54 protein-coding genes, 1 tRNA gene and 1 CRISPR repeat array (1 of these 56 cut by a window edge) are annotated in these 57,671 nt (G+C 62.3%); of the genes, 43 read left to right on the top strand and 12 right to left on the bottom strand.

The genetic code is table 11. From position 1 onward, the window contains the following. The 5 genes in view from BMY29_RS11045 to BMY29_RS11025 are tightly spaced (at most 27 nt apart) and all read left to right on the top strand, a layout consistent with a single transcriptional unit that may run on beyond the window. Positions 1-597: the 3' portion of a PTS fructose transporter subunit IIC gene (locus tag BMY29_RS11045; RefSeq protein ID WP_081985494.1), read on the top strand. Its footprint begins 573 nt before the window's first position; the window shows 597 of its 1,170 coding nt (coding positions 574-1,170); the start codon falls outside the window, past its left edge; the stop codon is at positions 595-597. Positions 598-621: 24 nt separating this feature from the next. Next, positions 622-1,092: a PTS sugar transporter subunit IIA gene (locus BMY29_RS11040; RefSeq protein WP_049991276.1), complete on the top strand. Its 471-nt coding sequence runs from the start codon at positions 622-624 to the stop codon at positions 1,090-1,092. Beyond that, positions 1,092-1,364, top strand: coding sequence for an HPr family phosphocarrier protein (locus BMY29_RS11035; protein ID WP_049991277.1), 273 nt, complete (start codon positions 1,092-1,094; stop codon positions 1,362-1,364). The genes BMY29_RS11040 and BMY29_RS11035 overlap by 1 nt, the downstream gene beginning before the upstream one ends. A gap of 27 nt (positions 1,365-1,391) precedes the next feature. After that, a complete protein-coding gene (gene ptsP, locus BMY29_RS11030; RefSeq protein WP_074854717.1) occupies positions 1,392-3,209 on the top strand; it encodes a phosphoenolpyruvate--protein phosphotransferase in 1,818 nt (605 codons plus the stop codon). After that, positions 3,206-3,685, top strand: coding sequence for a PTS fructose transporter subunit IIB (locus tag BMY29_RS11025; RefSeq protein ID WP_049991278.1), 480 nt, complete (start codon positions 3,206-3,208; stop codon positions 3,683-3,685). The genes ptsP and BMY29_RS11025 overlap by 4 nt, the downstream gene beginning before the upstream one ends. 104 nt (positions 3,686-3,789) lie before the next feature. On the opposite strand, the gene BMY29_RS11020 is transcribed toward BMY29_RS11025, so the two are convergent. Together BMY29_RS11020 and BMY29_RS11015 are read right to left on the bottom strand one after the other, a co-directional pair. Further along, positions 3,790-4,791, bottom strand: coding sequence for a class 1 fructose-bisphosphatase (locus BMY29_RS11020; protein ID WP_049991279.1), 1,002 nt, complete (start codon positions 4,789-4,791; stop codon positions 3,790-3,792). Beyond that, complete coding sequence (locus BMY29_RS11015) at positions 4,788-5,570, bottom strand: class I fructose-bisphosphate aldolase (RefSeq protein ID WP_049991280.1); 783 nt, start codon at positions 5,568-5,570, stop codon at positions 4,788-4,790. Before BMY29_RS11015 ends, BMY29_RS11020 begins: the two co-directional genes overlap by 4 nt. A gap of 231 nt (positions 5,571-5,801) precedes the next feature. Between BMY29_RS11015 and BMY29_RS11010 the strand changes: the two genes are divergently transcribed. Further along, entirely contained in the window at positions 5,802-6,884 is a 1,083-nt protein-coding gene (locus BMY29_RS11010) for an alpha/beta hydrolase (protein ID WP_049991281.1), read from the top strand. A 675-nt stretch (positions 6,885-7,559) separates the two neighbouring features. Here BMY29_RS11010 and BMY29_RS11005 read toward each other — a convergent pair. Both BMY29_RS11005 and BMY29_RS11000 read right to left on the bottom strand, forming a co-directional pair. Beyond that, a complete protein-coding gene (locus BMY29_RS11005) occupies positions 7,560-8,789 on the bottom strand; it encodes an MFS transporter (protein WP_049991282.1) in 1,230 nt (409 codons plus the stop codon). A gap of 346 nt (positions 8,790-9,135) precedes the next feature. Further along, positions 9,136-11,259, bottom strand: coding sequence for a beta-glucosidase (locus BMY29_RS11000; protein WP_049991283.1), 2,124 nt, complete (start codon positions 11,257-11,259; stop codon positions 9,136-9,138). A gap of 229 nt (positions 11,260-11,488) precedes the next feature. Between BMY29_RS11000 and BMY29_RS10995 the strand changes: the two genes are divergently transcribed. Both BMY29_RS10995 and BMY29_RS10990 read left to right on the top strand, forming a co-directional pair. Then, the gene (locus BMY29_RS10995) at positions 11,489-11,863 is read left to right on the top strand and encodes a DUF8160 family protein (protein WP_049991284.1); all 375 of its coding nucleotides are present in this window, start codon (positions 11,489-11,491) and stop codon (positions 11,861-11,863) included. 592 nt (positions 11,864-12,455) lie between these two features. Then, positions 12,456-14,723, top strand: a complete 2,268-nt coding sequence (locus tag BMY29_RS10990) for a glycoside hydrolase family 3 N-terminal domain-containing protein (protein ID WP_049991285.1) — start codon at positions 12,456-12,458, stop codon at positions 14,721-14,723. A 139-nt stretch (positions 14,724-14,862) separates the two neighbouring features. On the opposite strand, the gene dph5 is transcribed toward BMY29_RS10990, so the two are convergent. Beyond that, positions 14,863-15,636: a diphthine synthase gene (gene dph5 / locus BMY29_RS10985; RefSeq protein WP_049991286.1), complete on the bottom strand. Its 774-nt coding sequence runs from the start codon at positions 15,634-15,636 to the stop codon at positions 14,863-14,865. Positions 15,637-15,723: 87 nt separating this feature from the next. Then, positions 15,724-16,164: a Rieske (2Fe-2S) protein gene (locus BMY29_RS10980; protein WP_049991314.1), complete on the bottom strand. Its 441-nt coding sequence runs from the start codon at positions 16,162-16,164 to the stop codon at positions 15,724-15,726. Between the two features lie 146 nt (positions 16,165-16,310). Here BMY29_RS10980 and BMY29_RS10975 point away from each other — a divergent pair, with 146 nt between their 5' ends. The 34 genes from BMY29_RS10975 (at position 16,311) to BMY29_RS10810 (ending at position 44,846) form a co-directional block, all read left to right on the top strand. After that, positions 16,311-17,303 (top strand): class I SAM-dependent methyltransferase, encoded by a 993-nt coding sequence (locus tag BMY29_RS10975; RefSeq protein ID WP_049991287.1) that lies wholly within the window; start codon positions 16,311-16,313, stop codon positions 17,301-17,303. A gap of 97 nt (positions 17,304-17,400) precedes the next feature. Beyond that, a tRNA-Thr gene (locus BMY29_RS10970) sits at positions 17,401-17,474 on the top strand. A 126-nt stretch (positions 17,475-17,600) separates the two neighbouring features. Then, positions 17,601-17,750 (top strand): hypothetical protein, encoded by a 150-nt coding sequence (locus tag BMY29_RS21075; protein ID WP_173424934.1) that lies wholly within the window; start codon positions 17,601-17,603, stop codon positions 17,748-17,750. After that, positions 17,743-18,084, top strand: coding sequence for a hypothetical protein (locus tag BMY29_RS10965; RefSeq protein ID WP_049991288.1), 342 nt, complete (start codon positions 17,743-17,745; stop codon positions 18,082-18,084). Before BMY29_RS21075 ends, BMY29_RS10965 begins: the two co-directional genes overlap by 8 nt. Further along, entirely contained in the window at positions 18,081-18,677 is a 597-nt protein-coding gene (locus BMY29_RS10960) for a hypothetical protein (RefSeq protein ID WP_049991289.1), read from the top strand. Before BMY29_RS10965 ends, BMY29_RS10960 begins: the two co-directional genes overlap by 4 nt. A gap of 256 nt (positions 18,678-18,933) precedes the next feature. After that, the gene (locus BMY29_RS10955) at positions 18,934-21,036 is read left to right on the top strand and encodes a minichromosome maintenance protein MCM (RefSeq protein ID WP_049991290.1); all 2,103 of its coding nucleotides are present in this window, start codon (positions 18,934-18,936) and stop codon (positions 21,034-21,036) included. After that, positions 21,037-21,438, top strand: a complete 402-nt coding sequence (locus BMY29_RS10950) for a hypothetical protein (RefSeq protein WP_049991291.1) — start codon at positions 21,037-21,039, stop codon at positions 21,436-21,438. Positions 21,439-21,747: 309 nt separating this feature from the next. Then, complete coding sequence (locus BMY29_RS10940) at positions 21,748-21,978, top strand: hypothetical protein (protein ID WP_049991293.1); 231 nt, start codon at positions 21,748-21,750, stop codon at positions 21,976-21,978. Continuing rightward, positions 21,975-22,370 carry a hypothetical protein gene (locus tag BMY29_RS10935; RefSeq protein WP_049991294.1) on the top strand — a complete coding sequence of 132 codons (396 nt, stop codon included), beginning with the start codon at positions 21,975-21,977 and terminating at the stop codon, positions 22,368-22,370. Before BMY29_RS10940 ends, BMY29_RS10935 begins: the two co-directional genes overlap by 4 nt. After that, entirely contained in the window at positions 22,363-22,611 is a 249-nt protein-coding gene (locus BMY29_RS10930) for a hypothetical protein (RefSeq protein WP_049991295.1), read from the top strand. The genes BMY29_RS10935 and BMY29_RS10930 overlap by 8 nt, the downstream gene beginning before the upstream one ends. 112 nt (positions 22,612-22,723) lie before the next feature. Further along, entirely contained in the window at positions 22,724-23,317 is a 594-nt protein-coding gene (locus BMY29_RS10925; RefSeq protein WP_049991296.1) for a hypothetical protein, read from the top strand. Next, positions 23,314-23,496, top strand: coding sequence for a hypothetical protein (locus tag BMY29_RS10920; RefSeq protein WP_049991297.1), 183 nt, complete (start codon positions 23,314-23,316; stop codon positions 23,494-23,496). The genes BMY29_RS10925 and BMY29_RS10920 overlap by 4 nt, the downstream gene beginning before the upstream one ends. Before the next feature lie 192 nt (positions 23,497-23,688). Then, the gene (locus BMY29_RS10915) at positions 23,689-24,288 is read left to right on the top strand and encodes a hypothetical protein (protein WP_049991298.1); all 600 of its coding nucleotides are present in this window, start codon (positions 23,689-23,691) and stop codon (positions 24,286-24,288) included. 83 nt (positions 24,289-24,371) lie between these two features. Next, positions 24,372-24,578 carry a hypothetical protein gene (locus tag BMY29_RS10910; RefSeq protein WP_049991299.1) on the top strand — a complete coding sequence of 69 codons (207 nt, stop codon included), beginning with the start codon at positions 24,372-24,374 and terminating at the stop codon, positions 24,576-24,578. A gap of 179 nt (positions 24,579-24,757) precedes the next feature. Beyond that, the gene (locus BMY29_RS10905) at positions 24,758-25,486 is read left to right on the top strand and encodes a hypothetical protein (RefSeq protein ID WP_049991300.1); all 729 of its coding nucleotides are present in this window, start codon (positions 24,758-24,760) and stop codon (positions 25,484-25,486) included. Continuing rightward, positions 25,479-27,170: a phage terminase large subunit family protein gene (locus BMY29_RS10900; protein WP_049991301.1), complete on the top strand. Its 1,692-nt coding sequence runs from the start codon at positions 25,479-25,481 to the stop codon at positions 27,168-27,170. Before BMY29_RS10905 ends, BMY29_RS10900 begins: the two co-directional genes overlap by 8 nt. Before the next feature lie 15 nt (positions 27,171-27,185). Continuing rightward, entirely contained in the window at positions 27,186-29,057 is a 1,872-nt protein-coding gene (locus tag BMY29_RS10895; protein WP_049991302.1) for a phage portal protein, read from the top strand. A 181-nt stretch (positions 29,058-29,238) separates the two neighbouring features. Then, on the top strand, positions 29,239-30,714 hold the full coding sequence (locus BMY29_RS10890) for an XkdF-like putative serine protease domain-containing protein (protein WP_049991303.1): 1,476 nt from the start codon (positions 29,239-29,241) through the stop codon (positions 30,712-30,714). Between the two features lie 2 nt (positions 30,715-30,716). Further along, positions 30,717-31,670 (top strand): phage major capsid family protein, encoded by a 954-nt coding sequence (locus BMY29_RS10885; RefSeq protein WP_049991304.1) that lies wholly within the window; start codon positions 30,717-30,719, stop codon positions 31,668-31,670. Between the two features lie 12 nt (positions 31,671-31,682). Then, positions 31,683-31,868, top strand: coding sequence for a hypothetical protein (locus BMY29_RS10880; RefSeq protein WP_049991305.1), 186 nt, complete (start codon positions 31,683-31,685; stop codon positions 31,866-31,868). Positions 31,869-31,879: 11 nt separating this feature from the next. Next, positions 31,880-32,275 carry a hypothetical protein gene (locus tag BMY29_RS10875; RefSeq protein WP_074854713.1) on the top strand — a complete coding sequence of 132 codons (396 nt, stop codon included), beginning with the start codon at positions 31,880-31,882 and terminating at the stop codon, positions 32,273-32,275. A 2-nt stretch (positions 32,276-32,277) separates the two neighbouring features. Then, positions 32,278-32,478, top strand: coding sequence for a hypothetical protein (locus BMY29_RS10870; RefSeq protein WP_049991307.1), 201 nt, complete (start codon positions 32,278-32,280; stop codon positions 32,476-32,478). A 3-nt stretch (positions 32,479-32,481) separates the two neighbouring features. Continuing rightward, positions 32,482-32,790, top strand: a complete 309-nt coding sequence (locus BMY29_RS10865; RefSeq protein ID WP_049991308.1) for a hypothetical protein — start codon at positions 32,482-32,484, stop codon at positions 32,788-32,790. A gap of 6 nt (positions 32,791-32,796) precedes the next feature. Further along, positions 32,797-33,558: a hypothetical protein gene (locus tag BMY29_RS10860; protein WP_049991309.1), complete on the top strand. Its 762-nt coding sequence runs from the start codon at positions 32,797-32,799 to the stop codon at positions 33,556-33,558. After that, a complete protein-coding gene (locus BMY29_RS10855; protein WP_049991310.1) occupies positions 33,555-34,022 on the top strand; it encodes a hypothetical protein in 468 nt (155 codons plus the stop codon). The genes BMY29_RS10860 and BMY29_RS10855 overlap by 4 nt, the downstream gene beginning before the upstream one ends. Before the next feature lie 3 nt (positions 34,023-34,025). Then, positions 34,026-34,550 (top strand): hypothetical protein, encoded by a 525-nt coding sequence (locus BMY29_RS10850; RefSeq protein WP_074854711.1) that lies wholly within the window; start codon positions 34,026-34,028, stop codon positions 34,548-34,550. Between the two features lie 31 nt (positions 34,551-34,581). Beyond that, complete coding sequence (locus BMY29_RS10845; protein WP_049992288.1) at positions 34,582-35,511, top strand: phage tail tube protein; 930 nt, start codon at positions 34,582-34,584, stop codon at positions 35,509-35,511. Positions 35,512-35,514: 3 nt separating this feature from the next. After that, on the top strand, positions 35,515-36,030 hold the full coding sequence (locus tag BMY29_RS10840) for a hypothetical protein (RefSeq protein WP_049992287.1): 516 nt from the start codon (positions 35,515-35,517) through the stop codon (positions 36,028-36,030). 197 nt (positions 36,031-36,227) lie between these two features. Next, positions 36,228-36,749, top strand: a complete 522-nt coding sequence (locus tag BMY29_RS10835) for a DUF4352 domain-containing protein (RefSeq protein ID WP_049992286.1) — start codon at positions 36,228-36,230, stop codon at positions 36,747-36,749. 24 nt (positions 36,750-36,773) lie between these two features. After that, entirely contained in the window at positions 36,774-37,994 is a 1,221-nt protein-coding gene (locus BMY29_RS10830; RefSeq protein WP_049992285.1) for a hypothetical protein, read from the top strand. Continuing rightward, a complete protein-coding gene (locus BMY29_RS10825) occupies positions 37,991-38,590 on the top strand; it encodes a hypothetical protein (protein WP_049992284.1) in 600 nt (199 codons plus the stop codon). The genes BMY29_RS10830 and BMY29_RS10825 overlap by 4 nt, the downstream gene beginning before the upstream one ends. A 3-nt stretch (positions 38,591-38,593) precedes the next feature. Next, positions 38,594-39,745, top strand: coding sequence for a hypothetical protein (locus BMY29_RS10820; protein WP_049992283.1), 1,152 nt, complete (start codon positions 38,594-38,596; stop codon positions 39,743-39,745). Between the two features lie 66 nt (positions 39,746-39,811). Continuing rightward, positions 39,812-41,275, top strand: coding sequence for a glycine-rich protein (locus BMY29_RS10815; RefSeq protein ID WP_177179245.1), 1,464 nt, complete (start codon positions 39,812-39,814; stop codon positions 41,273-41,275). A gap of 805 nt (positions 41,276-42,080) precedes the next feature. Next, positions 42,081-44,846, top strand: coding sequence for a fibronectin type III domain-containing protein (locus BMY29_RS10810; RefSeq protein ID WP_049992279.1), 2,766 nt, complete (start codon positions 42,081-42,083; stop codon positions 44,844-44,846). Positions 44,847-44,938: 92 nt separating this feature from the next. Here BMY29_RS10810 and BMY29_RS10805 read toward each other — a convergent pair whose 3' ends face one another. Further along, positions 44,939-47,383 carry a BGTF surface domain-containing protein gene (locus tag BMY29_RS10805; protein ID WP_074854708.1) on the bottom strand — a complete coding sequence of 815 codons (2,445 nt, stop codon included), beginning with the start codon at positions 47,381-47,383 and terminating at the stop codon, positions 44,939-44,941. Between the two features lie 738 nt (positions 47,384-48,121). Between BMY29_RS10805 and BMY29_RS10800 the strand changes: the two genes are divergently transcribed. Next, positions 48,122-48,835 carry a hypothetical protein gene (locus BMY29_RS10800; protein ID WP_049992244.1) on the top strand — a complete coding sequence of 238 codons (714 nt, stop codon included), beginning with the start codon at positions 48,122-48,124 and terminating at the stop codon, positions 48,833-48,835. Between the two features lie 753 nt (positions 48,836-49,588). On the opposite strand, the gene BMY29_RS10795 is transcribed toward BMY29_RS10800, so the two are convergent. Genes BMY29_RS10795 through cas6 form a run of 5 tightly spaced genes read right to left on the bottom strand, consistent with a single transcriptional unit; the run spans position 49,589 to position 57,057 of the window. Then, the gene (locus tag BMY29_RS10795) at positions 49,589-52,180 is read right to left on the bottom strand and encodes a CRISPR-associated endonuclease Cas3'' (RefSeq protein ID WP_049992245.1); all 2,592 of its coding nucleotides are present in this window, start codon (positions 52,178-52,180) and stop codon (positions 49,589-49,591) included. A 10-nt stretch (positions 52,181-52,190) separates the two neighbouring features. Continuing rightward, a complete protein-coding gene (gene cas5b / locus BMY29_RS10790) occupies positions 52,191-53,039 on the bottom strand; it encodes a type I-B CRISPR-associated protein Cas5b (protein ID WP_049992246.1) in 849 nt (282 codons plus the stop codon). A gap of 22 nt (positions 53,040-53,061) precedes the next feature. Beyond that, a complete protein-coding gene (gene cas7b / locus BMY29_RS10785) occupies positions 53,062-54,090 on the bottom strand; it encodes a type I-B CRISPR-associated protein Cas7/Csh2 (RefSeq protein ID WP_049992247.1) in 1,029 nt (342 codons plus the stop codon). 25 nt (positions 54,091-54,115) lie between these two features. Further along, positions 54,116-56,302 carry a TM1802 family CRISPR-associated protein gene (locus tag BMY29_RS10780; protein WP_049992248.1) on the bottom strand — a complete coding sequence of 729 codons (2,187 nt, stop codon included), beginning with the start codon at positions 56,300-56,302 and terminating at the stop codon, positions 54,116-54,118. Next, complete coding sequence (gene cas6, locus BMY29_RS10775) at positions 56,299-57,057, bottom strand: CRISPR-associated endoribonuclease Cas6 (RefSeq protein WP_049992249.1); 759 nt, start codon at positions 57,055-57,057, stop codon at positions 56,299-56,301. Before cas6 ends, BMY29_RS10780 begins: the two co-directional genes overlap by 4 nt. A 259-nt stretch (positions 57,058-57,316) precedes the next feature. Further along, positions 57,317-57,668: direct repeats of the CRISPR family, unit length 30 nt; unit sequence GTTTCAGACGAACCCTTGTAGGGTCGAAGC. Positions 57,669-57,671 lie beyond the last annotated feature (3 nt).

Below are 57,671 nucleotides of genomic sequence, written 5' to 3'. Positions count from 1 at the left end.
GGTGTGCCGATCGCGATCGTCGACGACGCGTTGACGACAACGCTGCGCGGCATGGAGGGGACGAACGCCGTCTTGCTCGGCGCGATCCTCGGCGGAATGATGGCGGTCGACATGGGCGGCCCGATCAACAAGGTCGCGTACGTGTTCGGAACCGTCCTCGTCGCGGACCAGATCTTCGCGCCGATGGCCGCCGTGATGCTCGGCGGGATGGTGCCGCCGCTCGGACTCGCGCTCTCGAACTTCATCGCGCCCCAGAAGTACGCCGCCGAAATGTACGAGAACGCGAAAGCGGCCGTGCCGCTCGGGCTCTCCTTCGTCACCGAGGGCGCTATTCCCTACGCCGCCGCCGATCCGCTCCGGGTCATCCCGTCGGCTATCCTGGGAAGCGCGACGGCCGGCGCCGTCGCGCTCTGGCTGGGCGTGACGATGCCCGCACCGCACGGCGGCGTCTTCGTCATGTTCCTCTCGAACAGCTTCCTGCTGTTCCTGGGCTGTCTCGCGCTCGGCACGACGATTACCGCGACGACCGCGACGCTGATCAAGCCCGACTACCACGAGCGCGTCGCCGGCGCCGAACCAGCACAGACGAGCAACTAATAACCCCATCCCGAAAACCGACCGATGACTGTGACCGAACCCACGATCGACACCGTACTGACGCCCAACCTGATCGCGCTCGAGGAACCGCCGGCCGACAAGGAGGCCAGTATCGAGTTCCTTCTCGACCGGGCGGTCGAGGCCGGCCGAGTTACAGACCGCCAGGCCGCGCTGGAAGCGCTGCTGGCCCGCGAGGAGGAGACGACGACCGGCGTCGGTAAGGGGATCGGCATTCCCCACGCCAAGACCGACGCCGTCTCGGAGCCGACGATCGTCTTCGCGCGCTCGTCGGCAGGCGTCGACTTCGACGCCATGGACGGCGAGCCGGCGACGCTCCTGTTCATGCTGCTCGTCCCCGCCGACGGCGGCGAGGATCACCTCGAACTGCTGAGTTCGCTCTCGCGGGCCCTGATGCACGACGACGTCCGCGAACGGCTCCACGAGGCCGAGTCGAAGGACGCGATCCGAGAGACGATCACGGAGGCGATCGACTAATGGAGCGTACCGTCACCGTGGTGCCCGAAGACGGGCTCCACGCGCGACCGGCCGCGACGTTCGTCGAGACCGCGACCGAATTCGACGCCGACGTGCGGGTCGCTCCCGCCGACGGCGAGCCGGTCGACGCGGCGAGCATGCTCGCCGTCACCAGTCTCGGCGTCGCCAGCGGCGACGACGTACGGCTCATCGCCGAGGGCGACGACGCCGACACGGTGCTCGACGAACTCGAGGCGGTCCTCTCGACCCCGGAAGGGGAAGTCGAGCCCTGAACACGACGCCGGACTCGAATCCATACCATGTCCGAATCCACCACCGACCGCGACCCCGATCCCGACGCCGAGGCCGCGTCGATCACCTACGACGGCACCGGCGTAAGCCCGCTCGCCGGCGTCGGCACCGCCGCCTGGTACGACCCCGGCGCGGACGCGAGCCTCGACGACCCGCCCGCGCCCGAGACAGTCGATCCGGACGCCGAGCGCGAGCGGTTCGAAGATGCGCGCGAGCGCGCGACAACCGAACTCGAGCGCGAACGCGAGCGGACCGCCGAGCGCGTCGGCGAGGAGGAGGCCGCGGTGTTCGACGCCCACCGACAGTTCCTCGACGATCCCCAGATCATCGACGGGGTCGAGGCGGCGATCGATGAGGGCCTTCCCGCGGCCCATGCGGTGCGTCGCGCCTTCGAGGACCCCATTTCGCAGTTCGAAGGCATGGACGGGCGGATGGCCGAGCGCGCGGACGACCTCCGCGACGTCCGGGACCGCCTGGTGCGGCTGCTCACGGACGGCGACCGCGTTGACCTCTCCTCGCTGCCGGATGGCACGGTCCTGCTCGCCGAGCGGCTCACGCCGAGCGACACCGCCCAGTTGGATCCCGATCGCGTGGCCGGCTTCGCGACGAAACTGGGCGGGCGGACCTCCCACGCGGCGATCTTCGCCCGCTCGATCGGACTGCCCGCCGTCGTCGGCGTCGGCGACGACCTCGAAGAGATCGCAGACGACGAGCCCGTGTTCGTCGACGGCGACGCCGGCGCGGTCACCGTCGATCCGACCGCCGACCAGCGCGAACGCGCGAACGCAGGTCGGGGCGTCGAGGTCCGCGAGGAGCGGGTGACCACGGCCGACGGGGAGCCGATCGAGGTGGCCGCCAACGTCGGCACCCTCGCGGAGCTCGAGGGCGCCATCCGACAGGGCGCCGACGGGATCGGGCTCTTCCGGACCGAATTCCTCTTCCTCGATCGGGAGTCGCCGCCGGACGAGGCCGAACAGATCGAGGCCTACCGCGAGGCGCTCGCGGCCTTCCCCGAGGGACGGGTCGTCGTCCGGACGCTCGACGTCGGCGGCGACAAGCCGATTCCGTACCTCGACATGCCCGACCCGGAGAACCCGTTCCTCGGCGAACGGGGGATCCGGCGGTCGCTCGGTCCCGACGCCGACCTCTTCGAGACGCAGCTGCGGGCGCTGCTCCGAGCGAACGCGGCCGAGCCGGGGACGCTCTCGGTGATGTTCCCGATGGTCGCGACGGTGTCGGAGCTCGAGGCCGCCCTAGAGACCGTGGCGTCGGTCGCCGACGACCTCGCGTCCGAGGGGCTCGACCACGAGGTGCCGGAGCTTGGCGTGATGATCGAGACGCCGAGCGCGGCGCTGACCGCTGAGGCGCTCGCCGAGCGTGTCGACTTCCTCAGCATCGGGACGAACGACCTCACCCAGTACGTGATGGCCGCGGCCCGGGAGAACGACCGCGTCGCTGAGCTGCACGACCCCTGCGAGCCGGCCGTGCTCCGGGCGATCGAGCGCACCGTCGCGGCCGGCCAGGCGGGCGACGCGTGGGTCGGCATGTGCGGCGAGATGGCCGGCGATCCCGACCTGACCGACCTGCTCGTGGGGCTCGGGCTCGACGAACTCAGCATGAGCGCCGTGACGATCCCCGACGTAAAGGCGAATATCGCGGCGGTCGAGACCGCGGCCGCCGAGACGCTCGCCGACGACGCGACGGACGCGGCCGCAAGCGCCGCCGTCCGGGACCGCGTAGCGAAGCGCGACCGCAGTCACAGCCGCGATTCAAATCCAGATTCAGATTCAGACGCAGACCCAGATTCCGACTCCGAAACACCATGAAATTCGTCGCAGTCACGTCCTGTCCGACCGGTATCGCACACAGCCAGATGGCGGCTGAGAACTTAGAGCAGACGGCGCAGGCGAACGGCCACGAGATCGACGTCGAGGTCCAGGGCGCTATGGGCCAGGAGAACGAACTCTCGAGCGAGGCCATCGGGGCGGCCGACGCAGTCATCATCGCCGCGGACACCTCGGTGAGCCAGGACCGCTTCGCGGACAAGCCGATCGTCGACGCGCCGGTGAAAGAGGCCGTCAACGACGCCGAAGGGCTGCTGGAGCGGGCGATCGAAGCAGCCGACGGCGCTGCGACGGCGGCGACCGACGACCAGGCGACGGCCCGAAACGAGCCGGGGGCGGAAGCCGGTGCCGACGCCGCCGACACCGGCGGCAACGTCGAGAACGCGAGCGAGTCCGTAAAACGCGGCGGGGACCCCTCGAAAGGACTGTTCGCCCGGCTCAAGCGGCTGCTCTCCTAACGCAATCGATTCGTTCGACTTGTTGGATCCGTTCGCTCGCGCCCGTAGTCGCGAGCGACTCGCCTGATATCGAAATCCAGGTTCAGAAATCGAAGGTGTACTCGTTACTCACTCCCGAGGCTCGACTCCACCCGAGCGATCGGCTCCGGAGAGCCGACGAAGACCGGCACGCGTTCGTGCAGTGCGGTTGGGTCCAGCTGTCGGAGTCGGCCCGGTTCCGTGTCGGCGTCCGTTTCGGTTCCGGTGTCGCCGATCGCCCGCCCGCCGGCGGTCTCGACGATGTGTGCGATCGGATTCGCCTCGTACTGCAGGCGCAAGACGCCGTCCGGTCGGCGATCGGTGCGCGGATAGCACAGCACGCCACCGTGTTCGAGGAGTGTCACGACATCGGCGACGGCTGCGCCGCAGTACCGTAGCCGCCGCTCGGCGCGGAACGCGTCGACGAGCCCGAGGAGTGCCGGCGATAGATCTTCGCGGCGGCCGGAATACCCGCAGACGCCGTCGATCTCGTCGCCGTTGTCAGCGCCGTCCGCGGCCCGCTCGCTCGCGAGGGAGACCCGGCGGGGGTCGGTCCGCTCGCCCTCGTCCTCGTCGACTCGGTACCGAACGACGTCGCCGTCGGCCGCGACGGTCATCGTGACGGTCGGCCCAAAGATCACGATCGCGCTCGCGACGAGGTCGGTACCGCGAGCCGGCAGGGGCGCGTCGTAAATTCCCAGAACCGTCCCGATCGGACCGTTCGCGGCGAGGTTGTCGGAACCGTCGAGCGGATCGATGGCGACGCCGTATCCGCCCTCGTCTCCGCCTCCACGTCCGCAGTCGAGCACGTCGGCGCGCTCCTCGCTCGCGTAGGCGCCGACGGCCTCGAGCGGCGCGAGCGCCTCGCGAAACCGGTCGTCGAGCCACCGGTCGGCCGCCGACTGATCGTCGCCGGTCGGGTTGCGTTCGTCGGTCGCCTGGCCGTCGTCACCGGCAACGGCGGCGGTGGCGGTAGCGGCGCCGCGGTGGCCGCGCAGACGCGGAAGTTCGGCGGGTACGTCGGCGGCAACTGTTGCGACCGCGTCTAAAATCGGCTCGTGATCGGCGTCCGCATCGGCCGCTGTCATAGTGCGCCGTCGGCCGACGCGCCCTCGAAGATCACCCGCTCGAGGGCGTCGAGGATCCGTTCGGGATTCTCTCGTTGCCAGACGTTCCGCCCGACGGCGAGTCCGCCCGCGCCGGCGTCCATCGCGGCCTCGACCATCGAGAGGAATTCGTAGTCGCTCGTCTTCGAGCCGCCGCTCAGAACGACCCGGACGTCGCCGGCCGCGTCGACCGCGTGCGCGAGCGCCTCGGGACTGCGCGGGTACTTCACCTTCGCGATGTCGGCGCCTAGCTCGAGCCCGATCCGGGCCGCGTAGGCGATGACCTCGGGGCTGCGGTGTTCCTTGATCGCCTGGCCGCGCGGATACGACCACATGGCTACGGGGAGATCGTGGTCGCGCGCTCGCTCTTGCACCGCGCGGAACTCCTCGAACATCTCGGGCTCGCGGTTCGTGCCCGGATAGACGGTGTACCCGATCGCGTCGGCGCCAGTCTCGACGGCGCTCTCGACGGACCAGGTCTGTGGCGAGTAGGGTTCGCCCTCCCAGAGGCTCGAGGTCCCGTTGCACTTCGCCAGGAGCGATACGTCGTCCTCGTAGGAAGGGTAATACGTCTCGGCGAGGCCCTTCTGGACGGCCAGCGCGGTGACGGCGTCGTGGGTCGCCATCTCGAAGACCGTCTCCGGATCGAGTCGGTCTTCGACGCCCTCGAAGGCCGACGGACCGTGCTCGAGGCCGTGGTCGTGAGCGAGGATGAGCGATTTCCCGTTTCGGCTGATCGGCGTCTCGTCGAACGCGTTCATGTACCGTACGCATTCGAGCCCGGTGATGAATTGTTTTCGAATACGATTGTTTTTGATCGAATAGAATGGATTAATGGCGCAAATATACAACAACCGGTATCGACGCGACCGAACGTGACACGCGGTGACCGGTCGCGGCGTCGCGCTCTCCGCACATCGAATGCGTTCGACCGTCCGCCGGTTGTGAAAGCAATCCAGACACCTATCCCACTCGCCGTGATTGGGGCAGATATGCCACGCGACGACACCCTCGCCGGCGTCGATTCGCAACTCGCCGACACGGACCGCCTCGAGACTCACTACCTCGAGTCGGGCGGCACCGACCGCACCGAGCGCGAGGGCGAGACCGTCCTGTTCCTCCACGGAAACGTCTCCTCCTCGCGGTTCTTCGAGGACGTAATGGCCGACCTGCCGGCTCGCCACCGCGCGATCGCGCCCGACATGCGGGGCTACGGCGACTCCGAGACGAAACCGGTCGACGCGACGAACGGCCTCGGCGACTTCGCGGCCGACCTCCGCTCGTTCGTCGTCGACCGCGACCTCGAGACGCCGCTCGTGCTCGTCGGCTGGTCGAACGGCGGCGGGGTCGCGATGCGATACGCGATCGAACATCCCGAGGACGTCGCCGCGCTCGTGCTCGTCAACCCGGTCTCGCCGTACGGCTTCGGCGGGACGAAAGACGCGGAGGGCACGCCCTGTTTCGACGACTACGCGGGGTCCGGCGGCGGGATCGCCAACCGGGCGTTCGTCTCGAACCTCGCGGATCGCCTCCGCGAGACGGCGGACGAAGCCGCGCCCCGGAAGCTCCTGCGGACCTACTACGTCGACCCGACCCACGAGTTCGACGCGGAGCGCGAGGAGTCGTACCTGACCGGCATGCTCGATACGGCCACCGGCGACGAGAACTATCCCGGCTCGGCGACCGACAGCGACAACTGGCCGGGCACCGCGCCCGGCGAGACCGGCGTGAACAACGCCGTCTCGCCGAAGTACTGCCGGCTCGACATGATCTCCGAAATCGACCCTGAGGACAAGCCGCCGATCACCTGGCTCCGCGGCGACTCCGACCAGATCGTCTCGAACGCCTCCCTGTTCGATCCGGGCACGCTTGGCCGAATGGACGAACTGCCGGACTGGCCAGGCGAGGACGTCTTCCCGCCCCAGCCGATGGTCGATCAGACCCGCGCCGTCCTCGAGCGCTACGTCGATCGCGGCGGCAACTTCGAGGAGGTCGTCTTCGGCAACACCGGCCACACACCACACGTCGAAGTGCCTGGCGACTTTCTGGATCGACTCGAGGGCGTCCTCGACTGAGGGAACCCGCTCGTCTCTGCGCGGGGCCTGATCCGTGTCCGACCGGCGTTGCTCCGCGATGCGTCGGTGGCGTTTCGGACGCGAACGTGCGCGGTCGCTCTAAACCGGGTGCCGACGTGGGCTTGCTATTGCCCACAGATATGAGAGACAATTCGAATACTGTATTGATACTGGTACCTCTCGCAATCGTTACTCGAGGAGCCGAGACCGCTCGGTAAAGAGAGCGAATCGATCACGAGATTCCGGTAAGGCCGACCTCAGATCGAACGGAAACAGCCGTATTTTGCGTCCTGAAACGGCATATCGGTGAGAAGACGACACTCTCCTCGAAATTTGCTCCGGCTGATGGGATCGAGCCGATCGGCTCTCCGTCTCTCTGCGGACTCGATCTGAAATATCGTAGTACGACGCCGAGCGGCGCGATTCTGAGATATTCGGTCGTGTTCGTCCCCACTCAGTCTATTAGGCCAGGCCGTCGCTCCTCGCAACGACGACGCACCGGCTTCGGGATCTTCTCTCGGATTCGAATGATACTCCGTAGAATGGTAACTGGTGGCTCGGAAGCCGCACTACCGATCGGGCGGGCGGTGCGCGATCGCGACGCGGCTGACAGCGCCCCTCCTCGAGAGTGGAACTCGCAGCTCCGTTCTCCCGTCGGTCTCGTGCGATCCGAAACTAGTCGGTCGACTGCGTCGCGGCGGTTACGTCCGGCGCCGAACGTCGGCGGACTGCCGCGATGGCAAACAGGGCCATGATCGCGAACCCGAGCACACCGATCGCCAGCAGCGCCTGGCCGGTACCGAGCCGCGCGATCAGCGGTTCGGCCGCGATCGGCGAGACGAACATGCCCAGAAACATCGTCGTCGTGACGCCACTGAGGGCCCGACCGCGATACTGTTCGCTTACTCGTGCGGCGACCCAGTAGTTCAACGTCGGCGTGAGCAGGATGAGTCCGGCACCTGCGATGACGATCCCGACGACGATGATCCAGTACCGCTCGGTCGCGCCGGCGACGAGGAAGCCGATCCCGGCCGCGGCGAAGATGCCGGCGATGATCGCGATGGGGCTGAACCGCTCCCGAATGCGATCGAAGTTCAGCGACACGAGCCCGGCGACGAGCGAGACGGTCGCGATCGCGATTCCGGTCATCGTGCCGCCGACGGACGTGACGGTCTGCAGGTAAAACGGAATCTCGACGTTGATCTGATTGTATCCGATCATGCCAATGAACATGGTCAGGTAGACGCCGGCCAGGAACCCGAGCGGGAGTTCGTCGAGGATCTCCCGGAGTTCGGCGAGCGCGGGCAGCGAGGTGCCGTCGCTCGTCGCGCCGACATCGGGCTCGTCGACGAAGCGGACGACGAGCGGGACCATGAGCAGCGCGACGAGGTACGTGAGGAACACGGTCCGCCAGTTGAGGTCGGCCATGACGCCGCCGGCGACCATGGCGACCGCGGCCCCGAACGGCATCATCGCACCCTGCCAGCCCATCACGGTCTCCCGGCGCTTGCCCGTGAAGTAGTCCGCAATGAGCGTCGTAACGCTCACCATGATCCCGGCGACGGCGATTCCGAGGAAGACTCGGGTCCCGAGGATCAGGTACAGCGAATCGAGGAAGTACGCCGAGCTGGGACCGATCCCGTAAATGATCATCGAGACGATCAGGACGGGCTTTCGACCGTAGCGATCGACGAGCACGCCGATGATCGGCGCGAAGACGGCGATGATCAGGCCGGTCAGCGTACTGACGAGCTGGGCGAGGACGCCCGCGTTGGGTACCGACGAGAACGCCGCTTCGATCGCCGGCAACACGGGGTTAACGATTCCGCCCGAGAGCGCGGGTAACGTAGCCGCCAGCAGCAGCGTTCCGATCGTCGCCCAGGGCGTCGCGTTTCGGTCCGTCACGACGCTCCCACCCCGTTGGCCGTCGCCAGATCGATCGACCGCGATCGACGTGTCACTCGCTTCGCGGGTCGCTCCGAGCCGCGTTGGTGCCGATTCCCCTTTCTCGAACCGCTATTCGAGCCGATAGTACTCGATCTACGTCGCATATTTGTCATTATCGATCGCCTGTGTGTCTGGTACTCGAACCCAGCGTGTAGAAAAACAATGTACATTAACTATAGTAAAACATTGCGGTTCCGGTGAATCCGGCTGCCGAGAGCGGAGACGGCGATGGGACTCGGAGCGGCTTCCGACCGAAAAACGCTCATCGGTCGCCGCGGACAACTGTAATCGAACGCGGCCGTTCCTACACGTCCACGTCGAACGTTGCCCGAACGTCCCGCGAGGAGCGACCGACGAGAATCGTGTTCGTTCCCGTCGCGGCCGTCCAGCCGTCGTCCTCGTCGTAGTACGCGAAGTCGTCGCGATCGAGCGAGACGCGCACCGTCGTCTTCTCGCCGGGTTCGAGCGTCACGGCATCGAAGGCGACGAGTTCGCGGTCGGGACAGGCGACCGGCGCCGACGATTTCCGCGCGTACACCTGAACGACTTCTTTCCCGGGCCGCTCGCCGACGTTGCGGAGATCGACGGCGACCTCGAACCCGTCGTCGGTCTCGCTGACGGTCGCGTCGCCGTACTCGAACGTCGCGTACGACAGGCCGTGCCCGAAGGGAAACAGCGGCTCGACGTCGTGTTCGTCGAAGTACCGGTAGCCGACGAAGACACCCTCGTCGTACCGTGCCGACCCGTCCGTTCCGGGGAAGGCCGCCTCGTCCGCCGTCGGATAGTCCGCGGCCGAGCGACCGAACGTGACCGGGAGCCGACCGCTCGGATCGTCGTCGCCGAACAGGACTGCCGCGAGCGCCTCGCCGTCGGCCTGGCCGGGGTACCACGTTTCGAGGACGGCGTCGACCGCGTCGAGCCAGGGGAGTTCGACGGGGCCGCTGGTCCGGAGGACCACGACGGTCCGATCGGCGGCGTCGGCGACGGCCGAGATGAGCTCGTTCTGCTCGCCGGGGAGTTCGATGTGGTCTCGGTCTTTGAACTCCGTGGCGTCGTCCTGAGCGACGACCACCGCGCAGTCGGCGGCTTCGGCGGCTGCCACCGCGTCGTCGATGCTCGCGCCCGCGTCCGTGTCGCCGTCCGCGTCTGCAGCGGTCGGCTCGTCCTCGTCGTCGAAGAACGACGATTCGGCGATCGGGGACACGCCGCGTTCGAACGAGAGGTCGGCCGCCCGCTCGGCGAGCCCCTCGCGCGGACTAGTCTCGGTGACTGGCGATACCTCCGAGGAGCCGCCGCCGCCGAGTTTGGCGGCGTCGGCGTTCGGGCCGATCAGTGCGATCGAATCGGACTCGTCGAGGGGCAACGTGCCGTCGTTGGTCAGCATAACGGTCCCCTCGACCGCGATGTCGCGGGCCAGGCGGCGGTGTTCGGGCGTGTCGAGTTCGCCCTCGCGCGCGTCGGCTTCGCCCTCGGCCTCGAAGCGACCGACCGCCTCCATCACGCGCAGGAGCCGCTCGATCTTCTCGTCGAGAACCGACTCGTCGACCGCGCCGGACTCGACGGCCTCCCGAAGCGGCTCGCCGAAGTACGCCGGCACGTCCGGGAGGGGCGGCAGTTCGCCGTCCTCGTCGTCGGGCGCCTCCATCTCGTCGTCCGCTTCGCCCGGAAGGTACGCTTCGAGGTCGACGCCTGGCATCTCCAGATCGAGCCCGGCCAGCGCCGCGTCGACGGCGCTCCGGGTCCCCCACCAGTCGGAGACGACCAGGCCATCGAATCCCCACTCGTCTTTCAGCACGTTGGAGAGGAGATGCTCGTGATCGCTCATGTGAACGCCGTTGACCCGGTTGTACGCGGTCATCACCGACAGGACGTCGGCGTCCTCGACCGCCGCGCGGAACGCCGGCAGGTAGATCTCGCGCAGCGCCCGCTCGCTCACGTCGGCGCTCACCTCGTAGCGGTTCGTCTCCTGGTTGTTCGCGACGTAGTGTTTGACCGTGGCCGCGACGCCCTCGGACTGAATCCCTTCGATGGTCCCGACGCCCATTCGGCCGGCGAGGTGCGGATCTTCGCTGTAATACTCGAAATTCCGCCCGCTGTGGGGCGTTCGGATGATGTTTACTCCGGGGCCGAGCACGACGTCCTGATCGTGTGCGGCTGCTTCGCGACCGAGCGCGGCGCCGAACTCTCGGGCCAGATCCGGGTCCCACGAGGACGCGAGCGCGATCGACGAGGGGAACGCGGTCGCCTGCTCGCCCAGCGCTCGTACGCCGAGGGGACCGTCGACCATCGTCAGCGGCGGGACGCCGACCCGATCGTTGCCGGGCACGTAGCCCGTCGCCTTCTCGTCCGGATCGAGCGTTCCGTGGACGAGTTCGAGCTTCTCTTCGAGCGTGAGGTCGTCGACGAGTGACGTGCTGTCGGACTGCATTCTATCGCTCCTCCGTGTGACGCATACAGTACGTACGGAATTGACGCATGATTTATAATGCTACGTTCTCCGGGGAATATCTCCCTGTTCGCTCGTCGTTCGCGCCGCCCCGGCGGACCCAACCTATAAGCCACGTTCACGAGAACGTTGCAGTGATGGTACGACTAGCAGTACTCCGCTTCCGATCGAGCCGCGGACAGCGAACGGACGGCCAAGGGGGTGAGCGGCTGTGACCGCCGGCGACGAATCCGATCGCTCGACCGCGGGTACCGACGGCGATGGTCCGGAGGCGGCCGACGCGGAGTATGCGAAGTTCTGGGTGAACACCGAGGACGACGACTACGAACCGGTCGACGTTACGAACGTCAAAGAAGAGTGGGAAAACCTGACTATCTACCTCCCGGACGAACTCCGCGACGAGATCGAACTGGCCTTCCGGGAGACCAGCTACGAGTGTATGCGCGCGAAAAACTACGACCTCCAGAAACTGCGCGACTTCTACCCGCTGTTGATCGTCCTCGGACTCGAGAGCCTCGAAAGTATTGAAGGTGAGGATGTTACTGATATCCTCGCCTACAGCGCCGCCGAGTACGAGTTCGAGTAGGGGCGCTCGACGTTCGAAGCGCATCGATACGGAGCAGCGGGACACGGTACACCCTGAAACTGGAATACCGGACAAGCATTACAATTATATGAATGTAAACTGCGGGGCTGAGATCGTCGATCGCGAGACTATGGACGGCAATTCAGCGCTGAAATCGGCACGCGAGTATTGAATATAGTACTATCAGTACGTACTCTGAGTCGGTTGATACTCCACCGAATCCAGCCATTCGTCCGAATAGTATCATATACTATGCTATCTCGGAAACTATATAGTATCGATAGCGGATAATCGGTGAAGCCGACGGTCAAAATCGCTTTCTGGACCGTTTAACTTGCTAAAACACGTTCCGTGACGGAACCATGATCTCTCATTCACGAAAAGCCGCCCGCTCGTGTTCGAAGCCAGGAAAACGCTGTAAACGTCCTATTCGCTAATTTGTATCGACCGTTATTCGGGAACCGAACTCAACAGAGAGTATGGTGAATTCATATTTTTCCTGTCTTGTTCGCATGTCTCCCTATATTCAAGGGAGTTCATGTAGCACAACGGATCCCGGTTCTTATTATGCGGCTCACAAAAGTGCGCTCGAATGGTCGACGAGGGGACTCCGACGTACGAAGACCGCCAGGCGTCCATCGACGAACGGGTAGACGACCTCCTCGATCGCATGACGCTCGCGGAGAAAACTGGCCAGGTGACCGGCGCATTCTCGTCTGACGCTCGGGCCGACCCCTACGGCAGCCACGCGCTCAAAGACCTCGAGTCGCTCGTTCGCGAGCGCGCGATCGGGTGGGTCACGCCGTTCGCGACCGGCTTCTCGAAACACAACAGTCCGGCCGTGGTACCGCGCATCGCCAACCGCTTACAGCGGATCGCGCGCGAGGAAACCAGGCTCGGCATCCCGCTGCTCGTCCCGGTCGACGCGGTCCACGGCCACGCGAACGTGGCGGGGGCGACCGTCTTCCCGCACAACCTGGGCCTGGCGGCGACGTGGAGCCCGGATCTGGTCCGGCGGGCCGCCCGCGTGACGGCGACTGAGATGCGCGCAACCGGTGCGACGGTGAACTACTCGCCCAACACGGACGTCGCCAGGGAGCCGCGGTGGGGACGGACGTACGAGACGTACGGCGAGGCCGCCCGCCTCGTCGGCGAGCTGGCGAGGGCGGAAGTCGAAGGGTTACAGGGCGGCAGCGACGGCTCCGGGCTCGCTGATTCGACGGCGGTCGCGGCGACCGTCAAGCACTTCCCGGCCTACAGCGCCCCGCAGCGCGGGGAGGACGCTGCCCCGAACGACGTCTCGATGAGTACGCTCCACCGCGTGTTCGTCCCCCCGTTCGAGCGCGCGATCGACGCCGGTGCGGCCGCGGTGATGCCGTCGTACAGCGCCGTCGACGGTGAACCGATCCACGGCTCGCGGCGCTTCCTCACCGAACTCCTGCGCGATGACCTCGGCTTCGACGGGCTCACCCTCTCGGACTGGCACGGCGTCGCCTTCCTTCACCGCCGACACGGAACCGCGCCGTCGCTGCGGGACGCAGTCGACCAGGCGACGCGGGCGGGCCTCGACGTGGCCTCGATCGGCGGCCGGGAGTACGCGGATCTGCTGGTCGATCTGGTCGAGGAAGGGAGGGTTCCCGAGGCGCGGCTGGACGAGAGCGTCCGCCGAGTCCTCGAATGCAAGTTCCGACTTGGGCTGTTCGATGACCCGTACGTGGACCCGAACGAGGGCCAAGAGGTGGTCGGGAGGGACGCCCACCGCGAGCTATCGCTGCAGTGTGCGCGCGAATCGATCGTTCTCCTGCAGAACGACGGCGACGCCTTGCCGTTCGGCGACGACGTCGACGAGCTCCTGGTGACGGGTCCGAACGCCGCCTCCCTCGACGCCCTCTGTAGCGGCTGGACCGTCGCCGGCCTCTCGGAAGCCCACGGGACGACGGTCCGCGACGGCCTCGAAACGGTGACCGACGCGAGGACGACGGGGACGACGGTTACCTTCGAACCGGGTGCGTCGATCCGAGCGACGACGGACGCGGAGCTCGACGCGGCGGCCGCCGCCGCGGAAACCGCAGACGCGGCGGTCGTCGTCCTCGGCGAGACCTGGTACGTCCACGAGTTCGGGCCGGAGTCCGTGACCGGACCGACCGACGAGTTCCCGACGCGAAGCCAACTCGAACTTCCGCAGGCACAGACGCGACTGCTTGAACGCGTCGCCGACACGGGGACGCCGACCGTTCTGGTCGTCGTCGCCGGACGGCCCCTTGCGATCCCCGACGAGAGTCGGCTCGCCGACGCCGTTCTGACGGGGTTCTATCCGGGTTACGAGGGCGGCCGGGCAATCGCCGAGATCCTCGTCGGGGAGACGAACCCGTCCGGTAGACTGCCGATCTCGATGCCGAAATCCGTCGGTCACCTACCGACGGTCCACGATCACCGTCCGTCCCCGCGGCCGCTCGGCGAGGACAACCATCCGCCCGCGTACGATCCGCTGTTCGCGTTCGGGCACGGCCTGAGTTACACCGATTTCGAGTACGAATCGCTCACCTGCACCGCCGACCGCCTCGACCCCGACGACGACCTCGACGTGTCGGTGACCGTGGCGAATCGCGGCGACCGCACCGGCACTGAGGCCGTTCAACTGTACCTCCGCGACGTCGTTAGTTCCCGCGTGACGCCGGTCCGAGAACTGGTCGGCTTCGAACGGCTGACGATCGCGCCTGGCGAGCGGAAACGAGCGACGGTCACGCTCACACCCGCGGAGTTAGGCGTCACGCATCCGGACGGATCGACCGTCGTCGAACCGGGCCGGTTCGAGGTGATGAGCGGCGGGCTCTCGGGCGAGTTCACGGTCACGGAGTGAGCCGTGATGAGTTGCCGGGAGTAGCGACGCAACTCATACGACACTTACCAGAATCGAAAGTGTATGTATATTATGATAGGTTCGGATATCGAGCGGCGCTGTTCGATCCGGTTCGAGTCCGATCGACTGATCGATCAGATCAGACGATATCGAGGGTGTCTCTGTCCGCATCGGCGAGTTCGACCAGCGCGTCGGCCTCGAGGAGGTGACACTCGCCGGGAACCACGAGCAGATGGAGCGGATCGCCGAACTCGCGCTCGGCCAACTCGGTCATCGTTCCGGCCTCGACGTGCGGATCGGGACTGCCCGCGCGGGCGACGACGACGCCGACCAGGTCGGGGTACGCCTCGGCGAGCAGGTCCGCGCCGACGTCGGCGGTCATGTACTCCTCGCGGTCCGCCTTGATGTCGAGATAGACGACGGTGTGTAGCCCATCGGCCCGGTTCTCGTCGATCGTCTCGGTCACGCTCGCCGGAAGGCCGTCGGCGCCGTGTGCATAGGGAAACGGCAGCGTCGTCGCCTTCCCGAACCGATAGTTCTGCAGTCCTGTCAGGGAGCTGGTGGCGGTTTGGGCGGTGACGCCGTGGATCACTCGCGTCTCGATCCCGCGGTCGTGGGCCCGCAGCCGCAGGTCGACGTGGGTCGTCGAGATCATCGTGTCCCCGGCCGTCAGGAAGGCGACGTCCTCGTCTTCGGCCGCCGCGAGCATGTCGTCCGGCTCCTGTTCGACGCCGGCTCGATCTCGGACCTCGATTTCGACGTCGTGGTGAGACTCGAGGTCGTCGATCGTCGTCCCGATCAGTTTACTGGTGTAGAATTCGGCGTAGACGCGGTCGGCCGCGCGCAGGGCCGCCTGGCCCTCGACGGTGATCGACCGTTCGTCGTAGAGACCGAGGCCGATGAAGGTGAGCATGGTCGTTCGTAGTCCCAGCGTGCGGAATACGTTTTCGAGACGGCGTGGCCCTCGGCATCGGAGCGCGATCGCTGTCGTGAGCGCACGTCACAATCCGATGTGTGAGGTCGACGCGGGACCGTCGTCATCGTCATCTTCGTCCACGTTGCCGTCACCGTCGTCGATTCCGCCCTCGTGGACGAAGGTCGCGGCGTCGTCAGTGAGGTAGACAGTGTCGCCGTCGACGTCGATCTCGACCGTCGGCAGGGTCGTATCGGCCGCCTCGCCGTTATCGCAGTACCCCGAACAGGAGTCGAACATCGATCCGTGTTTCGGGCAGATGATCTTCCCGTCTCGTATCGCCGCACCTCGTCCCGCATCGAGGCGCTGAGATTCGTGGGTGCAGCGATTGATCCAGGCCTCGACGCCGTCCTCGCAGGGAACGAGGATCGCCTCGTCTTTCTCGCCGTACTGATCGCGGATCGTGAACAGCCACGACCGGTTCTCGCGGACCGTCTCGACGGTCGTCAGCCGCGCTCGCTCGCTCATCTCGACGAACGGTATGTACGCCCGGTGGAAAAACACTCCCGACGGCCAGCGAATTTCATATAGCACCTATCGATTTACTATGTGGACCGGTCCGCGAACGGGGGCGAAAACGTCAGCGTTACGGCGACCCGTCGGCCAGTTCGAGTATGGAAGTCCCGTGCGTCCGCGTCGCGCGTGAAGCGGGGGAACGGACGCGTACGACGCTCGCCGACGCAGATTTGATCGACGATGCGTACGAGATCACCGTCGAGGACGGCTGGCTCTACGTTCCCGTCACCGATCCCGACGCCGTTTCTGGGGCGCTCGACGACGATTTCGAGCTCGTCTCGCGGCCGGTCGACGAACGCGACAGCCAGACGATGCCCGCGGATCTGCTCGCGTTCGCCCCCTCCTACGAGCGGCTCGGGAAAGCCGCGCTTATCGACGAGGACGACCCCGAGCGCGCGCAGACGATCGCCGATGCCATCGTCGAGTCGGATCTCCCCGTCGGAACGGTGTTGAACAAGGCCTCGAAGGTCAAAGGCGAGACGCGCGTCCGGGACTGGGAGCTGCTCGCGGGCGCGGACACCGAAGTCGTCCACCGCGAGTACGGCTGTGAGTTCGCGCTCGATCTTGCCGCGGTGTACTTCTCGCCGCGGCTCGCGACCGAACGCCACCGCGTCGCCGAGCAGGTCCAATCCGGCGAGCGGGCGTTCGATATGTTCGCCGGCGTCGGCCCGTTCGTCGTCCCGTTCGCGAAACGCGGCGCGGAGTGCGTCGGCGTCGACATCAACGCGGACGCGATCGAGTACCTTCGGGAGAACGCCCGCCGAAACGGAGTCGAGGACCGCGTAACCGCGATCCGCGGCGACGTCCGCGACGTCGCGTCCGACTACGAGAATTGGGCCGACCAGCTCGTGATGAATCTCCCCCACAGCGCCGACGAGTTCCTCGAGTCGGCCGTCACAGCGGCCGGCGACGACTGCGTGGTCCACTACTACGACATTCAGCACGAGGACGATCCGTTCGGACCAGGCGAGCGCGCGATCCGTGCGGCCGCCGAACCCGAGTACGAAGTCACCGTCGAGACTCGCCACACGGTCCGCTCCTATGCGCCCCACGAGCTGAACGTCTGTCTGGACGTGCGACTCGAGCGGTAGGAAGGAGGAGAGCCCGACCCACGATGGTCCGTCACACAACCGAATCGATTCGCAATCCTTATGGCTGCCATCGGTCTTACGAGTAAATGCACACAGCGCCGGTGTAGCTCAGACTGGCAGAGCGAATCCTTCGTAAGGATTAGGTCGAGGGTTCAAATCCCTCCACCGGCTTAAACCCTCAGGTTCAAAGCTTCTACCTGCAGGTATCGATTCTTCCGGAAGTTGTGCTTCTTCCAGTAACCTGAATCCGAGGTTCAAAGCCCATTCTACCAGCGGCCAGAACGGGGGTGTTGCAGCGTGAGTTTCGCCACCGACGGGACCGGCCCGTTCTGCGGAGCGCTCAGCTGCACCGACGGTGCCGACGTCGTCATCGACCACCCGAAGCACGGCGAACGACTGGCCTGCAACAAGTGCGCGACGGGCTACGTGGTGATCCGCCGTGTCTGATCCGGACGTCCATCCGGAGGATGCCCTCGAGGTCGCCCAGCGAGCGCTAGCCGAAGTTCAGGACCTCAAGGAACGCGTCGCCGAGTTCGAGGCTGGCGAAGGCTCCACCGACGAGGCTGTCGAGTACGACGATCGCGACAGCGCCGTCATCGAGCACCTCGAGCCGGGCGAACCGGTCAAGATCGTCGAGCTTCGCCGACTGTACCGACGCCACACCGACATCCGGTCCGATACCACGCTGAAAAAGCGCATTCAGGGACTGGTCGCCGGCCCCGATTTCGATATCGCCGGCGTCGGTGAGATCTGCTACGACCCAGACGGTGATCGTGCATGAGCGACGAGTACGCCGAAGCCCGCCGTGCCGACGAAGCGCTCGACGAGGACGGCGCGAACCAGATGGCGTTCCGGAAGCTCATCTACGGGTTCGCCGGCGACGACGTCGACCCAGCCGAGTGCGGTCCCGTCGAGGCAGCCGAGCGTGCTGTCGATCGCGTCACCACTCTCGAGGAGGAGAACGAGCAGCTTCGGCAGCGCGTGGTCGAGTTCCGCGACCAGGTTAACAAGATGAACCGAGCAGCGGAGTTCTATCAGGACGTTGCCCGGAAGACCGCGGCGAAGCGAGATCGACAGGCCGCGATCGTCCTCAAACACGCGGCGAGAGTCACCAGCGGAGCAACTGGTCGCGAAGAGTACGACGGCAACCGCATTCAGGACGTCCTCGAGGCTGCCGACGTGGAGATCCATCGGACGAACACCTACGACGTCATGGAGAAGGCCGAGGAGTTAGTCGGCGACAAGAACGTCTGCCGGTTCGAGAAAGAGCCACGCTCGAGTTCGAGGAACACGCGGCTGATCGTGAAGTCGCCGACTGAACTCCCGGAGTCGGTCGCCGGCGTCCGGATCCACGAAGGGGTGTTGTCTGGGTGAACACCTGTTGCGGAGGTGTTGCGGTTACACAACACCTCATGAGGGGGCCGCCGCCCCCAGGACCGTCCTGAGTACAAGGACGGTTGTACTGGGAGAAAATCCCCTGAAGTAATTCAAGAAAGCAAATGTCGATTAGTCATCGGTACGCTCGCACATCGCTCGCATCGCTCGCATTCGAACGACGCAACACCTCTCGATCGGTGTTGTGTAGTCTACACACCTCCACAACACCGGTCCAACGGAGGTGGATCGCGTAATGTCGGCCGCAAAAGACGCTGCAAACGCGGAACTCGTGGAGGACTTCCAGGAGTTCTTCCGTGGCTACTACGACGAGGAGATCCGCACGCTCGCCCAACACTACCCGAACGAGCAACGTTCCCTCGAGGTCGACTGGGAGGACCTCTTCCGGTTCGATCCCGATCTCGCGGATGACTACCTCGCTCAACCGGAGCAGTTCCAGCGGTACGCCGAAGAGGCGCTCCGGATGTACGATCTCCCGATCGACGTCTCGCTCGGGCAGGCACACGTCCGCGTGTACAATCTGAACGAGACCGACTCGTACTACCCGGGTTGGTTCTCGCCGACGAAGCGTCACAGCAAGGAACCGTATCTCACGATCGAGGGGCAGGTCGAGAAGGCGACCGACGTCGATCCGAAGATCGAGGAAGCGGCCTTCGAGTGCCAGCTCTGTGGCACGCTCAACCGGGTCCCGCAGTCTGGTACGGCCGATGACTTCCAAGAACCCCACGAGTGCTCGGGCTGTGAACGGCAGGGACCGTTCCACATCAACTTCGATCAGTCGGAGTTCGTCGACGCCCAGCTGCTCCGGCTGGCCGAGCCACCCGAGGTCGTCCGAGGCGGCGAGGGGACGAAGATCGACATCACCCTCGAGGACGACCTCACCGATCAGGCCGAGCCCGGCGATCGCGTCGACGTCACCGGTCGCCTCCGACTCAAGCAGGACGGCTCGAACAACAAGAAGAGCAACCGGTTCAAGCCCTACCTCGAGGGCCACCACATCGATATCTCCGATACAAACTTCGAGGACCTCGAGATCACCGAGGAAGACAAACAGCAGATCGAAGCGATCGTAAACGGCGAGTACGGCCCGTTGTTCGAGGCCATCCTCGGCAGCATCGCACCCGACCTGACTGGCGAGAAGTACGACCTCATCAAGGAGGGACTCTTCCTGATGCTGATCGGCGGCGCGACCGTCGAACTCGACAACGGTCGCGAGGTCCGGGGCGTCTTCCACATGCTGCTGATCGGCGACGCCTCGACCGGGAAGTCGACGCTCCTCCGGGAGGCGAATCTGATCGCCCCGCGGTCGGTCTTCGCGAACGGCAAGGGTGCAACCGAGGCAGGGATGACCGCGACGGCGAAACAGGACGACTGGGCAGACGGCGAGTGGACGCTCGACGCCGGCGCACTCGTCCAGGCGAACAACGGCCTTGCATCTATCGACGAGATCGACAAGGTTCGCGAAGACGTCCAAGACTCGATGCACGGCGCGATGGCGGACATGAAAGTCGACGTCAACAAGGCTGGGATCAACTCGACGCTCCCCGCGGAGACGTCGGTGTTCGCTGGCGGCAACCCGAAGCACGACCGCTGGGACAACTACGTCGCCGACAGTGAGCAGATCGACCTGAGCGAGACGCTGCTCTCTCGGTTCGCGCTCATCTTCAAACTGCAGGACATCCCGGACGAAGAGACGGACCGAGAGAAGGCCGAACACGTCCTCGAGACGAAAGAGAGCGCGAAAGCGAAACGGGCCGGCGAGGGAACCGACACCGATGACGACGACCGCGTCATCGACCACGGTCTCCTCCGGAAGTACGTCGCCTACGCCCGCCAACTGCCCGACCCGCGGTTCCGAACTGAAGAGGATCGGAATAAGCTCCGCGATGCGTACGTCCGAATGCGAGCCGTCAATGGCTACGACGAGGACGCACCCGTCCCGATCACGCTGCGGAAGCTGCAGGACATGCACCGACTGGCCGAAGCGAGCGCTCGAGCTCGTCTCTCGCAGTGGATCGAAGAGGAGGACATCCAACGCGCGAAGCGGCTGGTCGGCGAGTCGCTGCAGGACTACGGGATGAACGAAGACGGCGAGTTCGACGCCGACATCGTCGAGGCGAACACCTCGAAACCTCAGCGCGACCGGGTCAAGAACGTCGAAGCAGTCATTCGGGAACTGCAGGCCGGCAAAACTGGCGGCGTCCCCTATGAAGACATCTTCGAGGAACTCGAAGAGGTGGGGATCTCGAAGGAAAAAGCGAAACACGAGATCGAGAAGCTAAAACAGAAGGGCGACGCCTACGAGCCGAAGACCAACAAGGAGGTGCGGGTGACGTAGATGGCCCGATCATCTACCACCCAGACGGAAGCAGAACGGCGCAAGCGCACGAAGGAAGTCTACGGAGCGCTCATCCGCGCCGTCGATCACAACAGTGGTCGCAAACAGCCCCCGCTCGCGAAGAAGACATCGGTCATCGGAACGCTCCACGCCGCCGGCCACGGCCGTTACGGCCTCGAGGAACTCCATAAAGCGATCACAGCCGCCTGTCGCAACGGCGATCTCTTCCGGGCCGAGGACGACCAGGGCGATCTCCGACTGGGGATCAACGACGCCGAGAAACTGGATAAGAAGAATCGAACGTACTTCTCGAGAGTCGACGAGCCGCAGCGGCGTAGTGATGTGGTCGGGATCGCGAACAAACGCGTCCAGAAGCTTCGGGGTGTTTGGGATGACCGGTAACGCCTCGAGCGATACTGAACGCGAGAATCCGTTTGCAGACCGAGGCACGAACGACGTTGAACGAGTGACGTGCCAGCACGAAGACGGATGCAAAGCGCCCGCGAATCTGTGGGCGACGTGGCCGGAGGACCGTGAACTTGCGGAGGACGGGACGCCCGTCTGCGACACTCACGCTGACGAACTTGACCGGTCAGATGAACCGGTCCTGTTTACGACGATGACCGGCTCGGAGCGGTATGTTCTCACGGACACTGATCGGTCGGTCTCACAGTCTGAGAACTCTACGCGAAGCGAAGGGGGTGACGACTCGTGACGACCGGCTACGTGGTGAACCTCGAGAACGGTCACAACGGCTACTGCGTCGAGAGCCTCATCGGCGTCACCTACTGCGGTGAAGCGTTCGATCCCACGACCGTCGAACGCGAACTCTATGCGGTCGATCGCGGCCACGACCATCCGCACAACACGCTCTGCTTCGACTGCTCGAAGGTCGACTCACGAACAGTCCGGGGCGCAGTCCGAGGTGTGCTCAAGGGATGAGCGTCTTCGAAGATACCCTCGAGCTCTGGCGGAACGCCCTCGAGGACGACGACGTCGCGACCGTCGACGGCCCGACCTCGATCAAGACACTCCTCGAGGCCCGCGACCGCTTCGAGCAGCTGGGCAACGAGCCTCACGATGGCGTCCTCGTCATCTCGATCGACATGGCCCGTGAGATCCCGCGGGGCTGGGTCGAGGTTGAGGCGCACTCTCTGAATCCCGGCGGCCATGAGGATTTCCGGCCGTTCGACGACAAGATGGTCACGGTCATCGACGGGGCCGAACGGAGTGCGTTCATCTGCCGATCCGACGCCATCCGGCTGGACATGACTGTCCTCGAGCCCGACGGCGTCGTCGCGATCGACTTCGAAGCTACCGAACACCATGCCTGAACAACTCCCGACAGAGATCCACGACTGCACGGCAGCGACGAAACTCGTCTGGATCGTCCTTGAGCGCATGGAACCGACCACGGCACAGGCGATCGCCGACGCGACCGATCTCACTGTCCGGACCGTCCGCGACTCGTTGACCGAACTCGAGCAGCGAGACGTCGCCGGCCACGTGCTCCAGTACGACGATCTCCGAAAGAAGCACTACCGGACGGTCGATGTGAAACTACCCGAAAAATAGGACTGCTTTTCCAGTCTTTAAGCGCGACACTCACTATACCTGATAGCAAGCCCAAACTGGGGACGCCATCGGGGCGGGTGAACCGGGGGCCACCAGCGGAGAGTGTCTTCTTATGCACGGTACACACGCCTTCTGTCCAGAGTCCGGTGCGTCGCTCTCGGAGGATACAATCGTCACCGAGGACGGCCAAGAACTCCGCTACTCGACCGGCGACAACGCCTACGGCGACGACTCGTACATCCTCACCACCGGCTCGCGATGCTCGAGCAAGATCGCGCTGATGAGTCGCTTTCGGGAGTGCCACGAACGGCACTTCGGAACGCGGTGGATCGACGAGGACCGCGTCGCCCAGCTGTACCGACGCGTCGCCACCCACCTTCGGAAGCTCAAAGCAGAGGCCAACGGCGAATCCAGCACTCGCGACGAGTGGGTCTGGTTCGCGCTGGCCGAGCGCCTCGATCGGGAGGATGAGCCTACCGACTGGATGCACGCCCACGCCGATCAGGTCTGTCCGAACTGCGGTGGCCAATTGCAGTGGTATGACGCGCTCCGGGGTTCGCTCCCGAAGTGCGTGAACGACTGCTACGGCGACGGCCGCTTCGTCGGTGGCGAGATCTGCGACCGCGTCGCGACAGTCTACAACCGGGCGTTCGGCGGCGACATCGGCGAGGGCGTCAAACCGACCGAACTCGAGGTCGTCCCATGACCGGCCAGCCAATCGACGAGGGCATCCCGGTCGAGGTCCGCTTCGCCGGGCGTCGCCTCGAGGGCGTCGTCGACGAAGTCCGCTGGACGCCGACGTTCAACGATCCGCACTCGGAGATCGTCGTCGACGCCGACGGCACCATGATCACGACCGGTCGGGCTTCTATCCAACCCCGATGACGTCCGACGTCGCCCCTGCCCCGTCGGACTGAGGGCCCTACCATCGCTTCCGCTGACACACCTCGTTTCGGGGCGGGCACCATCCCGCGATTACTCAGCGTCCACGGGCCGTCCCGACCCGCGCCGGGATCAGGCCGGGAAGGCCTCTCAGAACACGCGACCCGGCGCACCCCCTTTTCATACTGATAAACCATGCTCGAAGCACTACCAGACGACGTCGTCTACTACGGCGGCGTCGCGATCGTGTCGCTGCTGGTACTCGCCCGACACTATGTCGGTGAGCACTACTTCAACGACCGGGCCCGTTTCTGGGGTCCGCTCCGGCGACACGCTATCCCGATCCTGCATCGCCTGTTCCAACGCCACGACGAGAACCTCTACGCTGAGACCGAGGTCGGCATCAACGAGGTCGTCGACATCGTCGACCGCTCACCCGAGGACATCCTCGAGGACTTCGCGGAGGCTGGCTACGAACCCCAGCCACTGGCCTCTTTCGCGACAGATTGGAAGGGCCGACCGGAGGTCGCGAGCTGGGCGCGCTATGAGGGACCGAAGCCGTTCCGTGGCGCCCCGAATTTCTTCCGGCCTCGCCAGGTCCACGTCCGACTGTTCGAAGCTGACGACGGGACTGTCATCACCGCCCATGAAGAGGCAACGTCGTGGCGTCCGGACCAGTGGCGAGATCACTACCGCGGCGAGACGATGGACGTCGAGACCGGTGTCGTGATGGTGGCGTTCGATCTCGGTCTCGATCACGTCATCGAGGAGTTCACCGACCCGATCGAGGTCTGATAGATGCCATGTCTGTTGAACCAATCTGTACCGAATCGATGGATCGAGCGAGAATCGAACTTATCTGCCTGTGGTGGGCACTGATGCCGCACGAAGACAACGACGCCATCCCGAAGATCGTTGCGCTGATTCTCGTCGGCCTCTGGTCGGCGATCACGCTGTCGCTCACACTCGAAGGCGTTGCGGCAGTGGCTCCGCCCTACTACGGCGTATTCACGGCACTGGTATTCCTCCTAGTTGGCCGGCTCTGGAACATCGAGGTCGAACGGCTCCTACCGACGGGCAAGTGATCCTGGTGGTCTTGTTCACTCTAACTCGTCGACGACTGTGAGGGCCAAGAGATGTTCTTGGCGCCGACATCCTACTGTGGACGGGGCGCCTGGTGACTGGATCCGTTCTCGTCTACTGCTGCGACTCGAGTACTGGCAGTGACCAACCCCATGGAACCCCCCGTTTCTAAATCAACCTCATGAGCAACGAAGACGATCTGATCGGCAAACCAATCGACGATGTCCCCGAACGCGATCCAGATAGCTACTGCAACGCTCGTCGCACAGAGAAACGCAGTAGCGAGAGCGTCTTCGTCGGCTACTGCTCGCGGACATCAGGCTGGGGGACCGATACGGATCACGGCCGCTGTAAGACCCATGGCGGTAACGGCGGCGCCCCCTCCGGCGAGGATAATGGCGCGTACAAACATGGCCTCTACTCTGAGGACCTCAACGAAGATGACATCGAACGGCTGGAGGCCCTCGACGATGTTGAGGATCTTGATAAACTCGAGCACCTGGTTGACTTCGAGCTGGTCCGATTCCTGCGGGCCGAAGGACTCCTCGAGGATCCATCACTCGATCCCCAATACATCTGCCGTATCTGCGGATGGGAGTTCCCGTCGCCGGAGATTGGGATCTGCCCTAACTGCGAAGAGCCCATCGAGGATCCGATTGAGTCCTATCGCGAGCTGCACCTGAACGACGGTCCACTCGCACAACGGGCAAAGACGATCGCCCACTTGGTCGATACGAAGTCGAAGGTCAAGCACCGCCGCGACAAGATCGAGAAAGGCGAGAAGATTCGCAGCGAACACTCAGGGTCGATTGATGGCGAGCGCACCCTCGGCGACAAGGAGAAAGAGATGGCCCTCGAGTTCCTGAAAAAGCGACACGAGCGCGCTGCGGAGGCATCCAGAGATGAGTAGCGCACAGGAGCCGGCGATCGAGGATCAAGAGTTCGTTCCGCCTGATGATCTCGATGGTACGGCTGGCCTGGACGACCAGGCCGAGTGGCTCGTTGACGTCACCAGCGACCTCGAGCGCAAGCGTGAGATCCTCAACCCGTTCGAGACGGGCGATTGGCTTGCGTTCGCGAACGAGCTGACGATGAACTACATGGCCGAGGAGATGGAAGACGACCCTTACCATCTTCTTGGCGACCACCACGAACTCTGGCTCAAGGAGTTCGACGGTGGCGACCGGATCCTGCTGTGCCACCGCGACGGGCTGAAGACAACGATCACGCTCACCTATCTCATCGCTTGCCTTGAGTACAAGGACGGCTACCGCGGGATCTGGGCGATGAACAACCAGGATTCGGTCCAGAAGAAGGCCGATACCGAGTTCTGGAAGATGGTCGAGCGGAACTCGTGGCTCGTCAACCTGAACGCGCCGCCGCAGAAGGAGACCATCCAGTCGAAGATCTTCGCGAATGGGTCGATCCTCAACGCCGGCTGGCTCGGCGGCGGGATCGAGGGCGACCGTGCCCACCTCTTGATCCTCGACGACATCATCAAGGAGAAAGGCGACGGCGACACGGAGGACGTCCTCGACTGGATCGAGGCCGTTTGTGTTCCAATGGTCAAAGACCACGGCCGAACAGTCGTCATCGGGACCAGAAAACGGTCCGACGACATCTACAACCACTTCCGGACGCTTGAGGGGTACGAGTTCAACGAGTACCCCGCGGTCTTGGACTACTGGGATCAGCAGTTCCGCGAGGATGACGACTGGGACGATCGCCGGCCTGACGAAGACCTTTACACCAAGGTCGAGGATCCATGGAACGAGGGCGAGACGCTCCGAGTCCTCTGGCCAGAGGCCCGCGGACCTGGGTGGCTCCAAAAGAAGCGGTCGAAGATGGCCGACCACCGCTTCTGGCGGGAGTACTGCCTGGTCATCATGGGCGCGTCGGGCAACCTGATCGACGCGAAGGACGTCCGGAAGCCAGCCGGCGAGGGCGGCTGTTCGATCTCGGATCGTGACCCGCCGCCGAAGTACCGCGCCGGGCCTGGCGAGGCGATCATCCTCGGCCACGACCCGGCAAACTCGCCGACCGGCGACGATGCCGCGTTCTCGGTGTGGCTGCTCCAACGCGACGGTCGACGTCGTCTTCTGGACGCTTACTCCGAGCAGGGGATGAAGCCCAGCGAGGTCAAACACCAGCTTCTCGAGTACGACCGGCGGTATGACCCGGCACTGATCGTGATCGAGGACAACGGGATGCAGTCCTACGTCGCCGAGGACGCGATCGAGTTCGACGCCCAGCTAGCCGCGAAGGTCACCGGCCTGGCGACGACCGGGAAGAAACACAGCTGGGAGAACGGCATCCCGCGTATCCGGACGCTCGTCGATAACGGCTACATCCTCTTCCACCGCGGTCACCGCCCGACCGAGGACTTCATCACGGCGATGCAGTCACTCGAGCGCCGTGATGGGAAGCTCCACGGCCACACGCCGGACCTGATTGCATCCTGGTACATGGCCGAGAAGGGCTTCCGCCGCCTCGAGGAGATCGGCGCGCTCGACGACGTTGACGATCGCAACGTGGGCGACGAAGAGGGCAGTGAAGACGACGAGAGCGGCAGCAGTGGCGTGAGCTACCTTTAATATGAGTGACAAACCATGAGTAGCGACGATACTGGCGAGACACAGATCGAACTCTCAGTCGATACGCTCGGCAACGGGAAGACGATGGACAAGGTCCGCGAGACGACCCAGTTGGACGAGCGGCGGATCTCGGTCGACGCCGGCCTCGGGATCCAGCCGCCGTACGACCCCGAGACGCTAGCGGCTTTTCAAGAAATAAATGAGACTCACCAAGCGTGTATCAGGAAGAAATCCCGGTACGAGGTCGGCTACGGCTTCGAGATCGTCCCGCACCCACAGGCCGACGACCCGGATCCAGACAGCGAGGAACACGACGCTGTCAAAACGCTCTGGCACGGCGCTACCTCAAGGTGGCAGATCGGTCCTGAGGGGACGGCCGCCTCGACACCAGAGGAGGTCCTCGAACTCGCTCGGCAGGACTACCACGGCGTCGGCTGGGCCGCACTCGAGATCCTCGTCGAGGGCGACGGCACGCCGATCGGCCTGGCGCACGTCCCGGCGACGACGGTCCGAGTCCGGAAGACATCCAAGACGATCAGGACCGAAGACGGCGAGGAGAAGGAGGTCATCGAGAAGGGCCACGGCTATCTGCAGGTCAGGCAGGGCCGGCGACGGTACTTCGGCGAGGCCGGCGATCGCTACGGTGACGACAAGCTCTTCGTCGACAAGGAGACTGGCGAGGTCGCGTCGAGTGCCGCCGAGCTCAAGAACGGCCCCGCGAACGAACTCATCTTCATCCCGAACCCCAGCCCGCTCTCGCTGTACTACGGGATCCCCGACTGGGTCGCTGCCATGCAGACGATGGGGGCCGACCAGGCAGCCAAAGAGTGGAACCACGATCTCTTCGACCACCACGGCATCCCGTACTACGTCGTCCAGGTCACGGGCGGCACGCTTACTGAGGACTCGAAAGACGAACTTCGGGATCTGATGGACAACCTCAAGGGGACTCGCTATCGGACAGCGATCCTCGAGGTCGAGGAGTTCGAGCAGGAGCATGACCTCACCGGCGAAGATGACAACGATCTCGATATCGAACTGGTGCCGGTCGGCTCTCGAGAGGACCTCGACATGGAGTTCCAGAAGTTCCGCGAACGGAACGAGCATGAAATCGCGAAGGTACATTCCGTACCACCGATTCTTATCAACGTCACAGACACGGCGAACCGAAGCAATTCAAAAGAACAGGTTCGCGAGTTCGCTGAGGACGTTATCGCCCCTGAGCAGAAGAAGTTTGAGAGCCGTCTCTACCAGATCCTTCACCAAACGGCACTCGGTGTCGATGACTGGACGATTCGATTTGAGCTCCGTGGAGCTGATCGCCCGGAACGCGATGCACGTATCGCGAACAACCGGATCCGCGCGGCCCAAGGCGCGATGACTGTAGACGAAGCGCGCTCCGAACTCGGACTGGATCCTATGCCCGACGGACACGATGTCGCCGGCGACACATTGCTTGCGAACCTCGGGGCCGGTGGGAACGACGGTCTGCCTGGCGAGGAGTTTGCGCTTGAGGAGCAACTCCCACCTGAGGAGAACAAGATCGGCGAGCGCAACTGGGCCGACGTCGAGGAAGATCTCGCGACGAAGGAGATCGAACAGATGCAGTTCTCAAGCTCGAACCTGGACGAGGGGCTGTACGACTTCGATGAGCAGGAACTCTACCTCTCGTTCAAACGCGACGAGGGTACGTCTTCGCTCTACGCCTACGTCGACGTCCCGGCGGCGGAGTGGTCAGGGCTGACCAGCGCCTCGAGCGCTGGCGGCTACCACTACGACAACATCCGCCTCAAGTATCCGTATGTTGAGATAACTAATTTTCACGACAGGTTGCCGGAGGGGCCGGCGCCTGATCCGGATGAGGAGCCGGACGACATCTCGATGTAACGCGGATCGCCGATGACCCAGGGAGCGACCCGACTCCCCTGTGCGAGGCTTGACCGGGCATTCTGACATGACCAACAAGGATCAAGAGCGCGGCGAGAAGCGTGGCGTCCTTTCCACCGGTCGAGCCCGGAAACTCAAGGACGCCGACGCGGACGCCGCCGACGATGACGAGGACTGACACATGCCGCCCGTAAGTAAAGCCGGAGGATCGGCCTTCCGCAAGGACGTCGAGTTCGTCGCGAAGGACGACGACGAGCAGATCGCGGCCGGCATCGTGATGGTGCCGGACGCGGTCGACCTCCAGAACGACTTCGCTCGCGAGGAGACCATCCGCGGGTTCGCCGACCAGTTCGAGGCGTTCGTCGAGGCTGGCGAGGCCGGCGGCGGTATCATGCACGCCGTCTTCCCCGATGGCTGGATGGGCCTCGAGCGCAACGAGGTCCTCGACGAGGCCGAGGAGATTGGCGGCCAGACCGTCGGCGCCGGCGCGTGGGTCCAGGAGTGGCGGATCAACAACGCCGACCTCTGGGAGTTGATCGCCGACGGGATCCTCGAGGGCTACTCGATCGGCGCGATCCAGGTCGACTGGAACGGCCCGTTCGATCAGGACGAGGTCGACGACGTCGCCGTCCCGGACGACCTTAGCGAGGACGCGCTCGTCTGGGAGCTCACCGACGGAATCATCCGCGAGGTGAGTGCCGTCGACATCCCGGCGGTCCCCGACGCGCAGATCCTCGAGACGAAGGCCGACGCCGAGAAGCGCCTTGGTGACTACCTCGGCGATCCGGAAGGGTTCCTCGAGGAGGCTCAGCAGCGCGGCCACTCGGAGGCCGAAGCCGAACGGCTGTGGGACGTCCTCAACGAGGCAGTCTCCGTCGACGGCTCGACCGAGCCAGGTGAGAAGAGCATCTTCCACCGGATCGGCAAGGCCGCGGTCGACACGTTCCTCGGCGCCGACGACGCCGGGGCCAACGTCGCCGACACATCTGACGCGGATCCGCGGAAGGACCGCGAGACCGCCAAGGAGGGTCGGACGCTCTCGCAGTCAAACCGGGACTCACTGTTCGCGACGATCGACGCCTCGCTGGACGTCCTTGAGGACGCCGGCGTCGACCACAGCATCGAGCGGTTCACCGACCGCGACGACTTCGCCTTCGACCTCAGTGAGCACCAGGCGCGCCCGTGGCCAGATCCCGATGAGGACGAGCCCGACGATGAAGACGAGGACAGTGCAGGAACCGACGGACCGCCTTTTGAATCCGCCACCGGCGGCGATACGCCGGACGACTCTACTGACATGAGTAACGAAGACGATCCGATGGCCGACGCCCCCGAATGGGCGAAGGCCCTCAACGACCGCATCGACGACCTCGAGAGCGAGGAGAAAGACGCCGGCGCCGAAACGGACGATCCGATGGCAGACGCACCCGAGTGGGCGAAGACCCTCGACGAACGCGTCAACGAGATCGAGGAGAAGGCCCTCGATGACGGCGACGCCGAAGACAAGCCCGAGTGGGCGAAGAAACTCGAGGCACGCATCGACTCGATCTCCGAGCAGACTGGTACCGACACACAGCAGCTCGGCAAGGGCGCTGACGAAGAGACCGATAAAGGCAGCGGCTTCACGCTGGACCCGCGGAAGGCGCGAGGTAACTAACGATGACGCAGACTATCAACGGTACCCGGACGCAGAACGAAAAGGCACTCGAGAAGCTCGACACCACGGACATGGCCGGCGGCGTCCTGCCGCGGGACCTCTTCGAAGAGTGGTACCAGAAGGTCGTCGACTCGGCGACCATGCTCGAGGGGGCCCGCACGGAGGACCTCCCGCGGCCGCAGATGGACCTGCCCCGGATCAGCGTCGGCGAGCGCATGCGCCGCGCCTCGGCGGAGAACTCCGGCGGTGACGGGCAGGGCGAGGTCAACACCGATGCGGTCAGCCTGGACGTCGAGAAGGGCACGCTCGCATACGACCTCTCTCGAGAGTCCGTCGACGACACGCTCGACAACGTCGACGAGATCGTCCTGGACATGCTGGCCCGGCAGTTCGCGGTCGACACCCAGGACCTCGGGATCAACGGCGACGAGTCCAGTGCTGACGCGTTCCTCAACCAGAACGATGGCTGGCTGAAGATCCTCTCGAACTCCGCCGACACTGCCACCTACGACCATACGGATGACAACGGCAACGCCCAGCCGGTCAACACGAGTCTCTTCGACCAGGCGATCCAGGCGATGCCGAACAAGTACCTGCGCTCGGACCGGTTCGAGCCCGTGTTCTACATGAACGAGAACAAGGTTCAGCAGTACCGGATGGCGCTGACCGAGCGGGAGGACCCGCTGGGATCGGCCGTCATCTTCGGCGACGAGGACATCACGCCGTTCTCGTACGACGTCGTCGGCGTCGCTGCGTGGCCCGAGGACACGGCGGTGTTCACGCACCCGCAGAACTTCGTCTACGGCCTCTACGACGAGGTCGAGATCAACGTTCTCACGAACACGGACAAGGTCGCCGAGAACGACCTCTTCGCTCGCTACTTCATGCGGGTTCGCGACGACTTCGCGATCGAGGACGAAGAGGCGGCAGTCCACGTCTCGGGCATCCAGGTCTAAGGAGGACTGTAGATGACAACCACTAACGAGAAGGTCCGTGAGTCGTACGAGGAGCACCGTATCGTCCGTCGGCTGTCGGCGGATCCGTCGACCGCAAACCTCGAAGGCGGCGAGATTTGGTACAACACGACGGCCGACGAGTACCGCGGCTACGAAGCCGGAACAGGAATCGTCTCGGTCGGAACCACGGCTGTCTGAGGTGACCGTACATGCCAACAGTACGCTACACTGGTGACGGTGGCCGCTATCGGACCGGCGGCGTGACCTTCGAACCTGGCGATGAAGCTGAGGTCGCCCTAGGACTAGCCAAGCACCTGGTCGAGGACGTCGGCAGCTTCGAGCACGTTGACGCCGATGCCGAAGACGAGGACGACGCCAGCGACGAAGCAGAAGCCGAGAGCGAGGAAGCGGACGCCGATCCCGAGACGAAGGACTCGATCGTCACCGCCCCTGGCGAGTTCACCATCGACGAGATCGAAGCCGAGCTCGAGACCGGCGAGTGGGACGATCACCTCGAAACGCTTCGAGAGAACGAAGAGAACGGCAAGGATCGTGCCGGCGTCTACGACGCTCTCGGCGTCCGCCGTGCTGAAATCGAGGGATGACAATGACCGAGACGTACTCCCTCACGATCTACGACGAGACGCCTCTCTCGACAGAGACGTTCGAAGCATTGCCTGAGAACATCACAACTGAGAGCGCCGAGAACGGCGAACGGATCCTCGTCCACGATGACAGTCCGGACGACATCCGCCTCGAGGTATTCGTCCCGGAGGGAACGGCGTACACCCTCCGCAAGGAGGTCTAACCCATGCCCGCCTGGAACGACAGTACCGCGCTCGCCGACTCGCAAACGTTCGCGGCTGGTGAGACGGCCACTGCCTCGATCGCGGGCTACCACACGCCGGCGATCTGCGTCAACCTCGAGAGCCTCGAAGGCAACGCCGACGACACGCTGACGGTCGAGATCGTCGGCGACGTTGGTACCTACGAGGTCGACGAGCGGACGCTTTCGGCGACCGGGAGCTACATCGTCGACGTCCCGCAGGCTGATCAGGTGCGGCTGACGAGCGCGAATGGGACGACGCTGAGCGCCGAAGCGCGGAACAACCCGAGGTAACTTCTCATGTCCACGGGATACTGTACCGTCGAGGATGTCCGCCGCGTCATGCAGGAATCCGACCTCTCTGCAGCGCTCGCGTCGGAGAACAACAAGATCGTCGTTGACGCGATCGACTCGATCTCGACCACGGTCGAGAAGGCGACCAAGTGCCACTGGTACGCCGAGAGCGCGCCGTCGGAGGACGACCATGGCCTGGTCCCGACGGGACCGAAGACTCGAGACGATGAGGAGTCGATCCCGACTGGCGGGGCTCACCTTGTGGGTGAGCCGGCGACGCCGAAGACGTGGCAAGGCTCGTACACGCGGCTCGAGTTGGCCCGTCGCGACGCCGAGTCGATCTCAGAGTTACTCGTCCGGACGCCGGACGGCTACGTCGACTGGACGATCGAGTACGAGGGCGGCTTGTGGCCCGATGCTCTCGGCGCCGACTACTATCTTCGGATCAACAACGGCGGCGTCTCGCACCTCTATCTCGACAGTGAGAACCTTCTCAATGAAGATGACGAGCCGTTGCTCGATTCGTTCTCGAACGCCGTCTACGTCAGCTTCAGTTATGGCCACCCCGAACTGCCGCAGAACGTCCGGCGCGGCGTCGCGCTGCTGGCCGCGAGCGAGTTGGTCATCGACGATGAGTTCGTGACGTCGATCCCCGACAACGGTCAGTTCGTCAGCCTCGAGACGAAGTCCGAGCGCTGGGGGCGACAGGGCATTCAGAAGCTCGAGCCGTACATCGAAGACGCTGCTCTCCTCGACGAGTATCGATGAGCGCGAACGACACGGCGGCCAGCGCCACGTTCTCGATCGAGGGACCACCGCCGGCTCTCGACGAAGCCGAGTCTAAACTGGTCGGCCAGCAGAACCCGGTCGTCTACCAGGCGGTCCGAGTCTCGCATGGCACGCTCCGCTCGTACGCCGGCCGCACGGACTACGACGCCGAGTCGATCATCGATTCATTCGCCGGCGTCGAGGTCGACCGATCGGATGGCGAACTGACGGTTACGTGGCGCTGGGAGCATGACGCCGCCGTGTTCTTCAACAACGGCACGAGCGACCACACAATCGACGGCGATCCCGTCCTTGTCTTTCGATTTGACCAAGACAAGTATCCATACCTGGCGGAGATGTTCCCCGACGGGACTGCGTTTCTCCCCGATGCTGATGTCTCCGGCCTCCCGCAGTCGCGGTTCGTGCAGGCCGGTCTCGAGTGGCTGCGACAGGAGGTGAGCTAAGAGATGGTACAAGACGAAGTAACGTGGATCCTCGAGACGATCAAGGCGAACTGGCCGGCCGCCTGGCCGACCAACGCCGACGGTGACCCGGTGCAGGCCCGGATCAACCGCGACGAGCCGCGGGTCCTCGAGACCGGCGAGCGGACGAAAAGGCGAGAGCTCACGGAGTGGAACGCGATCGCCGCCTCGCTGGGCGACCGGACGATGGAGGCGGTCGGAACGGAGTACGACCATCGCGTCGAGACGACCGTGTCGATCCGCTTTGAGGGGATGACGTCTCAGTCCGGCGAGTGGGGGCATATTGATTCGACGGACCACTTCGAGCAGTTGGTCCGTTACGCGCAGCACGCGATCGCAGTCGAGCGCTCCTACCCGACCGTCGACGACGTCGACGGCGACCCGATCGGCTCGGTCGCCTACCACACGATCAGTCCACCGGAGAACGAGACCGACCTGAGCGACGACGACATGGACTACTTCCGGCGGGACTGGGAGCACCGCTTCATCGGCTACGCAAACCAACCATGATCCGATACGACACCACTGACGGAGGTACAGCATGACGGGCGCTGGTGCGGCGACGCTGGCGTTCGCCAAAGAGCAGACGTTCATGGGCGACCTCGTCGACAGCGACTCCGACGGGACGCCCGAGTACTGGAAGTTCGGCCGAGATCCGACGGTCACCGATCTCGAACTCGATCGGGCGCTCTCGAACATGTCCGAGGGCGACCAGGCCGAGTACGTCGAGAGCATCGCCGGCAACCTCGAGGGCGCGTTCGGCGTCGAGGCGGTCGTCTCGAGCGACGTCCACAGCGACGTCGAGGACCTCGTCTTCAACAACGCCGACGGGACCGGGTTCACGCCTGGCCGTGCAGCGAGCGGTCGCGTCTACACCGGGATCGACTACCTCGACGGCACGGCCGAACGCGAACTGGTCGGGTGTGTGCCACTCGACTACTCGGTCAGCTACCAGCAGGGCGAGACGGTCACCTACTCGTTGTCGATGGGCTACGCCGACGAGAACCTCAACACGTCGATCACGCCCTCGTCGATCAACGGTGTCACCGACGGGACGTCGGCGGCGTGGCACGGCGTCGACCTCACTATCGACGGGACGACCGTCGCCAAGCTCCAGGAGGCCGAACTGTCGATCTCGAACATCAGCCGCTTCCAGCGCGGTGCGAGTCACATCGCCGAGGACGCCGTCCTCGCACGGCCCGAGACGGAACTCACCGTCGACGCGATCTTCACCGGCCCGTCGCGCACGGAGCTCGCCTACGGCAGCGCTGGCGCGACCACGACCGCGGCCCGGATGAACAGTGTCTCGGGTGCGCTTGACATCGCCGTCGACGGGGCGTCCGTCTCGACGTACAACCTCGCGAAGCTCAAACCGACCATGCACTCCTGGTCCGACCTCATCACCGACGGAGACACGGACACGACCGACTCGACGACGTTCAACGTCACCGGCGGCGTAACTGTCAACTAAACCATGCCTCTCCGCACTGAAACTTCCAACTTCGACGACGAAGAGCAGCGACTACAAGACGAAATCGACGAACTCGACGCAGTCATCGATCAACTGCGGGCCAAGGAAGATGTCGACGAGAGCGTCGCGCAGACTCTCCTCGAACGCCTTCAGACCCTTCAGATGCATCTGGAAGGGGTTCGGTGGGCCCGCGACGAAGCGTTCGACGCCGAGTATGCGCCGGCGTGGGACGAGGACGTCGATGAGGTCACGTTTGGGGGACTCACCGGCGGCGAGTTCGGGCGCCTGCAGGACGACATCGACGGCGCCGGCACCGGCGCGGCGCGAATCTATCAGGTCGAGATGGGGACCGAAGAGGCGCCGTACTTCGACGACTCGATGGACAAAGACCAACGCATCGCGACGGTCTCTAATCTGCCGGTCCACTACCTCATGTGGGCCGAATCGCAGATCGACGAGCTGACCGGAATAGGGGGAAACGGGCAGATGAGCTACGACGACTTACTCGCGGAGATGTAGATCCAGGCGACGTTTCTGCTGGCGTCGAGGCCGACTTCTTGATCGGCGTCGCCGGCGCCTGCGGTATCCCACCGGATGTGGCACGCGAGTGTTCGGTCCGCGACCTCGAGGCGATCGCCACGGTTGCGACAGTGATCCACCCTACCCGGTTCGGCGATGAGTAACGTTATCCCGATCCGACAGGAATCGTCACGGACATGAACCGCCGACACTACCTCGCGATGGCTGTCCCACTGCTTGCCGGCTGCTCCTCGGCGGCGTCGGAGACCGATCCGGACCCGGACACCGTCGCCGACGTGGCCCTCGAGTCGGAGGACCTCCGTGCCGAAGATGCCGATGTCTCGCTCGAGATCGCGTACTCCGCGCGGATCGACCGCGAACTCTCCCCTGGCGACCAGGCGACGCTCGCCGACGACGGGGAGAAGTGGCTGATCGTTCGGATGGACGTCACCAACACCGGCGACGTCAAGCGCGATCTGGAAGTGGCGCAGTACGTCGTTACGGCGGCCGGCGAGACGTATGAGGTCGTCCACTTCGATGAGCACTTCCTCCGCGGGATGGCGCCCGGCGCCGGCGAGACGGTTACCGGCTGGGTCGCCTTCTCGATTCCTGAGGATATGACGGAGGCAACGCTGACGGCCGCCCAGGATCTTCAGGACCGGCTCGACGTGACGTTCACCCGCGACACGTCGCTTTCCGCGGCGTTCCCTGACGAGTAGCGCGCACACCACACCCCGATTTTCATGACAGAATTTAGCACCGAGGCAGCCCTGTCCTTCTCGAAATCGTCGCTGAAAAGCGCCAGCAAACAACTCGAGCGTGAGTTGGATGGCGTCAGCGTCGATCTCAGGACAGGTGGCTCGACGACCAGGCGTACAGGCAATCGAACAGGCGGCGTTGCATCAACGGCTACCACTGCCATCGGGACGAAGCTCTCCGGCGTATCGGGCTCGCTCGAGGAGACGATCGAACTCGATCAGGAACGGAACACGCTCCTCTCGGAGATTCTCGAGGCGACTGAGCGTGGCGCTGCGAGCAGTGGCGGTGATGGCCTGGCCAGCCTCCTCCCGGCGGCTGGCCTCGCCGGCGGTATCTCGAGTCTGCTCAGCGGCCTCTCGGTTAGTGGCGCGCTGTCCCTTGCAGCGGCGGAAGTCCTCGCCGTGTCGGGTACGCTCGGCCTCGCAGCGTCAGCCGTCCTCGCCGTCACCGGAACCATCGACATGGATCCGAAGTCGATCATCACAACGACTGGGACGATCACACTCGGGATTGCCAGTCTACTGGCGATCACGGGGGCCCTCACTCTGAGCGCCCCTGCGATCATCGCGGTGACTGGCGTACTTGCGGTCGCCGCGTCAGCCGTCCTCGCCGTCACCGGAACCATCGACCTCAACGCATCCGACGTCCTTGCTGTTAGCGGGGTGTTTACTGTCGCAGCGGCGGCGGCACTGGCGGTCACCGGCACGCTCTCACTCCCCGCTGCAGCCGTCCTCGCCGTCGTAGGGACCGTAGCCGTTGCCGCGAGCGAGGTCATTGATGTCACGGACGAGGCCTCGTACGATCCGAGAACATCGAAGACGTCGGCATCGACGCCCGCGGCACAGCAAGCGGGACCCAACCTCAGCGAGATCGAGGGCGTGGACGAGGTCGACATCGACAACAACCGCGCGCTGACCCCCAGCGAGACCGATTCGTTCATCAATTCGATAGATTCGGATTCGGACAGCAGCGGCGGTCAGGACCAGTCGCAGCCGTCCAGCAGTGGTAATCAGGAGACAGAGCCGGCGCAGCCGTCCAACGGCGGCAATCAGAACCAGGCCCGACAGCAGACCAGCCGCCCGGCGCAGATCACCTACTCGCCGACGATCAACGCCGACCTCGACAGCCTCGAGCGGAAGATCGACCGTGAGATCCGCGATCTGAGGCGGAAGGTCAAGAACCTCGAACGGGATCTGACACGATGACGTGGATCAAACCGCAGGTCACGATCCAGAACGCACAGATCGGCGACCAAACAGTCGACGGGACGTTCGTGTTTCCGTCGGACATCGTGGTCGAGTTCGAGACGCGGACCGAGGAGTTCTTCCAGAGCGACGGGACGATCTCGATCATCGCGGACACCGTCCTCGATATGATTGCCGAGCAGACAGACACCGACGTCGGCGACGGGATCCGACAGGAACTCTCGTTCGACATCGGCGGGGGTATCCACGCCGTCACACTCGACTTCCGTGGCTACACCGGCTCGCCCCACCAGTGGGGCGCGACCGGCAACGGCGGTGACGCGACCGACGCGACCGGCGAGGACCTACACGCGCAGATGGCCGTCTTCGATCGCTATCTGAACGCCGCACGGATCGACAGCACGAATCCGGCGATCCTCGAGGTCGGCGAATACAGCGCAGAGGGGCGATACGGCCCGCTCCAGGTCGTCCCCGAGAACCCGAACATGAGATTCGACAGTACCGAGCAGAGCAGCGTCTACGAGGGGAGCGTGACGTGGGTCGAGACGATCGACCTGCAGCAGGCGATCGACGGTAGCAAACAGACAGAGGGCTAACGCATGGGAGACCTACAACTCTACACGCTCGTCGTCCCGCAGGACTCGCAGTCGGGACTGTCAGCACAGCTGCAGCAGCAACTCGCGACGGCCGGGATCCTCGGTCAGGACGGCGGCATCGTCGAGCAGCTCTCGAGCGAGCCTGGCGACCAGACAATCACCGGGCTCTACCGGGCCCGCTACGCGGGGAAGATGGCTGACGAACTCGAGGAGTTGGCCCAGGCGTCGGGCTTCGATGAGATCCCGCTGGCCGGCCTTGACGAGGCGACGTCCAAGGATGGATACTACGCGATCCAGGACGCCGACGTCGAGCAGGTACAGCCGCACACGACGGAGGTCCAGCGCTTCGACCTCTCGCTGACGAAGAAGGGCACGCGCAACGATCACTGGCGGGCCCTGGAGACGAACCGGCGGCAACTCGACCACGAGTTCGGGAACTCGACGAGTCCGGTCCGCGTCGGCGTCCCGGCGATCGCATCGAAGGTCCAGTGGTACAACCCCGAGGACCAGGCCCGTGCACCGGCGTCCTCGATCGAGACGCGCAGCGCCGAGCTCGGTGACGTCGAGATCTACGACGTCGACGATGGCGAAGCCGCGGTCGGGACCAGCACGCCGACGCTGCTCTACGAGATCGCGTACACCGACGAGGAACTGGCCGACTGCCGGGTCTACGACACGCTCGGCCACGGCTCGAAACTCGATGCGAACGGCGACCTGCAGTGGCAGAAACTGTTCTCGACGCAGCACGACTTCGACGCCCCGATCGTGATGGACAACGGCCGAATCCGGCTGCGTCTCGACGAGCCCAACGGGACGCTCGAGGCCGAGGAGTGGGACGCGACGAACGAGGTCTGGTCGACGGTCGGCCTCGAGGCCGATCAGCCGTCGACGGTCGAGTTGTTCGACGTCGATCTTACCGGCGTCGCGATGGTCCGGGACCAGGCCCAGCTGACATTCGACGTCGACGGCGAGCTGTTTGCCCTGGACGCGATCGTCAACCGCGGCTACGACGACGTCCAGTTCACGATCCCCGAGAACGAGAACGGACCGATCGACCCGGACCTCGAGGACTGGTTGTCGCCGATCGCTTCGACGTTGGTCGTGGATCCGAACGCGTCGAAAGGGCTGGTCGCGCGTAACGAGGTGCGTCGATAGATGGCGACGTATGTCTTCGACACACCAGGCGAACATACCTGGACCGTCCCCGAGGAGGGGACGTCAATGACAATCGAGGCATACGGTGCCGGCGGCGGTCATAGCCGCGGCGGGGCCGGCGGCTATGCAGTCGGGGATCGCGATGACCTCATTGGAGAGACGATCACGATCAACGTCGGGGGTGCGGGTGAGCAAAATGCCGGCGGGATTAACGGCGGTGCGCGTGGGGGCCGCTGTAGCGATGATCCGTCCCAAAATGGATATGGTGGGGGTGGAGCCTCCGACGTCCGCTATGGAGGCAGTACACTCGACGATCGAATCATAGTCGCTGGCGGGGGTGGAGGCGCACCATACACCGACTCCTACCAGGGCGGGGATGGTGGCGGTCTCCAAGGCGAAGACGGCGAAGAGCATTATGACATCGGTTATGGCGGCGGCGGGACGCAAACCTCGGGCGGAAGCGGGGCCGGTGGCTATGGACAAGAAAGTGGCGTGGACGGCTCGTTCGGTGCCGGAGGCCGCGCTGGCGATTCCGATCAAATCTATGACGGCGCTGGCGGCGGGGGCGGCGGTTGGTATGGGGGTGGAGGGGGTGCTGCCTCGCTCAACGATTCCGCTGTCGGTGGAGGGGGAGGGTCCTCCTACATCAGCGACGTGACCGACGCCTCGACAACAATCGGCGGGGGCGCATCTCCGGACACCGACGGGCAAGTCGTCATCACGATCACCGTCGACCCACCGACTAACGTCTCTGCCCAGCAAGCAGGAGATAGCTCGGTCGATCTCAGTTGGGATGCAGAGATCAATGCCGACGAGTACCGCATCTACCGTGCGACGTCGACGGGTAGTTCGCTGAGCGATTACTCCCAGGTCGGATCGACGACCTCGGCGTCGTACACAGACACTGGCCTTATCAATGGCCGATCGTACTACTATCGCGTCACGACCGTTGGAGGCAGTTCAGAGTCCGATCCGTCGGATGAAGCCTCCGCGACAACTGCCCTCCCTACCCCCACGGTCGATGTCGTCGAGACGGCGTTCCGCGAAGTGACCGTCGATTACGCTGACAGCGACGACAACCCCGATGGGAATCTCACGCTCGAACGCCAGGTCAACAGCATGACGACGATCGAGACGAGCAGTCCAGGCGACCACCAGTACATCGATACGGATATCCTCGACGGCGTGACTCACGAGTATACCGTTAGACGGGATACAGGCGACGCGACGAGGTCTGTCTCCGAGTCGGTGCTAACAGAACTTCCAGCGGTCGAGAGTCTTAGCGTCGAGTCAGTCGACGGGCGGTACGTGACGCTCTCGTGGACCGACCCCAGCAACAACGCCGACGGCTACCGACTGCTGCTCCAGCGGCCGGCGGACAGTAGCTACTCACAGGACGGCAGTGATTTCGATCCCGTCGTCGAAGGCGAAACGAAGACAGTGACGACGACCGAGTTGCTCGACGGTCAGGAGTACTCAGCGACTGTCGAAACCTACACGGCTGAAACCAGCACGAGGGAAGATCAATAATGAAAAAATTAAATAAAATACAGGCAGCATACTGATACATGAGTCACCAGTGCCCTGAGTGCGGTGACACCTTCGAATCTGAAAAGGGTAGGAACCTCCACCATTATCACAAACATGGCTCATCCCTTGTTACTGATACTATTGTTTGCGCAAACTGTGGAGATGAGTTCGAATACTATAGCGGCAATTCTAACGGAGTATTTTGCTCGAGGTCGTGTCTACAGGAGGACGATATCGGTCGGTGCGAAACGTCGTGTGATTACTGCGGCGACCAATTCGAATACTATCCAAGTTCGGAACCCGGTAACTACTGTTCGGCCTCCTGCAAAGCAAAGGATAAAACAGGGAAAGACGCCCCGAATTGGGGCGGGGGTGCGGTGAAGAAAACATGCGTGATCTGTAGTAATCAGTTCAGCGCCAAACGGTCCGTTAGCGACCGTCGTAAGACCTGCTCGAAGTCTTGTCTCGGTATTTTAAATTCGGATCAGTTGTCGGGCAAGAACCACCCGCGGTGGAAGGGTGGGAGTGTGGGAATTGCATACGGCCGTACATGGACGACGGTGCGAGGAGAAGTGAAGGGAGACGTTTGCCAGATGCCAGGGTGTGAGAAAACAGAGACAGAAAGCGGGAGAGCTCTCCACGTCCACCATCAAATCCCTGTCCGCTACTTCGATAACCCGGATGACGCACACTTCGAGAAGAACCTCATTACATTGTGCGCCGAGCATCATGTCGGAGAGGCTGGACTTGAGAATCGGGATTCTAAGCCGATACGACCACCACTGAAGCAGGAGGTGAATGCGCAGTGACGGTCTCCTTCACGACCGATTTGCCCGATGCCAGCGGCCTCTTGCTCGACGCCTCGAATCCCGAGTCGCTGACCGCGACGTGGGAAGACGCGCTCAACAACGGCGAGTACCGAATCGAGTTGCGCGACGACGATCCCGACGGCGACCATCCACCCTACCAGCACGAAGCGACTGTCGGCTACCAGACCTTCGAGTACGTCATCGACGGCATCCTCGGCGGCGAGCAGTATTCCGTCCGGATCCGATCGCAGACTGACCATAAGACCGGCTCATGGCTGAGCGCCGAGGAAATCACTAAACTCCTGGGCTCGGATAGTGTTTCGGTCGACAGCGTCTCCACAACCTCCGTCACGCTAAGCTGGACTATCAACAACGACTTCCGCGGATCGCATCAACTCTATCGGCGTCGGACCGACTACGACTACGACGTCAACGAATGGCGCCTCGTCGAGTCATTCGTCGACGATGCAGCCTCAGGGGTCGATGAGACTGCACAGCCCGATCGCGAGTACGAGTACCTTCTCCGAACTCGAACACAGTGGCAGTACGCAGATAGTCCGGAGACCGTTACGGCCACGACGGACAGTGTCGGCCTCAAGGACCGCGCCGTCCCGCCGCGGGGCTGGTACGCCGAGGCCAATCATCCTTCCGGAACGACGCTCACGCCGCAGATCCTCGACGATGCAACCCTTCTGCCGCGGCTGAACGCGCTCCCAGAGGCACGGATCCCGATCCCGAAAGGCGAGACCTATCTCGACGCGGATCTCGAGGGCGCCGCCATGCGTGTCTGGAAGGACGGCGATCGTCGCCCGGTCGGCGAGATCGAGGAGGTCTCGGTCGCTCCCGGCCGCGACGAACTGGTCGGCATCGGGGGCACGCAACTCGAGCGTCGCGTCCAGGAGGACGTCATCGCCGAGCCGGCGCACGACCTCGCCGAGCGGCTGGTCGAGGAGTACACCGACTACGCCGCGCACGTCGACCCACCCGAGAGCGAGGTGACCCAAGCGCTGGCACAGAACCCTGCCAGTGCCGACGAGTGGCACAACGTCACGGAGTTCACCCCTCTCGACGAGATCCCGATCGGCGTGACCGACGCTGGCGAGATCACCATCCAGGACTCGAACGTCCTGCTGAACATCAGCAACGAGACGCTCTACGAGTCGGGGACTGGGTCCCCAATATCGTCGCCTGACCACATCGGCCAGAATTACCTTACCTATCAGAACAGAGACGATTACGACGAATTCGGCCCCTTCGAGATCGACTACCAGATCAGCGGCGCCGACCTCCGGATCGCAGCCTACCTCGAAACCGAGTCGGATCCGGCAGCGCTCGAGGCGGCACTGATCGATCACGAGACCGACGCTGAGATCGGCCGGATCACGCTTGTCGATACCACGACCGAGAGCGGGCTGCTCTGGTACACGAGCGACGGGAGCGATAGCAGCAATTTGTTCGACAACATCGGGACGGAGCCGTGGACCGACGGCGACGTCGGGCCCGGGACCTACCGCCTTCGGATCGACGTCGCGTTCGAGTTTGAGGGCGCGGTCGACGTCTCCGGCGTCTCGATCCACGACACGCAATACGTCTACGAGTGGGACAACGACGTCGACAACGAGGGCGGGATCGACTACCCCCAGACCAAGCCCGACTTCGAGAGTGTCGTCCTCGACGCCTACCAGGCCGTCCTCTCGGTCCGCGGCGGCGACCTCGACATCGACATCGACGATACTGGCGGCCAGCAGTCGGTCGGCCTCTCGAACGACGGCCTCACCTTCGTCCGCGAGTCCAACTCGGCGACCGTCAGCGCTGAGTTCGCGGACCTCACCGGCGAACTGTTCGTCGAGCTTGGCCTCTCCCGGTACGGCGACGCCGGCACGGGGGCGATCCCCCGCTACGGCACCGAGGGCCAGACCGTCGACAGCTACGAGTTGACGGCACTGCTCGACGACACGCCGATCATCCTCAACCGCAACTTCGATGGCGACCTCAAAGACATCCTCGCGACGATCGCCGAGGACTCCGACTCGCTGTACGAAGTCCGACAGGACGGCGACCAGACGGTCGTCGAGTGGGCCCAGCCTGGCCAGCGGACGGCCGGTTCCGATCCGGCGGTCCAGCCCGACTACGAGGTCACAAAAGAGTCCCGGCGGATCCTCAAGGCGATCGTTAAGGGCGGCCGGGCGCGCGTCGAAGACGAGTCGATCGTTGCCGAGTCCGGAACGGCGGTCGTTCTCGAGGAGACCGACGTCATCGCCGGGACCGAGCGGGTTCGCAGCGCCGACAACGGCACGCAGTACCGCCCCAACCTCGACTACCAGCTGCGGACCGGCGCCGGCGAGCTGGACATCCCCGAGGCTGGCGGGATCGACGCCGGCGAGGAGCTGGTGGTCGACTACGATTACAACGTCTCCGGGTCGTACGAGCATCCCGACTTCGACGGCGACCCGCGGACCGAGATCGTCGAGGACATCCCCCAGGCCTCGAGCGAGCGGGCCTGCACACAGGCTTCTCGCGCCCTCGTCGACGAGCTGAGTGAGCCGCGCTACGAGGCCGACGTGACGATCCCTGCCGGTGAGGAGATCAGCGGGCTGATCGAGACGCTCGACCTCGAGGACATCCCCGGCGATGCGATGGTAGTCTACGACGTCAAGGAAAGTCCCGACGGGTTGCAGTTGCGTCTGGGGAGTCGAAATCGTGTGGACGAGACCGTCCAACGTATGCAGTCCCGGTTAGAGGCGACAAGCGAGCGGGTCTAACTACAGTACAGTGCCTTGCTACTACTTAGACGACCAATAAAAGAAAACCGCGGAAATTAGGGGGCCGGACGTGTGTCCGGTGATTCTACAGCTTAGTTGTCGCGGCGCAGGGCCAGCAGCGCAGCGGCGAGCAGCGCGACAGCAGCGACGCTGACACCGAAGCCGGGGGTGCCGTCTTCGCCGTCATCGCCGTCGGAGCCGCTGTCGTCCGAGCCACTGTCGTCGGAGCCACTGTCGTCCGAGCCGCTGTCGTCGGAGCCACTGTCGTCGGAACCGGAGTCGTCACCGGTGTCGTCAGTGGACTCTTCTTCGACGGTCAGCGTGCCGGAGTCGGAAGCGTCGTTCGCGTGGACGTTCCAGACGAGGTCACCAGCTTCGCTGGTGTCGAACTCGTAGCTGTCGGTGAATTCCTGACCGGCTTCGAGTTCGAGCTCGTCACTCACAACAGTGTCATCGTTGACGTCGATGTGGTAGTCGACGGTCTCGGTGGCGTCGCCGTTGTTGGTGACGGTCACGTCGAGCGTCGCGTCTTCGTCGACGTTGACGGCCGAGGGTGCGTCACCGGAGACGTCGATGGCGACCACAGGCTCGTCAGCTGCCGTGAGGTTGACATCCGTGAGTTCGTCGTTCACGGAGGAATCATAGCGATCCTCGACGTAGAGGTCGAAGGTGGAGCCAGGGGTCTCCTCGCTGAGGTCGAACTCAGCGGCGAACTGGTGGTTGCCGTCGTCGCCAGCGGTGACGACTGCGTCAGCCACCTGAACGAAGCCGCCCTGATCGGTCGGCGAGTCGGCTTCAGCGCTGAGTTCCGTACCGGGTGCGACCGTGGTCGTACCGGTTGCGGTTGCGTCTTCAGCAGCAGGGAGCGACTCAATCGCGTCCCACTCGACTTCACGGTCCTCGATCGAGATCGTGGACTCGTGGCCGAATGTCTCATCTTCATCGTCAACGTAGGTGTTCGCCTGCGTGACGTTGAACGAGAAGTCGTAGGTCTCGCCCGTCTCTAGCTCCTTAGCACCCTCAGGGACGTCGACTTTGAGGATGAGGTCGCCACTGTACTCATCGACAGTGATGCCGGTGAGTTCAAGCGACTCGTCATCGTCGTTCTCAGTAAGAGTGCTCGAGTTCCAGGCCGTAGCGGTGCCGATGGGGCCCGAGTTCTGTTCGGTGAGTTCCACGAAGATACCCTCGCTGGTAAGGGCACCCTCGAGGGAACTGCCATCGTTCGCGATGTCTTCGATAAGTCCCTCTGCACCGAAGTCTTCGACGCTGACGATGAGGTGGTCACCTTCGGCGATCGTGTTCGTTTCAGTGACCGTGGTGTCCTCAAAGTCGTCGACGGTCTCCAGAGTGTCAGATTCCGGTGCGGTGCTAGTCGTCACGTCACCGATTTCCGCGCGGTCCTGAACGACTAGTCGATCTCGGTCGTGTTCGTTGGCGAGATCGTAATCGTCAGAAGAGCTCGAGTCAAGCTCGTCACCGATCGACAGGTCCCAGTTGTAGCTGGGGAGCGGGTCCTCAGGGTCGAACCCGTCGGCGGTGTAGACGCTCGTGTCGCTCTCAGCGATCTCAGCGTCGGAATCCTCGTGGACGCTCCACGGGTTATCGTGCACGTCGTGCGTGTCGAACTGAACGACGACTTCTTCTTCTTCGACGTTCGTCAGCTCGGCGTGCGTAGCGTATCCGTACTCAGTGCCACCGAAGGTAATAACGGGGGTGCTGCCCTCTGCAACATCAACGGTGATGTTGGCGATCTCGCCCTGGGTGGTCTGCTCAACGTCAGTGAAGGCGTAGTCGAGGCGAGAATCAGTTACCTCGACTGTTGCAGTGTCGGATGCGGCCGAATCCGTCACATCGAAGGTGAGGTTGTATTCACCAGCGTCGAGGTCAGCATTGCTGAAGTCGGCGGTCAGTTCCGTCGAGTCGCCGTCCTCAATGGCGACATCTAGCGCAACCGTACCGTCGTTGGTCTCGCTGTCAGCGAAGAGTCGCTCAAGCTCACTCGTTTCGAGATTATCAGAGGTGACGTTCACCCACTGGGCGTCACGCTCGGACTCGAAGGTAATAGGAACAGCTTCGTCGTCTGAGCTGACGGTGTCACGCGTGAATTCGACGTTGAGATTCTCGGATTCAACCCAGAATTCTGTGTCGTTCCAGGTGTTCCCGTCCGTCTGAATGTGGTATGGTTCACCGGTTTCGAAGTCATCAGCGTTGACCTCGAAAGTACCCATATTATCATCGCCGACCTTGACAGTCGTCACGTAGTTATCGCTGCCAGAGAGTCCGGAGTGGATCTCAAACCCGGACTGGTCGGTGAACTCGCCGACAGTTACCTCTTGACCTAGCCAGAGATCGTCTCCGTCTAATCCACCATCTCCATCAGGAGAGGTGTACACTACGTCATTAGTTGCACTTGCCGGTTGCTTTGCTGCCACACCGCCCGCGAATGCCGCGGACATTGCGACAACGGACATGACCATCAGCGCGGCCAGGACGACTGCACGTCCCTTTTCGCGGTAGGTCGTTTCGCTTGTCATGTATTGTATGTATGTTGTCTGTGTATTTTGCGCGCAATTCACTGGAAGGCGACTACCAGCATCCGTTCGACACATCGTCGCGTAACTACCAGCCTCCCGGGTTAGGGGTACTCAGCAGTCGTCCAAGACACGGCATAAGTCTTGTGATCTTATAAGTCCAAGAACATATATATCGAATTGGATTAAGAAACGCCGATGAACGTCTCTACTGCCGATTTGCAAGGAATCATATGGAATCTAATCTTTCATCGCCGTAAGAGTAATACGGATATAGACCCAAGCTAATTATGTGGGAGGAATCCCCACGTAACACCCATTTACTGGGCGTTTCGCACTGTACGGGGGCTAGCTACCGGGTAGGGACCGTAGCTTTTCTCCCCGCAGTGCGATTTTAATGCCAGTCAGACGGAGATCTTCTCTCACACCTTTCTCAACAGAGTTCTCTCTATTGTGGTCTATGTCCAATCGACTATGCCGACATTATTATTTCCATTACCTATCTCTAACAGCAATAATTAAATAAAACTGTATTATAGGACATCCTGTAATATGTCGAACCAATCAGGTAGCTCAAACAGGATAAATTCAAGTACAATTTCGCGTCGAACCGCCCTCAAATCAATCGGTGCAGGCTCTGTTGCGTTCGCTGGACTTACGTCGACAGCTGTTGCAGCCACATCTAAGGGAGAATTTGAGTTCCACCTATACCTGCGAAACGGTACCGACCATGAATACCAAATGGCTGATAACGAAATCCGGTGGGCTCTGTGGGATGCCTTTGAACACATCTATCAGGTGTCTCAGGACTACGATACGTCATATAGCGCAATTCGAATTATTCTCCATGACGATGTGAATGTAGAATTAGACGATAGCGGCGACGCTAGTGACTTTTACGACAACAGTGATGGCGTACTCGAACAATGGCATGATAACTTTGAGGACTACACTGACGCTGATAAAGGGAATCACCTCCTACTTGATGAACGGCACGAATACTCGGATGCCGCACGAGTTACTGAAATTGGTAGTGACTACGAACCTGCGTTTGAGCAACGGCGGTCTGCAGTGATTGGCGTCGGTGGTAATCCGGAGATCGCGAGAGGCCTGGCGGTGATGGAAGCACTCCACAACCTCATCGACTCGGAGTCAGTCAGCGAGGTTCAGGACATGATTGATAGTGGTGGCCACATGCACGAGCATGATCTTGGAACGCTTCAGTTTGGTCCAGATTACGATGGTGAAGTCACTCCAATGGCATGTCTCTATACTGGCGGTGAAGGGAGTGAGGTCTGGGAGAAGTACAACGAAGGCCGGGACGTGACCTATCATGTTGAGCACGGTCAGTGCAGTGTTGATCGTGACTACTGGAATGGCGAATACACCGTAATTCCATCTGAGTGTACGATTGACGCAGTGAAGTATACCCGAGACGCACTCTACAGCCTGTAACGCGTCCGTCCGGCGGCTATTTTTCGTATTGATCTTGAGTGAGTGGTGTGATACTGACCAAGACATCGCTCTTCATGGCAACTTCTCTGGAGAAGGACTCAATCGTCGACCCCCTTGGGTACACAGATTACTCGGGGCCGACGGAAATCGATTTGTGTGAGTAGACTATATTAGCCTTCAGAGCCGGAATTTCGGCATGGTTTCAGACGAACCCTTGTGGGGTTGAAGCTCCTACGACCCGTACCACGAATACTACACTGAGTTCCGTTTCAGACGAACCTTGTGGAGTTGAAGCCGCCACGTCCCTCGAGAACCGTCCGATCAGGCTGTTTCAGACGAACCCTTGTGGGGTTGAAGCGTCTGGTTCGCGCCGGTCGCGTACTACAGCGTGGTTTCAGACGAACCCTTGTTGGGTTGAAGCTACCTTTGCCTCCGGGAGCCACGCGACACGCGCCGGTTTCAGACGAACCCTTGTAGGGTCCTCGAGCAATACCGTGACGTTCGAGGGAACGGTAGAGTGTTTCAGATGAATCTTTGTAGGGTCGAAACATGCTTGATCTGCAGTGCGAGCGCACGTCTCAATTTTGATTCACAAAGGCCATCAAAATTAGCCCCAATTACAGCACCTACATTCTCAGCTAATGTTGGCCGGATCCGGGAGTCTCGATCAGTCGTCTGTGGACTTCCAACTGACCGATAGAACAGTTGTATTCACAGGTCCTCTTTCGCGGCGGCTTCATATGGTAACCGCAGTCACTGAATACCGAAGACTGGATGATAGGGCTGTTCGCGGGCATCCAGAATCAGATAAGTCGAGGCTCCCGCTGTAACCTTGTGTTCCCATGTGCTTGGATCAGTATTGACCTGCGCACCCGGATGCGAAAAAATTTCGTTCACATCAACATCGTCAGTAAGCAAGTTGTCCTGTTCTCGATCAGTGAGGCATGCAACAACATCCTCGTAGCCCTCGATTTCGTTGATCATATGTTCGTTCTCCAACGCGGACATCGAAGCTTTGTCGATGGCAACAGCGAGCTGCTCATCGCCAGGCTCCAGTGGTCCCTCGAACAGAGATATATAAAAATCGGATATTGTTTCGGAAACCATTGTCGACTCATCTATCGTGCCGTCGTCATCCGCGTGCTGTCGAAGGATGCGTCCAGTCTGTCGAAGGAGAGGAAGTACGTCGCCGCCGTCGCCGCCGTGGATCACCAGCGAGGGGATTCCAGCTCCGTTCTCTGGATTGCTGAGCCGCCAGACAATCACATCACCCGTTGTAGTGCCGAACGAACGGTTGCATCGGCCACCGGACTGGACAATATTAGGGATCGGGGCATAGTCGCGAAACACAGTGTCGAAGCTAACGTCAACACCGGCTTCAACGATACTCGTAGAGACGAGGATAACTGAAATGTCACAACTGAGTAGCGGATCGGGATTATCCGAATCGCCTGCCCCATCATCGTAAAGGGCATCAATAATCAGCGAGCGGTCATCTGGCCGGATATCTCCAGAGAGATACGCATAAACGGTGTCGGAATCATACCTATTTACGGAATCAAGGGCAAACTGTCGAAGTTCGGTGGGTGATGGCAGATCTCCAGATTGTGTTACGTATTCGTGGATTATCTGCCCTAATTCAACAGGACTGCCTGTATCTGACATTTCTGTTGGCACTACGTGCCGGTAGAGGTTTTTTGCGCTTTCCCGTGTGTTACAGACAGCAAGAACATCCTTGCTATCAGTAGCTGCCGCAGCTATGCGGTTCCCTGCAGTTGAGTACTCAATAGTTGCAGCGTCGTCCCCCCACTCTGCTTGGACGCTGTCATCAATCCGATAGGTGACCCGCGGGTTTTCAGCAAGGAAATCAGTATACTTCTCAGTGTTGTCCGTCAGTTCCCGTGTTTCGAGTGTCTGTGATCCATATTTGACGAGTCCTGGCTGGGTAGCTGTCATAAGGATGACTGTGGCCTCGTACGTGTCGACAAGCAACTCGACGAGTTTGGGGACTATCTGCCACCAGTTCTCGGGAATTGCTTGTGGTTCATCGATCACGACGACAGCTTTATCGAGTGACGGAACGCGAGTCGCCTGTCTTGCGGTGGGGGCTGTTAGCGACTCGAAGAGTTGGACGGTCGTGGTGAGAGTGAGACCGCTCAGCCACGACTCCGCATGGAGGGCGCCCGGGGAACGCCCGATGTCGGCGTCAGTGTATTCATCGCTGATCCCAGTGTAGGTGTCTGTGAGGTGATGATGTAACGTGAACGACGAACTGTAGGGACTGACACCAAATACGGACTGGATCTCTCTTGCAACCTGATCAAGGATACTCGTGTAGGGGAGGACGTACACTAGCTGACTCTCGCTAATATCGGCAGCGCGGAGGCCAGCCGATATTCCAGCATATGTTTTACCGAATCCAGTTGGTAGCGTTATTAGACCTACATCGTCGGAGTCGACGAGATCTTCGACGTTCGTTGTGGCCTCTTCTCGAGCTTGATCTCGGAGCTCATTGAGGTCTGCCAATATTCCTTCCTCATCATCGAGATCGTTGACGTGGTCGATCAGCTTACTCCGATCAGGAAGGCTTCCACCAAGGTCGCCATCCTTGAGCCCGCTTGCCGCTGTCTGATCGGCGAATTTGAGCGCCGTCCAGAGTATTATCACGTCTACATAGTAGTCATCTCTGGGAGAGCCATTGCCCATCCGGGCGAAATACATGAGATGGTCGTGTGCCCCATCGATGGGGTCCATGCGACAGTCAGACCACTCACGGAAATCATCCCACGATCCTTCTCCGTCGGTCGCAGCACGAATAATTCGGTCAGCCCTCTCCGGCACTTCGTCGCCGATGTTATCGAACTGCTCGCGAACTCGCTCGTATTTCTCCTGTATTCCACAGGTGGTTCGTCCGTAGTTCTCTGCCATCGTAGAGGGTTCTGGAGGAGACTGTGTATCGTGATGGCCCGCAACCACGAGTGTGGCCACTTCAGCCGCGTGATCACTGATCTCGTCATGGGATTCGAGCAGGCAGTATAGAGTAACGAGGGCACTCGGGAAGGCGTGATATCGGTACTCCTTGGATCGCTGGAAAGACTGATCGCGGAGGTATTTCTGCACCCAGCGGCTCAGCTTAGCGAAGTCGTGAGTGAGGCCGATCACTTCTGCGACAGTCGCTGCCGACGTCCCGTCAGCCAGCGTTTGCCCATAACATGCTTCCACCATCCGGTCTGCAACTAACCGGAGATGTCCGCCATCGTCGAATCGCCCTTCTTTGCCGATGAGGAGTGTTGGCTCGTCGGTTCTGGTCTTGGCTGGATGAGAAATGTACTGGTCGAAAGACATGCTTCGTGTGTCAGTAGAAGACGACAGTGTGTTCGCCGACCACGTGTGTCCGGGAGTCGTCTACAGGGAGGGAACCGTCACCGATCGCATACGTGATATTCCCGAATTCGGTCGTGCGCCGGCCACTATCGGTCGCTTCCATGTAGAGCGGTGCCCGCTCGCGCTTGACCGTAACACCTGGTCTGGGGACGACCGCAGAGTCGTCGTATGTGGCGGAGTCGACAGTGTCCGTAGCAGCCGGTTCGACTGAATGGGTCTCGACCGCTCTGATATCGGCGATGCATTCGGAGAGGCCGAGCGACGGCGAGTAGTGGTACCGCGACTTCTCAAGCCGTTCTAACAGCTCGTCGTGAATATCGTTGTCGTCAAGGGCCACGTAGACACGGTACACCGGATCGACGAGCATCTCGTAGGTGTCACGCTGACGATCGTACTCCACGTAGGACTCAGGTGTCAGCATCTCTGCCCCATGGTGCCAGCTCTTCTCGTGCGGAAGGTACTGGATAGCGTCGTCGGCCTTCGTGTTGACAGTTGTAATCCCCATCGTGTAGGTATGGGGCAGATTCTTTGGGACGACAGCGAGTGCAGAGGATTCTGGCGAGAACAGGTCGTAGTAGCTGTTCCGCGGCATTCCCATAATACCTGCGAGCAGACCGGCGACAGTGGTCCGTGGCGGAACACGATAACTGGGCTTGGCGCTGTTGTTTCCAACCTTCCGGAAGTGAGCGAAGTCGGCGGCTACGTCAAACCCGATACAGGTATCAGGAATAAACGCCGAATCTGATGACGCATTCGCCTGGTCGGCTGACGCGGTATCGTCGCCAGCGGCTTCATAGTCAGTAAGGTCTTGCTGCGTCATGATTGACTGATGACAGAGCGCATCAGTTCGTGTACCGCTCGTACACGTCGTATGTGTCGATCGCCTCGGAGCTGAGGGCGTCCTCGAGGGCGGCGTAGAACGCCTCACGGTCGCCCGTCTCCCCCTCAGGGAGCACAAAGTCGACTGCACTGTCGGTTGTGACGTGGACGGTCTTGATTCGGGCCTCGTTATCGGCGAGAGCAGTCACGAGTTCTGAAACATCGAGATGGAAGTCGTCTGTGCCTCGGATCTCGTCCTCTGGTAGGTCACTGGCCACGTCGATTCGGTCGTTGAGCCGGCCGATCTCGAAGCCGTCCTGTTCGTACTCGACGCGGACATAGAGGCGAGGTTGCTGGCCCGCCTTCGACCGTGTGACGGTCTGGTTCTTGAGTGCCCGCCAGCAGAGGGTGTCAAGGCGCTCGACGTCCGTCTCTGTGAGTCGGGTATCCTCGGCAGCGTTGTCGTTGATTCGTCCGCCGAATCCAATGACACCATAGCTGATACGGTTGTCCGTGGCGAACGTACCCTGATCTTTCTTGCTGCCATCATCGTTTTCGTTGGCGATGACGGTAGCGAGCTGCTTGGACTCGGTATTGCGGGCGACCTCGTGATAGCTCCGTCCATGGTTGAACTGCACCGGTCCCTCGAACTGGTCGGGGAGATCGTCGGCGAGATCTGTATCGATCGAGATCGTCGCCCCAAAGTATCGGACGTCGGCGGCAGTTTTGACGAACGCCTTGAGAAGTTCCTCGGGTTCTGCATCTTCGGTGCTGACACCCATCTCTTCCTCGACGTCATCGTACATCTCTTCGCGAGTCAGCACGTCGTCGTTCGGATTCGCGATCAGGACAGCATGGCCGTCCTCTGCAAGTTGGTCGCGGAGATACCGCTTAAGCCGTACATCGGTGACAACGCATTGCCCAGTGACTGGGTCGATACGCGGTTCGTTATCGGCGGTGAGTGGGTCGCCGTTGGGGTTGGTGTCCTTGGCGTCGATGACGAACGCGATTTCGGAGCGGTTCTGGATTGTGTCGTTGGTGTCGTCAGTCATTGTTGATGTCGTGTGTGATGGTTAATTACTTGGCAGCCTGTGCCTCGTTCGCTGCTTCCTCGTCTAGATCCTCGTCTTCGAGTGTGGTGTCGTTCTTTCCGTAGGTGAGCCCGAGACCGTAGTGCATCCGGAGGTCGTCGGTCGAGAGCGACCACTCCTCTGGTGGCCGTCGATGCACAATGTCGTTCAGTCGCTCGATGTAGCGGTCGTTCATCAGCATTCCTGCGCTCTCGGAGTTGTCCGAGTAGTGTGCGTTCTTCTCCAGCACCTTACTGAGGGTGGCGGTGAATCGGCGACGCGTCATTGCGTCGATAGAGTGCTGACGAATAACGGTACGAGAAATGCCTTTTCGGCTTTGATACGCGGCCACGCGACCAACCAGTGCGCCGAGGAGAAACGCTGCACGCCGCTCCTCATCCTCGGCGAGGGCGGGATGGCTGTCGATGAACTGTTCGAGTCGATCGTCTCTGTCGCTGAAGTCAGTTGTCTGAGTCATAGTTTCCTCGCTGATCGGGATTGTTCGAGGGTCATCTGACGATGCATTTCCGAGGATACCCGCGCGAGCGAGGGCTTGCATCTGGACATATTGGCGGGTGAGTAACGACTCGGGCAGTTCGTTCCCCTCTTCGAACGCATTCCGCTGCTCGCTGATCAGTCGGGGCACGTACTGCTTGAGGAGCCAGTCCGGATCGATATGGCCGTCAGAAGCGAGTGAGGTACTCGTTGCCTCCGCACGGATGTCTGTCGTCCCATGGTCGTCCTTGTCCTCATCTGTACTCTGGTGGCGGAAGGTACTCTGAAAATAGCCGCCAGTGAGGACACCGGTAATGACCACCGTATTGTTCTCGGGGCGCAGGTACTTGCTGCCCTGGTCTTCGTCTCCGTTATCGGCTAGTCGACCGTATGGCGGCGAAGGATACAGGGGTGGCCCGCCGCTCTGATCGGGCGTGAGAAGGCTGCCCCGCAGCACCTCGGTCTGTTCCTCCTGGATAGCGCGAATCCGTTTCGGATCAACGCACGGCTCTTCCTCGATGAACTTGCGCTTGTTCCCTGGCGTGTAGCTCGCCACGTAGTGGATCTGAAGATCGTCGTACAGCGGATTGATCGGATTGGTAGCAGCATCTTCGACGACGCTGACTGCTGCTCCGCTGTTGTCGGCGGCGTCCATTGCCAACTCATACAGCGCAACCGCCTGCTCGACCGTTGGATTGGGGACGTACGGGACATAGTATGCTGTCGTATCTTCGCCGAGGATCTGCACGAAATTCTCGAGCAACAGAGTACCGGAAAGGACTGCAAAGGTCGCATCGAGTGTGAGTGGTCGGTTCCGCCAGCTCTCATCAGGATCGAGATTTGGGAACGCTTCTGCCATCTTCCCTTGATACCGTTGGAGTGGAGAGTCACTCATTCCGAATACCTCTCCATCCTCGCCGGTCACTAGACCCCGTGACTCACCGGTCGAGTCCTTGGCTTCGGAGTACTCCCGCATCTGCTTCGCAATCCACCGCTGGCGAGTCGCTTCATTGACCACATCGACTTCTCCAGGGTAGACGTACCCGTCTGTCTCAGGGAGCCTCAACTTGAGCGAAACCACACCACTAAACTCGTCCCCAAACGTGTTCTGAACGAACTCCTCGGCGTCGACGAGCTGGTCAATGAGATCATTGTCGTCTCCGATTGTAGCCAACTGCTCCAGCACCCATCCGTCGGGGTGCTCGTCGGCTACGTCTACAACTGGATCTGACTGAGCCCACGAACTGAACATCTTCTCAAGATACCCCGGACATTTGCTGGCATCTTTCTCCGACGCGTCATGAGCGATGGACATATTATGTCCTGAGGTCCGGCTCGGTTGACGACTGAAGCCGACGCGGAGCATCTTTTCACGGTCGAGAGACTCCGCGACGAACATGGTGTCGCCCGTTCCCCCATCGGTCTCGGTAGCGGTGCCGAATGAGGGTTCATCGCCAGTCAAATCCACGAGAACACTGATGAGACCGACCTCTTGGTCGTAGTAGTCTTGGCGTGACTCGTGGGTCATATGTTCGATGTGTCGCTCGGAAGCGGGAACATAGTACGCTCGCACCGCGTTCAGCGTGTGAAGCTTCCCGTAGAGGTACGCCACATCGTACAACGACGCCATGGAACGATCGAGGAGAATCTCTTCGATGGCCTCTCGATCTCGGTCAGCGTCGAGTGCCACTCTTGTCATGCTTCGTCCATCTGCTTGTTGAGGAAGCCGAAGCCGAGTGGCGTCCGGCGGCCGATGCCGACATCCAGAGCGAGGTTCAGGTGGCGGCGGTGGTGATCATCGCGGATGCGATAGGGGAACCGCCACTTTGAGACCAGTACTGTCCACTCGACACCGCCCGAGAGCTGAATATCGAGCCAGTATTTCTTGATCATCTCGTACTCCTCGAACAGTGGCTCGTCGACCTCTTTCGGCCCCGGATCACCATTCGGCATGAATCGGTCGTGGTTGCGCTGGAGTTGCGTTTCCACGTAGTCGAAGAAGGCTTCCATCCCGTGTTCCGGTCGCCAGAACGTCTCGTCGTCATGCTTATCGGGATTGTCGAGGTACTGTGGCGGAGTAACGGCGTACACACCGGTTGCTGTCTCGAGGGTTCCCTCAGTGCCTGGTGGCCCGACATCTGGGTCAAGCGGCCGGACATCAGTGATATGAAACGGCATCGACCCTGCATGGATCTCCGGATTCTCAAGGAGATCAGCGGTGATGGTCGCTAGCTGATCTTCCCGCGGTGAGGAGACGAGCAACTGTCGTTCGTCGCCTTCATCGAGGTCGCCCCAGGGGAACGGATTAGAGAATGTGAATCCGGGCGTTTCCGCTCCATGTTCGTCGTACTCTGTATCACGGAGCGCATCCCAGATCCGTGCTCGAAGACGGCCGTGGTATTCTGGATCGTAGGCAGCATCCATCTCGGCCGTCAAATCGATGATCACTCGCATTTTGTGGCGGATGTTGATAACCTAACGCAGGAAATAAAAATGTAGTGAAACAAGCAAACATCCGAACAGACCTCTCGGCCAGTAGCGTAATTTCATCCACAGGTTCTGTTAGACCACGGATTTCGAATCTATACTGTTCACGCGATCGGCGGTCTTAGTTGTCCGTCAACCCCCCAAGGTTAGCAGGCTATTGAAGGTCGACGGAAATCGATTTGTATGAGTGGACTCTAGGACTGCTCACAGCCGACATTCCGGCATGGTTTCAGACGAACCCTTGTAGGGTCGAAGCAACAGACAAGAGACGATGGGCGACAACCACAGCGTTTCAGACGAACCCTTGTAGGGTCGAAGCAATGAGCCGACCCCGGTGCGGGCGATCACCAGACCGTTTCAGACGAACCCTTGTAGGGTCGAAGCTGGACGACGTCGATCCCGTCGTCGAACGTCAGCGTGTTTCAGACGAACCCTTGTAGGGTCGAAGCCTCGGGCTCGGCATCTTCGGGTCGGACGAATCGGGTTTCAGACGAACCCTTGTAGGGTCGAAGCACTTCGTCGCCGCCGTCGGTGACCGAGAGCGAACCGTTTCAGACGAACCCTTGTAGGGTCGAAGCAGC

Source organism: Natrinema salifodinae (assembly GCF_900110455.1).
Classification (GTDB): Archaea; Halobacteriota; Halobacteria; order Halobacteriales; family Natrialbaceae; genus Natrinema; species Natrinema salifodinae.
Note: the sequence above shows the minus strand (reverse complement) of the source record. Positions and strands in the feature narration are given on the sequence as shown.

Coding starts and splice junctions, on each gene's coding strand:
- BMY29_RS11040 (WP_049991276.1), top strand. CDS start 622: ATGACTGTGACCGAACCCACGATCGACACCGTACTGACGCCCAACCTG.
- BMY29_RS11035 (WP_049991277.1), top strand. CDS start 1,092: ATGGAGCGTACCGTCACCGTGGTGCCCGAAGACGGGCTCCACGCGCGA.
- ptsP (WP_074854717.1), top strand. CDS start 1,392: ATGTCCGAATCCACCACCGACCGCGACCCCGATCCCGACGCCGAGGCC.
- BMY29_RS11025 (WP_049991278.1), top strand. CDS start 3,206: ATGAAATTCGTCGCAGTCACGTCCTGTCCGACCGGTATCGCACACAGC.
- BMY29_RS11020 (WP_049991279.1), bottom strand. CDS start 4,791: ATGACAGCGGCCGATGCGGACGCCGATCACGAGCCGATTTTAGACGCG.
- BMY29_RS11015 (WP_049991280.1), bottom strand. CDS start 5,570: ATGAACGCGTTCGACGAGACGCCGATCAGCCGAAACGGGAAATCGCTC.
- BMY29_RS11010 (WP_049991281.1), top strand. CDS start 5,802: ATGCCACGCGACGACACCCTCGCCGGCGTCGATTCGCAACTCGCCGAC.
- BMY29_RS11000 (WP_049991283.1), bottom strand. CDS start 11,259: ATGCAGTCCGACAGCACGTCACTCGTCGACGACCTCACGCTCGAAGAG.
- BMY29_RS10990 (WP_049991285.1), top strand. CDS start 12,456: ATGGTCGACGAGGGGACTCCGACGTACGAAGACCGCCAGGCGTCCATC.
- dph5 (WP_049991286.1), bottom strand. CDS start 15,636: ATGCTCACCTTCATCGGCCTCGGTCTCTACGACGAACGGTCGATCACC.
- BMY29_RS10980 (WP_049991314.1), bottom strand. CDS start 16,164: ATGAGCGAGCGAGCGCGGCTGACGACCGTCGAGACGGTCCGCGAGAAC.
- BMY29_RS10975 (WP_049991287.1), top strand. CDS start 16,311: ATGGAAGTCCCGTGCGTCCGCGTCGCGCGTGAAGCGGGGGAACGGACG.
- BMY29_RS10960 (WP_049991289.1), top strand. CDS start 18,081: ATGAGCGACGAGTACGCCGAAGCCCGCCGTGCCGACGAAGCGCTCGAC.
- BMY29_RS10955 (WP_049991290.1), top strand. CDS start 18,934: ATGTCGGCCGCAAAAGACGCTGCAAACGCGGAACTCGTGGAGGACTTC.
- BMY29_RS10950 (WP_049991291.1), top strand. CDS start 21,037: ATGGCCCGATCATCTACCACCCAGACGGAAGCAGAACGGCGCAAGCGC.
- BMY29_RS10935 (WP_049991294.1), top strand. CDS start 21,975: ATGAGCGTCTTCGAAGATACCCTCGAGCTCTGGCGGAACGCCCTCGAG.
- BMY29_RS10930 (WP_049991295.1), top strand. CDS start 22,363: ATGCCTGAACAACTCCCGACAGAGATCCACGACTGCACGGCAGCGACG.
- BMY29_RS10925 (WP_049991296.1), top strand. CDS start 22,724: ATGCACGGTACACACGCCTTCTGTCCAGAGTCCGGTGCGTCGCTCTCG.
- BMY29_RS10920 (WP_049991297.1), top strand. CDS start 23,314: ATGACCGGCCAGCCAATCGACGAGGGCATCCCGGTCGAGGTCCGCTTC.
- BMY29_RS10915 (WP_049991298.1), top strand. CDS start 23,689: ATGCTCGAAGCACTACCAGACGACGTCGTCTACTACGGCGGCGTCGCG.
- BMY29_RS10910 (WP_049991299.1), top strand. CDS start 24,372: ATGCCGCACGAAGACAACGACGCCATCCCGAAGATCGTTGCGCTGATT.
- BMY29_RS10905 (WP_049991300.1), top strand. CDS start 24,758: ATGAGCAACGAAGACGATCTGATCGGCAAACCAATCGACGATGTCCCC.
- BMY29_RS10900 (WP_049991301.1), top strand. CDS start 25,479: ATGAGTAGCGCACAGGAGCCGGCGATCGAGGATCAAGAGTTCGTTCCG.
- BMY29_RS10895 (WP_049991302.1), top strand. CDS start 27,186: ATGAGTAGCGACGATACTGGCGAGACACAGATCGAACTCTCAGTCGAT.
- BMY29_RS10890 (WP_049991303.1), top strand. CDS start 29,239: ATGCCGCCCGTAAGTAAAGCCGGAGGATCGGCCTTCCGCAAGGACGTC.
- BMY29_RS10885 (WP_049991304.1), top strand. CDS start 30,717: ATGACGCAGACTATCAACGGTACCCGGACGCAGAACGAAAAGGCACTC.
- BMY29_RS10880 (WP_049991305.1), top strand. CDS start 31,683: ATGACAACCACTAACGAGAAGGTCCGTGAGTCGTACGAGGAGCACCGT.
- BMY29_RS10875 (WP_074854713.1), top strand. CDS start 31,880: ATGCCAACAGTACGCTACACTGGTGACGGTGGCCGCTATCGGACCGGC.
- BMY29_RS10870 (WP_049991307.1), top strand. CDS start 32,278: ATGACCGAGACGTACTCCCTCACGATCTACGACGAGACGCCTCTCTCG.
- BMY29_RS10865 (WP_049991308.1), top strand. CDS start 32,482: ATGCCCGCCTGGAACGACAGTACCGCGCTCGCCGACTCGCAAACGTTC.
- BMY29_RS10860 (WP_049991309.1), top strand. CDS start 32,797: ATGTCCACGGGATACTGTACCGTCGAGGATGTCCGCCGCGTCATGCAG.
- BMY29_RS10855 (WP_049991310.1), top strand. CDS start 33,555: ATGAGCGCGAACGACACGGCGGCCAGCGCCACGTTCTCGATCGAGGGA.
- BMY29_RS10850 (WP_074854711.1), top strand. CDS start 34,026: ATGGTACAAGACGAAGTAACGTGGATCCTCGAGACGATCAAGGCGAAC.
- BMY29_RS10845 (WP_049992288.1), top strand. CDS start 34,582: ATGACGGGCGCTGGTGCGGCGACGCTGGCGTTCGCCAAAGAGCAGACG.
- BMY29_RS10840 (WP_049992287.1), top strand. CDS start 35,515: ATGCCTCTCCGCACTGAAACTTCCAACTTCGACGACGAAGAGCAGCGA.
- BMY29_RS10835 (WP_049992286.1), top strand. CDS start 36,228: ATGAACCGCCGACACTACCTCGCGATGGCTGTCCCACTGCTTGCCGGC.
- BMY29_RS10830 (WP_049992285.1), top strand. CDS start 36,774: ATGACAGAATTTAGCACCGAGGCAGCCCTGTCCTTCTCGAAATCGTCG.
- BMY29_RS10825 (WP_049992284.1), top strand. CDS start 37,991: ATGACGTGGATCAAACCGCAGGTCACGATCCAGAACGCACAGATCGGC.
- BMY29_RS10820 (WP_049992283.1), top strand. CDS start 38,594: ATGGGAGACCTACAACTCTACACGCTCGTCGTCCCGCAGGACTCGCAG.
- BMY29_RS10815 (WP_177179245.1), top strand. CDS start 39,812: ATGACAATCGAGGCATACGGTGCCGGCGGCGGTCATAGCCGCGGCGGG.
- BMY29_RS10805 (WP_074854708.1), bottom strand. CDS start 47,383: ATGACAAGCGAAACGACCTACCGCGAAAAGGGACGTGCAGTCGTCCTG.
- BMY29_RS10800 (WP_049992244.1), top strand. CDS start 48,122: ATGGCTGATAACGAAATCCGGTGGGCTCTGTGGGATGCCTTTGAACAC.
- BMY29_RS10795 (WP_049992245.1), bottom strand. CDS start 52,180: ATGTCTTTCGACCAGTACATTTCTCATCCAGCCAAGACCAGAACCGAC.
- cas5b (WP_049992246.1), bottom strand. CDS start 53,039: ATGACGCAGCAAGACCTTACTGACTATGAAGCCGCTGGCGACGATACC.
- cas7b (WP_049992247.1), bottom strand. CDS start 54,090: ATGACTGACGACACCAACGACACAATCCAGAACCGCTCCGAAATCGCG.
- BMY29_RS10780 (WP_049992248.1), bottom strand. CDS start 56,302: ATGACAAGAGTGGCACTCGACGCTGACCGAGATCGAGAGGCCATCGAA.
- cas6 (WP_049992249.1), bottom strand. CDS start 57,057: ATGCGAGTGATCATCGATTTGACGGCCGAGATGGATGCTGCCTACGAT.